This window comes from Brevibacillus brevis (assembly GCF_900637055.1).
Classification (GTDB): Bacteria; Bacillota; Bacilli; order Brevibacillales; family Brevibacillaceae; genus Brevibacillus; species Brevibacillus brevis.
Genome location: NZ_LR134338.1, coordinates 5,275,231 through 5,331,038, shown reverse-complemented (window position 1 = coordinate 5,331,038; position 55,808 = coordinate 5,275,231). Strand labels below are relative to the sequence as shown.

Annotated in this window: 63 protein-coding genes and 1 riboswitch (2 of these 64 only partly in view); of the genes, 38 read left to right on the top strand and 25 right to left on the bottom strand. The window is 46.1% G+C overall.

The window, feature by feature from the left end; genetic code table 11:
• The 3 genes from EL268_RS25915 to EL268_RS33885 form a co-directional block, all read left to right on the top strand.
• A protein-coding gene (locus tag EL268_RS25915; RefSeq protein WP_106654098.1) for a TOMM precursor leader peptide-binding protein crosses the window boundary here: on the top strand, window positions 1-1,099 show its 3' portion. Its footprint begins 845 nt before the window's first position; 1,099 of the gene's 1,944 nt are visible here — the last part of the coding sequence; its start codon lies off the left edge, out of view; it ends in the stop codon at window positions 1,097-1,099.
• 23 nt (window positions 1,100-1,122) lie between these two features.
• Entirely contained in the window at window positions 1,123-2,709 is a 1,587-nt protein-coding gene (locus EL268_RS25910; protein ID WP_106654099.1) for a SagB family peptide dehydrogenase, read from the top strand.
• A gap of 264 nt (window positions 2,710-2,973) precedes the next feature.
• Window positions 2,974-3,141 (top strand): cyclic nucleotide-binding domain-containing protein, encoded by a 168-nt coding sequence (locus EL268_RS33885; RefSeq protein WP_331251411.1) that lies wholly within the window; start codon window positions 2,974-2,976, stop codon window positions 3,139-3,141.
• Between the two features lie 179 nt (window positions 3,142-3,320).
• On the opposite strand, the gene EL268_RS25900 is transcribed toward EL268_RS33885, so the two are convergent.
• From EL268_RS25900 to EL268_RS25890, 3 genes are all read right to left on the bottom strand, one after another.
• Window positions 3,321-3,521, bottom strand: coding sequence for a cold-shock protein (locus tag EL268_RS25900; RefSeq protein WP_048031267.1), 201 nt, complete (start codon window positions 3,519-3,521; stop codon window positions 3,321-3,323).
• Between the two features lie 214 nt (window positions 3,522-3,735).
• A complete protein-coding gene (rluF, locus tag EL268_RS25895) occupies window positions 3,736-4,422 on the bottom strand; it encodes a 23S rRNA pseudouridine(2604) synthase RluF (RefSeq protein ID WP_106654100.1) in 687 nt (228 codons plus the stop codon).
• A 15-nt stretch (window positions 4,423-4,437) separates the two neighbouring features.
• Window positions 4,438-5,088, bottom strand: a complete 651-nt coding sequence (locus tag EL268_RS25890) for an MOSC domain-containing protein (RefSeq protein ID WP_106654101.1) — start codon at window positions 5,086-5,088, stop codon at window positions 4,438-4,440.
• A gap of 145 nt (window positions 5,089-5,233) precedes the next feature.
• Between EL268_RS25890 and EL268_RS25885 the strand changes: the two genes are divergently transcribed.
• The 9 genes from EL268_RS25885 to EL268_RS25845 all read left to right on the top strand — a co-directional run bounded on the left by EL268_RS25885 (window position 5,234) and on the right by EL268_RS25845 (window position 14,949).
• On the top strand, window positions 5,234-6,682 hold the full coding sequence (locus EL268_RS25885) for a nicotinate phosphoribosyltransferase (protein WP_106654102.1): 1,449 nt from the start codon (window positions 5,234-5,236) through the stop codon (window positions 6,680-6,682).
• A 198-nt stretch (window positions 6,683-6,880) separates the two neighbouring features.
• The gene (locus EL268_RS25880) at window positions 6,881-8,140 is read left to right on the top strand and encodes a Glu/Leu/Phe/Val family dehydrogenase (RefSeq protein WP_106654103.1); all 1,260 of its coding nucleotides are present in this window, start codon (window positions 6,881-6,883) and stop codon (window positions 8,138-8,140) included.
• A gap of 142 nt (window positions 8,141-8,282) precedes the next feature.
• Window positions 8,283-9,203, top strand: coding sequence for a homoserine O-acetyltransferase MetA (metA, locus tag EL268_RS25875; protein WP_106654104.1), 921 nt, complete (start codon window positions 8,283-8,285; stop codon window positions 9,201-9,203).
• A gap of 135 nt (window positions 9,204-9,338) precedes the next feature.
• The gene (locus EL268_RS25870) at window positions 9,339-10,526 is read left to right on the top strand and encodes an ROK family transcriptional regulator (RefSeq protein WP_106654105.1); all 1,188 of its coding nucleotides are present in this window, start codon (window positions 9,339-9,341) and stop codon (window positions 10,524-10,526) included.
• An 86-nt stretch (window positions 10,527-10,612) separates the two neighbouring features.
• Window positions 10,613-11,725, top strand: coding sequence for an Ig-like domain-containing protein (locus EL268_RS25865; RefSeq protein WP_106654106.1), 1,113 nt, complete (start codon window positions 10,613-10,615; stop codon window positions 11,723-11,725).
• A gap of 111 nt (window positions 11,726-11,836) precedes the next feature.
• Window positions 11,837-12,733, top strand: coding sequence for a LysR family transcriptional regulator (locus EL268_RS25860; RefSeq protein WP_106654107.1), 897 nt, complete (start codon window positions 11,837-11,839; stop codon window positions 12,731-12,733).
• 114 nt (window positions 12,734-12,847) lie between these two features.
• On the top strand, window positions 12,848-13,237 hold the full coding sequence (locus tag EL268_RS25855) for a CidA/LrgA family protein (RefSeq protein WP_106654108.1): 390 nt from the start codon (window positions 12,848-12,850) through the stop codon (window positions 13,235-13,237).
• Window positions 13,215-13,913, top strand: a complete 699-nt coding sequence (locus EL268_RS25850) for an LrgB family protein (protein WP_048031276.1) — start codon at window positions 13,215-13,217, stop codon at window positions 13,911-13,913. Before EL268_RS25855 ends, EL268_RS25850 begins: the two co-directional genes overlap by 23 nt.
• 124 nt (window positions 13,914-14,037) lie before the next feature.
• Window positions 14,038-14,949 carry a DMT family transporter gene (locus EL268_RS25845; RefSeq protein ID WP_164724527.1) on the top strand — a complete coding sequence of 304 codons (912 nt, stop codon included), beginning with the start codon at window positions 14,038-14,040 and terminating at the stop codon, window positions 14,947-14,949.
• A gap of 171 nt (window positions 14,950-15,120) precedes the next feature.
• Here the strand turns inward: EL268_RS25845 and EL268_RS25840 are convergent, their stop codons facing one another.
• The 5 genes from EL268_RS25840 to EL268_RS25820 all read right to left on the bottom strand — a co-directional run bounded on the left by EL268_RS25840 (window position 15,121) and on the right by EL268_RS25820 (window position 18,699).
• A complete protein-coding gene (locus EL268_RS25840; RefSeq protein ID WP_106654110.1) occupies window positions 15,121-15,510 on the bottom strand; it encodes a hypothetical protein in 390 nt (129 codons plus the stop codon).
• A gap of 353 nt (window positions 15,511-15,863) precedes the next feature.
• Complete coding sequence (locus EL268_RS25835; RefSeq protein WP_106654111.1) at window positions 15,864-16,790, bottom strand: IS3 family transposase; 927 nt, start codon at window positions 16,788-16,790, stop codon at window positions 15,864-15,866.
• Entirely contained in the window at window positions 16,781-17,113 is a 333-nt protein-coding gene (locus EL268_RS25830) for a transposase (RefSeq protein WP_106654112.1), read from the bottom strand. Before EL268_RS25830 ends, EL268_RS25835 begins: the two co-directional genes overlap by 10 nt.
• A 238-nt stretch (window positions 17,114-17,351) precedes the next feature.
• The gene (locus tag EL268_RS25825; RefSeq protein ID WP_115984493.1) at window positions 17,352-18,209 is read right to left on the bottom strand and encodes a hypothetical protein; all 858 of its coding nucleotides are present in this window, start codon (window positions 18,207-18,209) and stop codon (window positions 17,352-17,354) included.
• Between the two features lie 316 nt (window positions 18,210-18,525).
• The gene (locus EL268_RS25820) at window positions 18,526-18,699 is read right to left on the bottom strand and encodes an aspartyl-phosphate phosphatase Spo0E family protein (protein ID WP_232030072.1); all 174 of its coding nucleotides are present in this window, start codon (window positions 18,697-18,699) and stop codon (window positions 18,526-18,528) included.
• A 231-nt stretch (window positions 18,700-18,930) separates the two neighbouring features.
• Between EL268_RS25820 and EL268_RS25815 the strand changes: the two genes are divergently transcribed.
• Both EL268_RS25815 and EL268_RS25805 read left to right on the top strand, forming a co-directional pair.
• The gene (locus tag EL268_RS25815) at window positions 18,931-20,214 is read left to right on the top strand and encodes a helix-turn-helix domain-containing protein (protein WP_106654115.1); all 1,284 of its coding nucleotides are present in this window, start codon (window positions 18,931-18,933) and stop codon (window positions 20,212-20,214) included.
• Between the two features lie 944 nt (window positions 20,215-21,158).
• Entirely contained in the window at window positions 21,159-21,989 is an 831-nt protein-coding gene (locus tag EL268_RS25805) for a protein-glutamine gamma-glutamyltransferase (RefSeq protein ID WP_106654116.1), read from the top strand.
• An 89-nt stretch (window positions 21,990-22,078) separates the two neighbouring features.
• On the opposite strand, the gene solA is transcribed toward EL268_RS25805, so the two are convergent.
• Window positions 22,079-23,221: an N-methyl-L-tryptophan oxidase gene (solA, locus tag EL268_RS25800; protein ID WP_106654117.1), complete on the bottom strand. Its 1,143-nt coding sequence runs from the start codon at window positions 23,219-23,221 to the stop codon at window positions 22,079-22,081.
• A gap of 176 nt (window positions 23,222-23,397) precedes the next feature.
• Here solA and EL268_RS25795 point away from each other — a divergent pair, with 176 nt between their 5' ends.
• The 10 genes from EL268_RS25795 to motB all read left to right on the top strand — a co-directional run bounded on the left by EL268_RS25795 (window position 23,398) and on the right by motB (window position 33,458).
• Window positions 23,398-25,125, top strand: a complete 1,728-nt coding sequence (locus EL268_RS25795) for a methyl-accepting chemotaxis protein (protein WP_106654118.1) — start codon at window positions 23,398-23,400, stop codon at window positions 25,123-25,125.
• Window positions 25,126-25,323: 198 nt separating this feature from the next.
• Window positions 25,324-27,342: a hypothetical protein gene (locus tag EL268_RS25790; RefSeq protein WP_106654119.1), complete on the top strand. Its 2,019-nt coding sequence runs from the start codon at window positions 25,324-25,326 to the stop codon at window positions 27,340-27,342.
• An 89-nt stretch (window positions 27,343-27,431) separates the two neighbouring features.
• Window positions 27,432-28,220 (top strand): ankyrin repeat domain-containing protein, encoded by a 789-nt coding sequence (locus EL268_RS25785; protein WP_106654120.1) that lies wholly within the window; start codon window positions 27,432-27,434, stop codon window positions 28,218-28,220.
• A 103-nt stretch (window positions 28,221-28,323) separates the two neighbouring features.
• Entirely contained in the window at window positions 28,324-28,926 is a 603-nt protein-coding gene (locus EL268_RS25780) for a flavin reductase family protein (protein WP_106654121.1), read from the top strand.
• Between the two features lie 303 nt (window positions 28,927-29,229).
• Window positions 29,230-29,817 (top strand): hypothetical protein, encoded by a 588-nt coding sequence (locus EL268_RS25775; RefSeq protein WP_106654122.1) that lies wholly within the window; start codon window positions 29,230-29,232, stop codon window positions 29,815-29,817.
• Window positions 29,818-30,131: 314 nt separating this feature from the next.
• Window positions 30,132-30,374 (top strand): helix-turn-helix domain-containing protein, encoded by a 243-nt coding sequence (locus EL268_RS25770; RefSeq protein ID WP_007722000.1) that lies wholly within the window; start codon window positions 30,132-30,134, stop codon window positions 30,372-30,374.
• A 4-nt stretch (window positions 30,375-30,378) separates the two neighbouring features.
• Window positions 30,379-30,894, top strand: a complete 516-nt coding sequence (gene def / locus EL268_RS25765) for a peptide deformylase (protein WP_106654123.1) — start codon at window positions 30,379-30,381, stop codon at window positions 30,892-30,894.
• 123 nt (window positions 30,895-31,017) lie between these two features.
• Entirely contained in the window at window positions 31,018-31,749 is a 732-nt protein-coding gene (locus tag EL268_RS25760; RefSeq protein ID WP_048031286.1) for a ZIP family metal transporter, read from the top strand.
• Window positions 31,750-31,840: 91 nt separating this feature from the next.
• Window positions 31,841-32,656 carry a flagellar motor stator protein MotA gene (gene motA / locus EL268_RS25755; RefSeq protein WP_106654124.1) on the top strand — a complete coding sequence of 272 codons (816 nt, stop codon included), beginning with the start codon at window positions 31,841-31,843 and terminating at the stop codon, window positions 32,654-32,656.
• The gene (gene motB / locus EL268_RS25750) at window positions 32,649-33,458 is read left to right on the top strand and encodes a flagellar motor protein MotB (RefSeq protein ID WP_106654125.1); all 810 of its coding nucleotides are present in this window, start codon (window positions 32,649-32,651) and stop codon (window positions 33,456-33,458) included. Before motA ends, motB begins: the two co-directional genes overlap by 8 nt.
• A 578-nt stretch (window positions 33,459-34,036) precedes the next feature.
• On the opposite strand, the gene EL268_RS25740 is transcribed toward motB, so the two are convergent.
• Window positions 34,037-34,420: a winged helix-turn-helix transcriptional regulator gene (locus EL268_RS25740; protein WP_106654126.1), complete on the bottom strand. Its 384-nt coding sequence runs from the start codon at window positions 34,418-34,420 to the stop codon at window positions 34,037-34,039.
• 192 nt (window positions 34,421-34,612) lie between these two features.
• On the opposite strand from EL268_RS25740, the gene EL268_RS25735 reads away from it, so the two are divergent.
• Window positions 34,613-35,431 (top strand): alpha/beta hydrolase family protein, encoded by an 819-nt coding sequence (locus EL268_RS25735; RefSeq protein WP_106654127.1) that lies wholly within the window; start codon window positions 34,613-34,615, stop codon window positions 35,429-35,431.
• Window positions 35,432-35,458: 27 nt separating this feature from the next.
• Here the strand turns inward: EL268_RS25735 and EL268_RS25730 are convergent, their stop codons facing one another.
• Window positions 35,459-35,929, bottom strand: coding sequence for a low molecular weight protein-tyrosine-phosphatase (locus EL268_RS25730; RefSeq protein ID WP_106654128.1), 471 nt, complete (start codon window positions 35,927-35,929; stop codon window positions 35,459-35,461).
• Window positions 35,930-35,997: 68 nt separating this feature from the next.
• On the opposite strand from EL268_RS25730, the gene atoS reads away from it, so the two are divergent.
• The 6 genes from atoS to EL268_RS25700 all read left to right on the top strand — a co-directional run bounded on the left by atoS (window position 35,998) and on the right by EL268_RS25700 (window position 42,832).
• Window positions 35,998-37,821 (top strand): two-component system sensor histidine kinase AtoS, encoded by a 1,824-nt coding sequence (gene atoS / locus EL268_RS25725; RefSeq protein WP_106654129.1) that lies wholly within the window; start codon window positions 35,998-36,000, stop codon window positions 37,819-37,821.
• Entirely contained in the window at window positions 37,821-39,224 is a 1,404-nt protein-coding gene (locus EL268_RS25720) for a sigma-54-dependent transcriptional regulator (protein ID WP_106654130.1), read from the top strand. Before atoS ends, EL268_RS25720 begins: the two co-directional genes overlap by 1 nt.
• Before the next feature lie 166 nt (window positions 39,225-39,390).
• Complete coding sequence (locus EL268_RS25715; protein WP_106654131.1) at window positions 39,391-40,716, top strand: short-chain fatty acid transporter; 1,326 nt, start codon at window positions 39,391-39,393, stop codon at window positions 40,714-40,716.
• Between the two features lie 80 nt (window positions 40,717-40,796).
• A riboswitch (guanidine-I (ykkC/yxkD leader) is annotated at window positions 40,797-40,900 on the top strand.
• Window positions 40,901-41,043: 143 nt separating this feature from the next.
• Window positions 41,044-41,397 carry a DMT family transporter gene (locus EL268_RS25710; RefSeq protein WP_106654132.1) on the top strand — a complete coding sequence of 118 codons (354 nt, stop codon included), beginning with the start codon at window positions 41,044-41,046 and terminating at the stop codon, window positions 41,395-41,397.
• Window positions 41,394-41,708 carry a DMT family transporter gene (locus tag EL268_RS25705; protein WP_047073477.1) on the top strand — a complete coding sequence of 105 codons (315 nt, stop codon included), beginning with the start codon at window positions 41,394-41,396 and terminating at the stop codon, window positions 41,706-41,708. The genes EL268_RS25710 and EL268_RS25705 overlap by 4 nt, the downstream gene beginning before the upstream one ends.
• 146 nt (window positions 41,709-41,854) lie before the next feature.
• The gene (locus EL268_RS25700) at window positions 41,855-42,832 is read left to right on the top strand and encodes a cation diffusion facilitator family transporter (protein WP_106654133.1); all 978 of its coding nucleotides are present in this window, start codon (window positions 41,855-41,857) and stop codon (window positions 42,830-42,832) included.
• An 84-nt stretch (window positions 42,833-42,916) separates the two neighbouring features.
• On the opposite strand, the gene EL268_RS25695 is transcribed toward EL268_RS25700, so the two are convergent.
• The 6 genes from EL268_RS25695 to EL268_RS25675 all read right to left on the bottom strand — a co-directional run bounded on the left by EL268_RS25695 (window position 42,917) and on the right by EL268_RS25675 (window position 47,780).
• Entirely contained in the window at window positions 42,917-44,254 is a 1,338-nt protein-coding gene (locus EL268_RS25695; RefSeq protein WP_106654134.1) for a hemolysin family protein, read from the bottom strand.
• A 217-nt stretch (window positions 44,255-44,471) separates the two neighbouring features.
• Window positions 44,472-45,584: a site-2 protease family protein gene (locus EL268_RS25690; protein ID WP_106654135.1), complete on the bottom strand. Its 1,113-nt coding sequence runs from the start codon at window positions 45,582-45,584 to the stop codon at window positions 44,472-44,474.
• Window positions 45,585-45,652: 68 nt separating this feature from the next.
• Complete coding sequence (locus tag EL268_RS25685; protein WP_007724750.1) at window positions 45,653-45,955, bottom strand: iron-sulfur cluster biosynthesis family protein; 303 nt, start codon at window positions 45,953-45,955, stop codon at window positions 45,653-45,655.
• Window positions 45,956-46,096: 141 nt separating this feature from the next.
• Window positions 46,097-46,453: a DUF3905 domain-containing protein gene (locus tag EL268_RS25680; protein ID WP_106654136.1), complete on the bottom strand. Its 357-nt coding sequence runs from the start codon at window positions 46,451-46,453 to the stop codon at window positions 46,097-46,099.
• A gap of 188 nt (window positions 46,454-46,641) precedes the next feature.
• A complete protein-coding gene (locus tag EL268_RS33000; RefSeq protein ID WP_164724526.1) occupies window positions 46,642-46,818 on the bottom strand; it encodes a hypothetical protein in 177 nt (58 codons plus the stop codon).
• Window positions 46,819-47,297: 479 nt separating this feature from the next.
• Window positions 47,298-47,780 carry a C40 family peptidase gene (locus tag EL268_RS25675; RefSeq protein WP_106654137.1) on the bottom strand — a complete coding sequence of 161 codons (483 nt, stop codon included), beginning with the start codon at window positions 47,778-47,780 and terminating at the stop codon, window positions 47,298-47,300.
• 113 nt (window positions 47,781-47,893) lie between these two features.
• Between EL268_RS25675 and EL268_RS25670 the strand changes: the two genes are divergently transcribed.
• From EL268_RS25670 to EL268_RS25665, 3 genes are all read left to right on the top strand, one after another.
• A complete protein-coding gene (locus tag EL268_RS25670) occupies window positions 47,894-48,202 on the top strand; it encodes a DUF3139 domain-containing protein (RefSeq protein WP_106654138.1) in 309 nt (102 codons plus the stop codon).
• Between the two features lie 282 nt (window positions 48,203-48,484).
• Window positions 48,485-48,631 (top strand): hypothetical protein, encoded by a 147-nt coding sequence (locus tag EL268_RS32995; protein WP_164724525.1) that lies wholly within the window; start codon window positions 48,485-48,487, stop codon window positions 48,629-48,631.
• Between the two features lie 33 nt (window positions 48,632-48,664).
• Complete coding sequence (locus EL268_RS25665) at window positions 48,665-48,982, top strand: hypothetical protein (protein WP_126435475.1); 318 nt, start codon at window positions 48,665-48,667, stop codon at window positions 48,980-48,982.
• An 18-nt stretch (window positions 48,983-49,000) separates the two neighbouring features.
• Here the strand turns inward: EL268_RS25665 and EL268_RS25660 are convergent, their stop codons facing one another.
• The 3 genes from EL268_RS25660 to EL268_RS25645 all read right to left on the bottom strand — a co-directional run bounded on the left by EL268_RS25660 (window position 49,001) and on the right by EL268_RS25645 (window position 50,685).
• Entirely contained in the window at window positions 49,001-49,180 is a 180-nt protein-coding gene (locus EL268_RS25660) for a hypothetical protein (RefSeq protein WP_106654140.1), read from the bottom strand.
• A gap of 232 nt (window positions 49,181-49,412) precedes the next feature.
• Window positions 49,413-49,592 (bottom strand): hypothetical protein, encoded by a 180-nt coding sequence (locus EL268_RS25655; RefSeq protein ID WP_106654141.1) that lies wholly within the window; start codon window positions 49,590-49,592, stop codon window positions 49,413-49,415.
• Window positions 49,593-50,103: 511 nt separating this feature from the next.
• Window positions 50,104-50,685, bottom strand: coding sequence for a DUF3238 domain-containing protein (locus tag EL268_RS25645; protein WP_106654142.1), 582 nt, complete (start codon window positions 50,683-50,685; stop codon window positions 50,104-50,106).
• A gap of 352 nt (window positions 50,686-51,037) precedes the next feature.
• Here EL268_RS25645 and EL268_RS25640 point away from each other — a divergent pair, with 352 nt between their 5' ends.
• Complete coding sequence (locus EL268_RS25640; protein WP_232030070.1) at window positions 51,038-51,487, top strand: hypothetical protein; 450 nt, start codon at window positions 51,038-51,040, stop codon at window positions 51,485-51,487.
• A gap of 370 nt (window positions 51,488-51,857) precedes the next feature.
• Here EL268_RS25640 and EL268_RS25635 read toward each other — a convergent pair whose 3' ends face one another.
• On the bottom strand, window positions 51,858-52,211 hold the full coding sequence (locus EL268_RS25635; RefSeq protein ID WP_106654144.1) for an RNA polymerase subunit sigma-24: 354 nt from the start codon (window positions 52,209-52,211) through the stop codon (window positions 51,858-51,860).
• Window positions 52,212-52,808: 597 nt separating this feature from the next.
• Complete coding sequence (gene sspK / locus EL268_RS25630; protein ID WP_088910784.1) at window positions 52,809-52,940, bottom strand: small acid-soluble spore protein K; 132 nt, start codon at window positions 52,938-52,940, stop codon at window positions 52,809-52,811.
• 97 nt (window positions 52,941-53,037) lie between these two features.
• On the opposite strand from sspK, the gene EL268_RS25625 reads away from it, so the two are divergent.
• The 3 genes from EL268_RS25625 to EL268_RS32985 are packed head-to-tail and all read left to right on the top strand — an operon-like array spanning window position 53,038 to window position 53,685.
• Entirely contained in the window at window positions 53,038-53,313 is a 276-nt protein-coding gene (locus tag EL268_RS25625) for a DUF3886 domain-containing protein (protein WP_106654145.1), read from the top strand.
• Window positions 53,313-53,459 (top strand): hypothetical protein, encoded by a 147-nt coding sequence (locus EL268_RS32990; protein WP_007724729.1) that lies wholly within the window; start codon window positions 53,313-53,315, stop codon window positions 53,457-53,459. The genes EL268_RS25625 and EL268_RS32990 overlap by 1 nt, the downstream gene beginning before the upstream one ends.
• Window positions 53,460-53,508: 49 nt before the next feature.
• Window positions 53,509-53,685, top strand: a complete 177-nt coding sequence (locus EL268_RS32985; protein ID WP_164724524.1) for a hypothetical protein — start codon at window positions 53,509-53,511, stop codon at window positions 53,683-53,685.
• Between the two features lie 60 nt (window positions 53,686-53,745).
• Here the strand turns inward: EL268_RS32985 and EL268_RS25620 are convergent, their stop codons facing one another.
• The 3 genes in view from EL268_RS25620 to EL268_RS25610 are tightly spaced (at most 26 nt apart) and all read right to left on the bottom strand, a layout consistent with a single transcriptional unit that may run on beyond the window.
• Window positions 53,746-54,933: an ABC transporter permease gene (locus EL268_RS25620; RefSeq protein WP_106654146.1), complete on the bottom strand. Its 1,188-nt coding sequence runs from the start codon at window positions 54,931-54,933 to the stop codon at window positions 53,746-53,748.
• Complete coding sequence (locus tag EL268_RS25615) at window positions 54,930-55,649, bottom strand: ABC transporter ATP-binding protein (protein WP_047073491.1); 720 nt, start codon at window positions 55,647-55,649, stop codon at window positions 54,930-54,932. The genes EL268_RS25620 and EL268_RS25615 overlap by 4 nt, the downstream gene beginning before the upstream one ends.
• Window positions 55,650-55,675: 26 nt before the next feature.
• Window positions 55,676-55,808 carry the final stretch of an efflux RND transporter periplasmic adaptor subunit gene (locus tag EL268_RS25610; protein ID WP_106654147.1) on the bottom strand. Its footprint extends 1,145 nt past the window's final position, so 133 of the gene's 1,278 nt are visible here — the last part of the coding sequence; its start codon lies off the right edge, out of view; the stop codon is at window positions 55,676-55,678.

The following is a 55,808-nucleotide window of genomic DNA, read 5'->3' as shown; positions in this document are numbered from 1 at the left end:
ATTGGAGCGATACGCAGGTCTGCATCCACGAGGCAAAAGAACGGTCATCTGCGACAGTTATGAGAAGGTGAAAGACCACGCGCTCAACCCGCTGAAGATCGGGCTGCATTCGGAGGAACAGTATGCAAGTCCTGGTTATCCCTTCCAAAGATTTGATCCAAAACGGCCGATGAATTGGGTATGGGGTTATTCATTTTTTAAGGAGAAGCCAATCTTGGTACCAGAATCGATTGCCTACTACGACCTGAAAGATGACTTCGTCTATGAAAACTCCAATGGTTGCGCGTTAGGCAGGTGTCTAGAGGAGGCTATTTTCTACGGTATATTGGAAGTGGTGGAACGAGACGCATTTCTTTTGACATGGTACGCACAACTGCCTTTACCGCGTCTTGATCCTGAATCTGCGAAAGACAAAGAATTGCTCTTGATGATAGAGCGAATAAAAGCAGTGGCAGGTTACGATTTGTATTTGTATAACGCGACAATGGAGAATGGGATACCAAGTGTTTGGGCCATTACGAAAAACAGGAAACAGAAGGGAGTCAATCTCGTCTGTGCCGCCGGGTCTCATCCGGATCCGTTGCGAGCTGTAAAAACTGCGGTGCATGAACTGGCCGACATGCTGTTAACACTGGATGAAAAATATGAAACGCATCGGGAAGAGTTTCTGCAAATGCTGCACGATCCCTTCCGGGTGCAAAGCATGGAAGACCATGGTATGCTGTACAGTCTGCCTGAAGCGGAAGAGCGACTGCACTTTTTGCTTCATGATGATCGGCCCATGCGAACATTTGACGAGGAGTTTAAGCTGCAGGCAGGTCATCATGACCTGACGGATGATTTGAAAGGCATTCTGCAGATTTTTAAGCAATTAAACCTCGAAGTGATAGTGGTTAACCAGACGACACCAGAAATGATCAGGAATGAACTGTACAGCGTGAAAGTTCTGATCCCTGGGATGCTGCCGATGACGTTTGGCTATCACTTAACCCGCGTAACAGGACTGGATCGTGTCTTGAACGTACCCATGCAGCTTGGCTATACCAAACATCCCCTGACATATGAACAACTGAATCCGCATCCGCATCCATTTCCATAGGTCTTGAAGTAGGAGGAAAAAGTATGCGCAGGGATGTATTTTTGCACAATCTGCTGTATGACATCGAAAAAATTATCCCCGCCGACTGGACAGTAGATTGGGAAGATTCCCCTCTGGTTTATAAGATCTATCGCGAACTGCCTGTCGTGCCGCTTTCGTTAGAAGTTCCGCTGTCTCTTGAACACGGCAGAAATAAACAATCATCGAAGCCAACCATTCGTGATATTGGCCATTTTCTCTGGGTCACATTTGGTCTTACCCGAGTGTCTGATCCAGGTAATGACTGGGATTCCTTCGACCAAAGATCAGAGGAGTTATTTCGAAGATTTGTTCCGTCTGGAGGGGCTTTGTATCCAAGCGAATTATACGTGTATGTAAACATGGATGACTTGCCCGCGGGAGTGTACCATTACGACGCTGCCCATCATCGTTTGGTGTTGCTGCGCAAAGGAAATTGCGATTCATATCTGGCAAAGGCTCTGGGTTACTATTGCGACATGTCAGAGTGTTTTGCTGCCGTATTTGTATCGACAATGTTTTGGAAAAATTTCTTTAAGTATCATAATCTGTCGTACCGCCTCCAAGGCTTGGATGCAGGGGTACTGATTGGCCAACTGCTTGAAGCAGCAAAAAGGTTTGGTTTTACAACAGGTGTTTACTATCAATTTCTCGATCGAGCCGTCAATCATCTGCTGGGGCTGAACCAATGGGAAGAAAGCGTATATGCGGTGATTCCTCTCTCGATAAAATCAGATATCAATTGGTTTGCCCATAAGCGTGAAGGAATGGCAATTGTCTTGGATAAAGAATTGTATCAGAAGTTACCCGCTGTTCAGCATCATTCCTATATCCGTTCTCGAAGGATTAGAAAGTATCCCATGCTGATAAAGTTGAATGAGGCATCGAAGTTCGAATCAACGGACTGCTTTCATCGGGTACGGGGAGAAAAAAAGCCTGCCTTTGGAGGTCCTTCTCTGGCATTACCAAACGTAAAACCTTTAAACTGGGATCTTATGGAGGCGAGCCGAAAGAGGTTTTCACCTGGTGAGCGCTTCATTTTACGCGAAGTGAGTCAACAGCAATTAGCCACTCTTTTCCGTGAGGCGACAAATGCTTTCTTCTACCGAAATGATCTGGATCGAATAGATATCCCCGAAATCCAAGAACAACCGAGGACTCGAGTTTCGTTGTACTGCTGTCTCTATTCTGTGGAGGGTATTCCCGCTGGCGCCTATTATTATGATTATCTTTCTCATAAATTAAGGCTCATTCGTCTTGGAGACCATCGCCCCATATTAAAACAGGCAATGACTATGAGCGACTTCGATGTTCCGATCTGCCTGCATGTGGTAGGGGACTATCATTACTACAGACATAAACTCGGATACAGAGGATATCGTATTCAACAAATGGAAGCGGGTATACTTGTACAAAAATTACTGTTGGTAGCTTCTTCGATCGGATTGGCAGGCCATCCGCTTCTCGATTATGATGCAAAAACATGCGATAAAATCTACAAAATCACGAATGTAAACCAAAGCTGTTTAATACAAGTACCTGTTGGGCCCTATCGTTTACCCAATACGTTAACCGGACATTTGTACGTATAGGAAGGAGCTGAAGCACACGTAAACAGACATCAATTACGCAGCGACCATTTCCCGATATTTCACTGGGGAGCGGTCGTTTCGTTTTCCCCATGAAAAAATCCCCCTCCGATCACAACGTCTAAATCCATCTTCAGCCGATGTCTTTTTTACGTTGTCTACTGTAAGGGGATATTACCACGAACTTATTTCGATTTGCTTACTTGATCGAGATGATTCACCAGCTCTACGGTTCCAGCCAACTTTACGATTGATGAAGGCGAGTTTTTGGAGAATGCGCCATTGATCTTGGATGGGCTGGTTCGCATTTTCAAACTGAGCAGCGATGGGAGAGAGGTTACATTGTACAGGCTATCGGCTGGCGAGTGCTGCCCACTCATCGCGTCTAGCATTTTGGGAGAAACGGTGTATGAAGCCTCTGCTTGTGCGGAATAATCCGTATTTGAAAATACAAAAATGTGTAGGAAGAAATATGTACTGTGTTATACTGAGTCTACCATTTACTGTTCCTGTAACATTCCCTACTCCATTTACGCGAGTAGGGTTTTTTATTTGTGTTTCAGAAAACTAAAAAACAGACCCCTTAAGGAGTCTGTTTTTTGTGTATGGCTATATTAAACTTTTTGAACGTTAGTAGCTTGTGGTCCGCGTTGGCCTTGTTCTACGTCAAAAGTAACTTTTTGACCTTCGTCAAGGGATTTGAAACCTTCGCCTTGGATAGCAGAGAAGTGAACAAATACGTCTTCTTTACCTTCGCGCTCAATAAAACCAAAACCTTTTTCTGCGTTAAACCATTTTACTGTACCTTGTTCCATTGTTGTTGCCTCCTAGTGTGTAGCACACATATATTACTATCCTTGCTCTCAGGATCATCAAGACGATAATTTGTTATCTACGCTATCCGTTGCTTCGAACAAAAATAATTCTTTACTAGCATAACAGGATATTGAACGGATAGCAAATGATTCACGTATGTTGACGAAAGAAAATACAGAGGAGCCACTATCCTAACTCCAATCTGTCCTTATTTCACAAGCTTTTATTCAGATCAGTCAATTCCTTGGCTGTCAGATTGCGCCATTGCCCCAATTTCAAATTCCCTAGTGTGATGTTCATGATGCGTACCCGTTCAAGCTTTCGCACCTGATAACCAAAAGCCTGACACATCCGTCTGATTTGCCGATTCAGTCCTTGCGTCAGCACGATATTGAAGACACGGTCGCTGACTCTGGTTACTTTGCAAGGCTTTGTGGTCGTTCCGAGAATACGTACGCCGTTTGCCATTCCGTGCAAGAAATTCGCCGTGATGGGCTTATCTACCGTGACGATGTACTCTTTGTCATGATTGTTCTCGGCACGCAAAATTTTGTTTACGATATCCCCGTCATTTGTCAACAGGATGAGGCCTTGCGAATCCTTATCCAGACGCCCGATAGGAAAAATCCGCTCCGGGTGATTCACGAAATCGATGATGTTGCCTTTGATGTGCAGTTCAGTTGTACACGTAATTCCGACAGGCTTGTTCAAGGCGATGTAGACATCTTTCTTTTTGGCGCCGAGCGGCTGTCCATCGATGCGCACATCATCTCCTGGCGCAGCCGTACTTCCCAATTCCGCGAGTTGACCATTGATCGTCACGCGCTTGGCCTCGATTAATTTATCGGCTTCTCTTCGCGAGCAAATGCCGGTTTCACTGATGAACTTATTAATTCTCATGAGACGTTCCTTTCGCTATTGCTGCTGCTTTTCCAGTTTTTCCAGTAGTTTTTTTCGCCAAGGCTGGGCCAATTCCTCTACCTCGAGCATACGCTGTATCGTCTCTTGGGATGGTGACTTGTCGTGGAAGTATAAGTGGTGAATTGACGCTACCGTTACTTGTTTTGGATGCGCAGTGACGAGGGTAATCTTCGAGTCTGGCTTAATCGTCCCTTCCTGCAAGACACGGAAGAAATAGCCCGTATAGCCCATTTCCACCACCGCTTTGAGCAGCTGGTTATTGTTGTTGCGCTTGTTGATGGTCGCGCAAGGATATCTGCCCTGGGTCACTTGCAGGATGGTATCACCGAATTGATACACATCCCCGATGCAGACCTGCTCTTCGGTCATGCCAGCGAGCGTGAGATTTTCTCCGAATGCTGCATTGGTCAGAGGTTGGCCGAATAACTTCTCCCAATGGGCATAATGTTCAAAAGGATACGCACAGACGACGCGGTCTGGGCCGCCGTGGTACTCTGGATTCGCAATATCGTCGTCATCAATTTTCTCGGAACGGACAACGAGCTCGCCTGCTTCCTCCTTCCAAATGCCGGAGAGATATTCTTTGCCGTTGTACATATTACTTTTAGGCAATCCTTTACTAATCGTAACGATTTTTCTGTTCAACTAATGCTCACTCCCAGCCTGTACGATTGCTTCTCTTTTTATCCCCATACTATACCACATTCCCTAATATCCTCCACAGCGGATGGGCACCAGCCGTAGCTTCTGGTATGATGATGGAAAGGAAAACACAGGAGGCCTCAGTGACATGCAATCATTTGGTGTGGCACTACACACAGATAAATATCAAATAAACATGATGTACGCCCATTGGGTGAACGGAACACACAATCAGAAGGTCGTTTTTGAAGCATTTTTCCGCAAGCTGCCTTTTGGAAACGGATACGCTGTATCTGCCGGATTGGAACGAATTATTTCCTATATAAAAAATTTGCGCTTTGAAGAAAGCGATCTCAAGTATTTGAGTGAGCAAGAGGAGAACTACGATCCAAAGTTTTTGGAAGAGCTGCGCCAGCTTCGTTTTAAGGGCTCGCTCTACTCTGTGAAGGAAGGAACCGTGGTTTTCCCGAACGAGCCGCTGATTCGCGTAGAGGGGCGTGTCATGGAGGCACAGCTGGTTGAGACGGCCCTGTTGAACTACATGAACTACCAGACGCTGATTGCGACCAAAGCTTCGCGGATTAAAAACGTAGCAGGCAATGATGTTCTCATGGAATTCGGAACAAGAAGGGCGCAGGAGGCAGATGCTGCGCTGTGGGGGACGCGGGCAGCTTATTTGGCAGGCTTCGATGCGACCTCGAACATGCTGGCAGGGAAAATGTTTGGTATTCCGACCAAAGGCACGCACGCCCACGCTTGGGTACAGAGCTTCGAGAGCGAAGCGGAGGCTTTTGAGCGGTTTGCAAAAGCACTCCCAGGGCAGGTCACTCTGTTGGTAGACACCTACGATACGCTGAAAAGCGGCGTGCCGAATGCGATTAAGCTAGGAAAGCAAATGGAGAAGGAAGGCAAGAAGCTGGCTGCCGTCAGACTGGACAGTGGCGACTTGGCCTATTTGTCCATCAAAACGCGTGAAATGCTTGATAAGGCCGGGCTGCCCGACGTGAAAATTGTTGCATCCAACGATCTCGATGAGCACACGATTATGAACCTGAAAGTACAGGGAGCACGCGTGGACAGCTGGGGAGTAGGAACGCAGCTCATCACGGCAGCGGATCAGCCGACGCTCGGTGGCGTATACAAGCTGGTAGCGCGCGAAGGCGCCGACGGAAAATATCAGCCGACCATCAAAATCTCCGGGAATCCCGAAAAAGTCACGACGCCGGGCATCAAAGACATGTACCGATTGATTGATCCGGAAACAGGCAAAGCGATTGCTGACTACATGTGCTTCCCGCATGAGACAACAGTCGAAGAGGGAGCACCTCTCCATTTGTTCCATCCGAGCCATACGTATTTGAGCAAGCATTTGGAGAACTACCAGGCAGAGTCGCTGCTCGTTCCGGTTTTTGTGGATGGGGAACTGGTTTATGAATTGCCGACTCTCCAAGAGATTCGCAACTACCATCGTGAACAACTCAAGCTGTTCTGGCCTGAATACTTGCGCATGCTGAATCCGGAGCATTACCGTCTGCACATCAGCGAAGAGATGTGGGAGACAAAAACGAAGCTGATGAAGGCGTATTTGAAAAAATAAGAGAAAAACGTCTGATGTGTCGTGAGGATGCATCGGGCGTTTTTTATTTGTTTACCAAAAATAACACAATAATGTGAAAACAATGAAAATAAATTGTCTGAATTTACTTTCATCGTATATAATTACTCCATTCATCCTTTAGCTCTGCGCCAAGGTGATGTAGAAAACGCATGTGAAAAGTATTGGGGAGGAAGAGAGATGCTACATACTGTAGAGAAAGAAAACCTGAATCCATACGAGATTGTGCAGAAACAGATTGACGCTGCAGCGGCATTGTTGGGATTGCGGAGCGATGCTGTAGAAATTTTAAAGCGACCCAAACGAGTATTGGCCGTCAGCTTTCCTGTCAAGATGGACGATGGCAGCGTGCGTGTCTTTGAAGGCTACCGATCTCAGCATAATGATGCGGTAGGACCGACCAAGGGAGGGATTCGCTTTCATCCGGATGTGACGATGGATGAAGTCAAGGCGCTCTCCATGTGGATGTCATTCAAATGTGGCGTGGTTGGTCTTCCTTATGGCGGCGGAAAAGGCGGCGTCATATGTGATCCCCACGAATTCAGCAAAAGCGAGCTGGAACGAGTCAGCCGCGGCTTCATGAAAGCCATCGCTGATATTGTCGGACCTGAGACAGACATACCTGCACCCGATGTGTATACGACCCCGCAGATCATGGGCTGGATGATGGATACGTACAGTCGATTAAAAGGCACCTATTCTCCGGGAGTCATCACGGGAAAGCCGCTCAGTGTCGGCGGTTCCAAAGGAAGAAACGAAGCAACTGCCCGCGGATGTGTCTTTACCATACTCGAGGCATTAAAAGATTCTGGACGAAAGCCGGAACAAACAACCGTGGCCATCCAAGGCTTTGGCAACGCGGGAAGAATTGCTGCCAGACTTTTGACGGAGCTGGGCTTCAAAATCGTGGCGGTCAGTGACTCACGCGGAGGCATTTATGATGCTGCTGGCTTGGACATAGAAAAGGTAGGACAGTTAAAAGACAATGCTACCATTTTGGAGTATGTAGGTGGTACGGTCATCTCTAATGAACAGCTGTTGAAGCTCGAAGTGGATATTCTAATCCCGGCCGCGTTGGAAAATGTCATCACAGCAGCGAATGCCCACAGTATTCAAGCCAAGTGGATTGCAGAAGCAGCAAACGGACCTACTACACCGGATGCTGACGCCATTTTGCGAGAAAAAGGAATTATCGTTATTCCCGATATTCTCGCCAATGCAGGCGGCGTGACGGTTTCTTATTTTGAATGGGTGCAAAACCTGATGAATTACTATTGGTCCGAGCAGGAGGTAAACGAAAAGCTGCAAACGACAATGATTAACGCCTATCGCGCCGTGAAAGAACTCTCTGATCAATACAAGGTGGACTTGCGCACGGGAGCCTATATGATCTCGCTTTTGCGAATTACCGAGGCGATGGAAGCGCGCGGCTGGATTTAAGGGAAGAGACCTCTTGCAACTTGCTTGCAAGGGGATTTTTTCGTTTTCCCCTGTGTGATTAGCAGGAAGGCTAGTATTTTTGTCGAATTTGTCGGATTAATGTTTTTCTACCTGTGTTCAAAGGATGGAAAGGGGGATCTTTATGCCAATCAAATTGCCCGACGAATTGCCTGCAACGGAAATACTAGCCCAAGAAAATATTTTTGTGATGAAGGATAGCCGTGCCTTCACACAGGACATACGACCGCTCAGGATCGTCATTCTCAACCTCATGCCAGTGAAGGAAACAACGGAAACACAGTTACTCCGCCTCCTGGGGAATACGCCGCTACAGGTGGAAATCGTGCTCTTGCACATGTCCAGCCATACGTCCAAAAATACGTCGGAAGAACATTTATCGATGTTTTATAAAACGTTTGAGGAGATCCGTGACCAGCGATTTGATGGCATGATCATCACCGGAGCGCCTGTGGAACAGCTCGAGTTCACAGACGTCACGTACTGGCGGGAGTTGACAGAAATCCTCGATTGGAAAATGGAGAACGTCACTTCGACCCTGCATATTTGTTGGGGAGCACAAGCGGGTCTTTACCACCACTTTGGCGTTCCGAAGCATCCTTTGCCAGAAAAAATGTTCGGAATCTTCCCTCATACACTCAATAAGCAAAATGTGAAGCTGTTCCGCGGATTTGATAACTATTTCCACATTCCGCATTCCAGGTATACCGAAAATCGCAGGGAAGACATCGAGCGAGTGTCAGAGCTGGAGATTTTGTCCGAGTCTGATGAAGCAGGGGTTTACATCGTAGCGACGAGGGATGGCAGACAAATTTTTGTGACAGGACATTCCGAGTATGATCCGACTACCTTGCAAGATGAGTACCAGCGGGATGTGAACAAAGGCTTGGACATTGCTGTTCCGCGCAATTACTATCCAAAGGACGATCCAAGTCGCGAGCCTATTGTCACTTGGCGTGCACATGCGAATTTGATGTTTTCCAACTGGTTAAACTATTACGTTTACCAAGAGACTCCGTATGATTTGAACAACAACAAGCGATAGCATCGTAGCAACCATCCGAGGTGATTCGGATGGTTTTTGTTTGGCCCAGTTGACGTAATAAATGGCGACAGGTAGTGTGAGAATAATCGCGCAGGAATACTACCGGGAATTCAAGCAAGATGGGAGTTTTGTAGGATGAAAAAAATCATGAAGCAAGATCAGGACGTCACCAAGCAGCATAACAAGCAAATGATCCTCGACATTATCAAAAAGCAGAGACCGATATCGCGTGCAGAAATCGCCAAAATTACCCGGATGAGTGCTACCTCGATTGGCAGATTTGTCAGCGAGCTGTGCGAAGAAGGACTGATTCGAGAGACAGAGCTTACCTCATCAGGTGTGGGCAGGAAGGCAATCATGCTCGACATCGAGCCGGGAGCCATTTATACGATCGGCGTGGACATGGCAAAAAAGCGCATCAGCTTTGGAATCATGGACTTTAGCGAAGCGATTATTGCACAGCACCGGATGGATCATAAGACGCAGGATTCTACACCGGAAGAGACGGCTGAACTGATTTGTAACGAGATTGAAGGGATGCTCAACCAGACAGGCATTCCGATAGAAAAAGTGGTCGGGATCGGTATTGGGATGCCAGGGGTGATCAATTATGAGCAAGGGATTGTTCAGCTTTCCACTACGCTTGAATGGAAGGACGTAGCGTTTGCCAGCCTGATTGAAAAAAGGCTGAAAATCAAAACCGTTATCGACAACGATTTGAAGGTGAAAATTCTCTCGGAGTACTTGTACGGCTCGGCTAAAGGCTCGAACAAGACAGCCTTGATCGGCATTGGCACGGGTATCGGTTCTGCGTTGATTATCAATGGCGAAGTGTTTCGCGGGGGCTCCAATAGCGCAGGAGAGCTGGGGCATACGACGCTCGATCCGAATGGGAATCTGTGCGAATGTGGAAAGCGCGGATGCCTGCAAACATACATAGACGAAAATTCTTTGATCATAGAAGCGCGTCGAGTGAAGGATGTCAGTGATGTCCGTCAGGTGTTCGCGGCAGCGAGAAACGAAGAGCGCTGGGCGAAGGAAATCGTCTCTCGTACTGCGTTGTACCTCGGAATCACGATTAACAATATTGTATGCATGTACAATCCAGATACGGTGATTGTAAGCGGTGATTTGGTAGAGAATTACCGCGAAATCATTGACTTGGTCGAGGAGCATAGCGATCAAGTGATCTGGGAGCCATTCAAGGGGAAATTTCGCGTCATTCCTTCCGAATTGAAGGGGGAGGCAATCGTGATGGGAGCAGGAGCTTTGGCGATGCAGCACTTTGCTCCCTTGGCAGGGACATGGGCAGAAGAATCATGACTTTCTTTGCCATTTTGTATTCACAAGTACGGCTGTTTAGCCGATATAGAAAATGGTGGAAAAGTAGAGAGGAGAGGGATGTGAGCATGAAAAATTGGCAAAAAGGTATGCTCGCTACGGCTGTTACTGTTGGGCTGATCTTTTCCAGTGTCGGCCAAGTACCGGCATTGGCAAATTCTGCGACAACAAGTACGCAGAAGAAGATTTCCAAGCTTGTGGTTGATACAAAGACAGTAAAATTGAAAAAAGCGGGGACGCAGCAATTGAACGTCCGCGTGCAATACACGGATAAAACAACGGAAGACGTCACACAGCAAGCAGAGTGGACTTCCTCAGACAGTGACATCGCTAGCGTTGAAAAAGGCTTGGTAACAGCAGTTAGTTCCGGTAAAACAAGAGTGAAAGCAAGCTTCGGGGGCAAAAGTGTGAATGTCCCTGTTGAGATCGATGTGATTTCCAAGCTCGCTGCTGACCAGAAGAAACTGGCTCTCAGCGTGGGAGGCACGAAACAGGTAAACGCAACAGCAACCTTCTCTGACAAGTCTACCGCTGATGTAACGGCTCATGCAGAGTGGGAAAGCGATGATACGGAAATCGTAACGGTAGCAAATGGTTTGGTTACGGCAGTAGGCTCGGGCAAAGCAAAGCTCAAAGTGAAATACGGTGATAGAAGCGTATCCATTCCAGTAGAGGTGGATGTCGTCTCCAAGCTGGACAGTGATAAGAAAAAGCTGTATCTGCGTCCAGACACTACCCAGTCGATAACGCTGTTGGCTACCTTGTCTACCAAAGAAAAAGTAGATGTAACAAGCAAAGCCAAGTGGACATCCGACGATGAAAAGGTCGCTACAGTTGAAAACGGAGTTGTGAAAACTGTAGGCTCTGGCAAAACGAGAATAAAAGCAACGTACGGTGGAAAGACGATCTCAATCCCTGTAGAATCTGCTGTCATCTCCAAGCTGGAATTTGACACGAAGAAGGCTACACTCAAAGTCGGCGAATCAAAAGACTTGAAGGTATCTGCTGTCTATACCGACAAAACCAAGGTCGATGTCACAACCGATGCAGACTGGATCTCCACGAACAGTTCCGTTGTGACTGTAGCGGATGGCAAGATCACGGCTGTAAAAGCAGGTGGTGCGACGATTGCGGCTACGTATAATGGAAAAGTCGTAAAAATACAGGTAACCGTGAAGTAACTCACGCTGGAGGAAAAGCCAGGGCGCGACTGCGCACCTGGCTTTTTCGCATACTCTCGCCTGTGGTAATCTGTAGCTAACTCTTTTGATTGGACGAAGACGGAGGGCATCATGGATATTCGACAGCTGCATTACTTTGTGGAAGTAGTCAAACATAAAAACTTTACGAAGGCCGCGCAATCCCTTCACGTCTCTCAGCCTTCTATCAGCAAAATGATCAAGGCATTGGAAGAAGAGCTTGAGGTAGTTCTGCTGGATCGGACGGAGCGGAAAATGGATCTGACAGACGCAGGGGAAATGGTCTACAGCTATGCGACCAAAGTGTTGCAGCTGATGGAAGGCATGTCGTCGTCGATTGCAGAATTGCGAAATATCGAGCGTGGTCGGGTCAAGCTGGGCATGATGCCCACCGTGGGTTCTTTTCTCTTGCCGAATGTGATTGCCTTGTTTAAAAAGCAGTATCCAGGCATTGATATCGAGATGAAGGAATACAGCGCCAAGCTGCTTGAAATCCAAATGGAGCAAGGAAGCATCGATGTGGCATTAACCGTTCTTCCAACAGATCAGGAGAAATTTGTAGCAGTCCCCTTGCTCGCAGAGGACCTCGTCGCGATCGTTCATCGGGAGCATTGGCTCGCGGGAGTCGATGAGGTGAGCTTGGAACAGCTCAAGGACGAGGCTTTCATTTTGTTTACCGAAGAGTACGCGATGCATGATGTGGTGCGCCAAGCGTGCAAGCTGTCCGGTTTTGAACCGAAAGTCGCTTACATGAGCTCTTTATGGGATTTTGTCGGAGAAATGGTGGCTACTCAACTGGGGATATCACTCATTCCACGCTCCATCGTGAGACGCTTGAATAACGGACAATTGCACACCGTCAACATTTCCTACCCGGTGATTGACTGGCAGTATGCCTTGATTTATCGAAAAGAAGGGTATTTATCGCATGCGACAAAGGCATTCATATCGTTTGTAGAGAAAATGTACAGCCATAACCAAATGGAATAGAAATGATGATTTTTATGTATTGTACGAATGGAATCGAGACAGCTTAGAATGAAGGTAACTCGTTCAAACAGTGACTTTTTGAACAACCTTTGTAGAAGAACCGAGGTGGTCTCGATGAAAAGATGGTTCTCCATCCTAGCACAAGTTTTGCTATTGTTCGGCTTCACCTGGCTTGGGAAATGGGTGAGCTCGTTTTTTCACCTTCCTGTTCCCGGCAGTCTGATCGGACTCGCGCTTTTGTTCATTTGTCTATATACTGGCTTGATTCGCCTACAGTGGGTGGAAGCAGGAGCGACTCTGTTATTCTCGCAGATGATCCTGTTTTTCGTACCATCGTTGGTCGGGATGATGCAGTATCCATGGTTATTAGGTATAAAAGGATTGCTGGTGCTTGTGGTCGTCGTGAGCGGTTGTGCGCTTGTGATGATTTCGACAGGTGTTGTTGCTGAGCGCATGTTCAAACGTGGAGAGGTGAAACAGCATGATCCTGTGGAAAACGTCTAGCGTGCTCCTGACACTCGTTTTCTTCTACGCAGCCAAACGGTTCAACAAGAAAAGACCGTCTCTGCTGTTTTCTCCTGCCATACTGGCGCCAATTGGTTTGATTCTGTTTTTGCTTTTCGCAGGCATTCCTTATCAGGTGTACAGTGAAGCGACGTCGCTCATTAGTGAGATGATGAGCGTAGTCACAGTGGCGTTTGCGATTCCGCTGTACCGAAATTGGTCGGTGTTAATGGCGCATCGCCGGATGATTTTGACGAGTCTTGCTACAGGTTCTCTCATTGCCATCATTGCAGGTGTCTCCACGACGATGTTAGTCGGGTTGGGAAAAGAAGCGGCGATTAGCGTTATTCCTCGCTCGATTACCCTGCCGATTGCGGTAAGCGTAACCGAGGCGATTGGCGGAATGCCTACGATGACGGCAGTATTCGGCATGCTGACCAGCTTTGCTGGTGTTTTTCTGGCTCCCAAAATCATCAAGAGGATGAGGCTCCGTCATCCTGTCTCCATCGGTTTGATGTACGGAATGGGCGCACATGCGTTGGGGATGGTAAAAGCGTTTGAGCGTGGGGAAACAGAAGGAAGCAGTGCGACTTTGGCTGTAATCGCAGGAGCGATGATCACAGTAGTGTGGGCATTTACTCTGCTGCCGGTGATTATGTCGTGGCTGGCTGTGTGAAGGAAGGCATGGATTGCAAAAGGATAAAAATGGAAGTGTAACATGACCGCCCAAATGCTGGCGAAAGGTGTATGATAGAGGGCAAATAAAAGCTCCACACTCTTTCAACTTGGCAGGAGGCAACATGAGACCGCTATATATCGTCCTATTACTCTGTACCAGCTTCCTTTGGGGAGGAAATTTTGTTGTCGGTAAATTTCTTGTTGGGCACGCGTCTTCCTTGACGTTGACCAATTTGCGCTGGCTTATTGCTGTTGTTTGCTTGTTGCCAGTTGTTTGGATACGTGAAAAGCGGATTTTTCCAACGCGAGAAGCACTCCTTCCTTTGATAGTAATGGGAGTAACTGGGGTAGCCCTCTTTAATTTATTTATGTTCTGGGCACTCGAACGGACAGACGCGACCAATGTCGGGCTATTGTCCACGCTGAATCCGGTTTCGATCGCGATTTTTTCCTTTTTGCTGATGGGCGATAAAATTCGACCGTTGCAGATTGTCGCGATGCTGGTCTCGTTTACTGGCGTGCTTGTGGTGATGACCAAAGGAGACTTCGCACACTTGTCCCAGTTGCATTTCAACACGGGCGATTTGTGGATGCTCGCCGCTGTCGCCATGTGGGGGATTTACTCCGTATGCGCGCGTTGGGCAATGAAGACGGTCTCGCCGATGATGTCCACACTGTACTCGGGGATTTTCGGTGTTGCACTGATGCTGCCCTTTAATGTCACCACATTTACGATCAGCAACACAGACTGGACGTTCTGGCTATCGCTGTTCTACGTTGGTGTAATGGCGACTGTCGTCAGCATGGTGTTGTGGAATATCGGTGTACAAAAGGTTGGCGCAACCTCAGCTGGTATGTTCCTCAATTTCAACCCTATTTTTACGGCCATTCTCGCATTTCTATTGCTCGGGGAGCGTATGACCATCATCCAATTGCTCGGCAGTGTGATCGTCATTGTCGGCTGCTATATGTTCTCACGTTTAAAGCACGTCCCGACCCCGACACCACATACAGTCAAGCAAGCACAAGGCTAAAAAGGAAATCCCTCGTCTGGTTAAAAAGGCGGGGGATTTTTTGGTAAATAGGCATTTATATAAAATAAATTTACCAGAGTGCAAATTAGGCACTCTGCAAATTGCCAAACCCCGCCACAAGCTCTATCAGAGTCGAGGCGGGGTTTAACGGTATAACGTGCTTTTTAACTTCTATGGTTCCTCATTTGCAAACATCTCCAACGTAGCTATAAGAATGTCTTTCTTTTCAATATAGTAGTCTGCATATGGAGACGTTATTAGATTCATACCTTCAATCATTGTACAAAAATCCAAAACAGGTACAGGGCGTCCGATTCCTAGGGCAGCACCTACTGTCGATAGTAATGCCAGTAAACGAACCGGGTTCCATTTCCATTCCAAGAGTTGAAGAAGTTGGATGGCACTAGAAGCTCTTTTCGTTTGCTCGAGCGTATATACTTCGGGGAATCGCCCATCCGTCTTGTAGGCATGGAAAAACTCGTTGTAGTAAGCTTCTGCTGCGAAATCGATATCTCGGTACATTTCTCCAAAATCCGTGTAAGGTTGACTTTCGTTCTTCATTACTGCCAAACCAACCTTTCTTTTTAGCATGAAGTCATTGTATCAGAAAAAATTGATAGTAATAGAGTAAAAACAAACCTCAACCCTCACAATTATGTGAGCGGAGAGGTTTCAGTTTTTACGAAATGAGAATATTCACGCGGGAGAGTAAGTAGACATCTCGGTTTAACCCCTTATTTATTGAGTCAAGTTCCCTTATTCTCGCTTTTCCATCGTTTTTCATTTTCTTCAACCATTTGGTAGTTTAGGTAGATAAAGGTCTAGCGTCAAGGAAGTCGCTTGACCCCAGACCTTTATCTACCTGTGTGCCACCTAGGTTTAAGAAAGGCAAACTGCGCTAATCATTAGCCTTCCTATACTTGTACGACAAATGGCTTCACTCGTTGCTGTTCTACAGCCTGTCTAAATTCTACAGGTGACAGGTCATACAGACTCCCGTGAATGCGACGTTCGTTGTAGAAAAGCAGATAATTCGTCACCGTTTCATAAGCCTGTTGGTAGCTTTCAAATTCATGTCTATTCAGACATTCTTTCTCCAAGATGCTATGAAAGGCTTCAATGTGGGCATTCTTGTTCGGTGTTTTCGGTGGGATTCGTTCATGCTCCACATGGAATGCCTCGCAGGAAGATTCAAAGGTATGGCTAATAAACTGTGGTCCGTTGTCTGTTCGGATTACAGGACGTTCTTGTTTCTCAAATTGTTGTCGCTTCCACAAGGCGCGTTGCAGGATTTGGGCAGCGTGTTTTCCTTCACAACGAAGCCCGATATGGTAATCGACAATGGATCGGTCATACACATCGATGAGAGATAACATGAAGAAGAAACGCTGCTCTCCGGCAATGTAGCCATACTTCACGTCCATTTCCCATAGTTGATTCGAAGTGGTGATCTCCCTGTTGTTCGCAAGCTTGCGAGGATATTTGCGCTGTTTCTGCCGTTGTGGGTGTAACAGATTGTCCTCCTTCATCAAGCGATACACTTTCTTTTTATTGATTTGCAAGTCAAAATCTCGACGCAGACAAACGGTAATCTTTCGGTATCCATAGGCTGCCTCTTCATCCGCCAGATACTCATGAATCCACTCTTTGATTTGCTCATCTGCTACAGGCTGTCCATCTGTTTTCATGGAGTAACCAGGGATGGGACGTCCACCGTTATACACTTTGGGCTTTCCTTGATTCTTGCGGCGGGCGTAGTAGGTTGCTTCCAACAGGCCGACAATTCTCAAGACCGTCTTGATCGTATAGCCCAGCTGTATCCATTTGTCGGCTATTTCCATTTTGTCCGATACGCCGGGTTTACCTTTTTTACGAGATCACGGAGAATGGCGATCTCTAGATCTTTTTCTCCTAGCAGTTTCTTGAGTTTATCGTTTTCCGTCTCCAGTTCACGAAATTCCCCCGGTGATGGAGTATAGACGGTAACGGCTTTGGCATCTGGAGAGGCATTTTTCCAATCCGCATGTTTCGAATCTCGTATCCATCGATAGAGCATTTTCACATCGATACCGTGTCGACGGGCAATCTGTGTAGCATTCCCTGCTTCTTTGGCTTCTTGAACCAGTTGTTGTTTGAATTCGAGTGAATAGCGTTTCCGTTGCATAAAAAATACCCATCTGTTGTTCTACTATCAGCTTAACAAGATAAGGGGGTATGACTCAAATCCAATTTTGGGGCTTTAGAGATTTGAGTAATAGCCTCTTTTGCTGACTCCCTCGTAGAGAACACCTACTATACGGGGGAGTTTGTTCTTTTAATCCTCCTCTATCCAGACAGAAGTGCATATAAAAAGAAGACTATCCCAAACTCAAAAAATGAATGAAGGATAGTCTCATATGCTATTATTCTTTTTCTTCTACCTTTTCAATAACCCAATCGCCTTCGTCATCTTTTTCACGACTTGAAGATACCTTGTTGTTTTTGGTACTATTTTCCTTACCAAAGTAAACAACTACTTTTTCACCCTTGCCGCGCTTGAGCAATAAGAGTGCCTTTTTTTCCTGCTCGTGTACCAATATTAAAGGGACACTGTCTCCACCCTTTTTGGGGAATTCTACTGATTGGATAAATAATGAGGTAACATCTTTAGCGGTTAGAGAACCCGGAGGCTGTTTTTTTAGTGACTCATATTGAGAACTGTCACAAATTATCCATTCATCCTTATTTAAATCATGTGCTTCCATGATGTCATCCCAAGTGTTTTCTAACTGCTCTTGATATTCTGCCGAACGTAAATGTTGAATGTCACCCTTTTTGGAACTTGATTCTACAGCACTATCAGGTGCAAATGCTTCATCACTCTTTCTAAGTTTATCCTCACTGAACTCCTTGACATGATCTCCATTTTTATCATCAATTCGATGTACTGCATTTACCTCCCAATTACTACTTTTTTTCTTATTTGGATGGTATTCTGTAATAGACACCCTAAAACCATTTCTCGTATTGGAGGCTTTATCTAAATATTCACCATCTCGAAAAACTTCATAATAAACCTTTACAGATTTAACATCCCCTTCGCCTCGTGTGTATCCAAACACATCTGTAACTGAATCAAGAGGATCACCATCGTAAACATCTATTCCATAAGCATCGAACCAAACATCTTCTGAATACGCACCTGCAAAATTAGAAAGTCCAATAACCCCAAGGAGGGTCGTAGTTGCTAAAGATGCAGTTACAATTTTTTTGACCTTCACTCTTACCATTCCTTTCCTTTGCGAATCCTTATATTTGTTATGACGCATTGGTTGTTTTTTCGTTTCACTGGTATTCGCTCACTTCACAATAACTTCCCTCCTACAGACACCTAAATTTTACCATACAGACAAAATTAGCATATTTTTCGTTTCTGTATATATTTACCAAGATTAATTTTGCTTAGACGTATCAGTTGAACATTCCCATTTTGCAGACGAGTTGTTCTCAGGTCTGTAACAGTAACATGTTGCTTTTTCATCACAATGCATCCTAAATTATTAATCAGATTACTCTTCGACTTCTACTGGTGGTGCTCTATTTGCCTGACACTTCATCTCTCATTCTACGTTGATGTTCCACTACGTAATTATCAAGCTCTTGACTCACCTTTAACACAGCACAGTCAGTTAAACTTCCCTTCTGTTTGAAAATTTCGTTCAGTTGGAATTGAAGGGTATTAATCTTCCTCAATAAGTCTTCGCCCCGCATTCGATGCCTTCTCACCATTAACTCACCCCCATTGCATCACCTCGCTTCTTCCAAAGAATACCAGTTGTTGCATAATAGTGAGTATTTTTCCATTTATGCAACGTTCGACACAAAAAAATTATAAAAGCCAAGAATTGTCTAATCAGATCGAATGCTTGCATTTGATAGTTCTAACTCCTATTGATATAATGCTTTTCGTATATGTAATAAAATGGAAAAGGAGTGAATTAAGTGAAAAATGTGGAAGACCATATTGGCGAAACAATATTACGGTACAGAACCCAAAATAACCTCACTCTTTCTGAACTAGAAGAAAAATCAAGTGTCAGTAAAAGCTCTATATCAAGAATTGAAAATGGTGAAACAAAGCGACCAGAACTAATAACCTTGTTACGCATCTTTGAAGCTTTGGATGTACAATATGAGGAGATAATCGAACTTTACATCTCTAATGAGACACGGAACAGTAGCTTACACGATTTGTTGCTCGAAGCTATTCAACTCCCAAACGAAGACCTAACTATAAAAATAGTTTCCCGTATACTCGAAAATCCAAAAGAAAAAACTGAGGACTCAGTAGAGATCCTGTACAATACTGCTCTCAATGTTGAAAACACAGAAATTAAACTTGTGCTCTTTAACCAACTTGCTCAATATTGCCGGATTCGCGGAATTCAACCATACATGTCTAAAGCTTTATTTCATAGATACCGTATCGAAAGAAATAACCCTCAACTCCTTGAAGAAACCTTTCGTCATGGGAAAGAGGTGTTGTATTACATAGATTTTTTGAGTCATGAAGAGAGAATCAACCTTTACTACTTAATGGCATTTGATGCACATCATATGGGAAAGCATGAACAATGCATCGAACTTGGAAAAATGGGACATGCAGAGGATTTAACAAGCAACGAGTTAAAGGAACGAGTCGCCTTGGCTATTTGCAATTCCTATATGCGAATGGGCAAATTTGAAGACATGGAATCCCATATAGAGATGTACGAAAGGCTAGGCTACCGTTTTATCATGGAGCGCTCCAAGTATCTGCGTGCAATTATCTTGTCAAAAACTGGTCATTATCAGGAAGCAATCCCATTGCTCAGAGAGTGTGTAGGGGAATCGACAAAGAACAATCTAATCCATAGAGTCAATGACCTAATAGAAGCATTACTTTGTGTTAATGACGTAAACTCCATCGAACAAGTTATCAGTACAGAGGAACATAACTTCGCTTTTGATTTTAATAATGCTTACAATTTTTCAGGAATGGGGAATTATTACAAAAACAAAGGAGCCTTCCTTGTTAGTCGCGGTCATTTCAATGAGGGCATGGATGCTTATCTACAAAGTATTGTGTATTACGGAAAAATCAATCGTATCGAAGAAATAATGTCTTGCGCTGTTGAGATAAACATGCATCATTGTGTATTAAAAAAAGATATGGATTTGGAACTTCTGAAAAAATTGAATGAAGTATATAATATGATTAAATTCGGGAAAAGAAATGAGGGGTAACATATGAGGAAGTTTTTAGCTGTCCTTTCAAGAGTTTCACTGGTAATAGCTTGCTTTCTAGTTGTTGTTTCCACTGGTGCAAATAGCATGTCGCTCCCTAAAAAACCTCCTATTATTATGTATAGTGATAACCCAGAAGGATAACTGTAACAAGATACGATAAACACAATAAAGTTCATAACAATCAACAGACCTCATGAGTCTGTTTTCTGTTTGTTTACAAAGAAAAAAGACAAATCTTAACGACCTGTCCTCTCCCCTTGTTCTGAGGTATCCCCCCACCCCATCTGATAACTATCCGGATCGCATTTCTGTAGACCGACTGCGGCAGCCTTTTCCAATAGTGCGAATCTCCAAAAACTTTTTTTGCTTGAATATCCTAACAATTGGGAGGTGGCAGGCATGGAGAAAGCACCATCAAAGGAGACGATCAAGAGGGCGACAGTTGCCGATATGAGGATTCTGTAGACTATAACAGAAGGTCAAAAAGTGTAGTGTGTTCCCGCGCTTAAGCACGTCCCGACCCCGACACCACATACAGTCAAGCAAGCACAAGGCTAAAAAGGAAATCCCTCGTCTGGTTAAACAGGCGGGGGATTTCTAAGTTAAAAGGTACCGATTACCGCACAAGGCTAGTGAGAAGAAAAAGCACAGGGCTCGCAGACCTTGACAACGCCTACCCAGTCGGAACTACAAAAAGGGGACCACGCTTGTCGAACACTTCTCCCTTGAGAAACTTCCGCCCGTAGGGTGGCTTTGGCTCGACGGTCCCCTTTTTGTAGTGGAGACGTCCAGTGAATTCCCCCGGCTTGGCGTGTCAGAGTCGAAGAGAACTGTGCTTTTTCTTCTCCACCACTATGTTGACTCATGGTTTTTAGTCGATCACGTGGACATAGGCATTCGCATACAAATAAGAAGGACAGTGTGTGAAGGGGAGGTTGTATATGATCGTCATAGCGGGGAGACCGGTTCATCCCGCCTCGTTGGCAACGGAATGGGGATTAAATCCGGTACAGCGTGAAACGGTAGCGAGTATGGCGCGAAGTGATGAAGTATTTGAATATCCGACTCCGGAGCTCCTGCAATTTGAACTGAAAATGCGCGATCATCTGGTGAGGTCTGCCTTGGCACTGCACGAAAGCGGCCTGGCCTTTTCTACTTTTGAAGAATCTCGCGCCAATCCAGCTTACTGGATTCGAACAGACCAGGGCGGATTCCGCTTGCGACCGGGAGTGCTGCCATCCAGCGGAATTATCAATATTTTTCGTGAGGGCCAAAAATACGCCACGGAGTGCGCTACGGCGATGGTCATTATTATTTATCATGCAGTCCTGCAGTCCATTCGTTTACCCGACTTTGAGAGAATGTTTGCGGACATCTTGCTCTATGACTGGCGATACGATCAGGATTTGGACTTGCAAACATTACGGACAAATACCTTCTTGCCTGGTGATGTGATTTATTTTGCCAATCCTGATTACGATCGCGCGACACCGCAGTGGCAAGGGGAAAATGCAGTAGTGCTCGGCAATGGCTTGTATTACGGGCATGGTGCGGGGATCAAACGAGCAAATGAGATGGTTGCCTTTTTGAATGAGCAACGAAGACAGGGAGCAATGAGGTCTGCCTATCTGGTCAATCAGGCGACTCGGCCTGGTTTCGCCTACTTGTTTCCCTACGACAACGGTCGTTCTATCATGCGAGTTTCCGGCCACCCCATACAAGTGAGCAGTCGAATTACAGCGCAGATCGGTTCTTTGTCTTGGGAGTGGTAAAAAGAATGAAAGCCTCTTGCCATAAATACGGCGAGAGGCTTTTTTCACTCATAAGTGCGAGTTCAAAAAGGCGGTTTTTTGAACAACCGCTATGATGGACAGGAGAATCGCTTCCAAGAAAACATAGACAGGTCAAGGGAAGATGCTCCCTCTACCAGCAGTTGGCTGGTCGCTTCCCCGATCGCACTGGCGAATTTATAACCGTGTCCGGAAAAGCCTGCTGCAAATACAAGCTGTGGATGTTCAGGATGACGATCAATGACGAAATGCTCATCCGGTGTCATGGTGTAGATGCATACCTTGCCTTGTCGCAATGGTCCGGCTGCCCCAGGCATATACGCTTCCAAAAAGGAACGAACATCTCCTTCGTCTGACAAATAGGTGCCAAAGGTACGTTCCAGTTTATCGGGATCGATGGCTAGTCCTCCGTCATGGCGTCCGATTTTTACACCGCTGCCATCAAAGCTGGGAAATCCGTAGAACATGGAGTCATCGAGGCGAAAGATGAAGGCAGGAAAGCTATCCGCACTGTACTTGCTCTCATCTGCACCAAACCAGGCAACCGTTTTGCGGGTAGGCGTGAGCGGGATGGACAAGCCCAACGAGTCAAGGAGTGAACCATTCCAAGCACCGGCGGATAGAAGGACTTTATCGCCGCGGTAGCTGGCAGATTCCGTATGCACAATGAACCCATTTCCTGTTGGCTCCAACTGCGTGACTGGCGTGTTCGTCAGCAGCGTAGCTCCTGAGGCAAGGGCGAGGTCTCGATAGGTGCGAATGCCGTTTTCGGAATAAAGTACACCCGAAGTAGGCTCCAGACAACCGTAGTAATCAGCAGGCAGGTTTATTCCTGGCCAGCGTTGCATGATCTCATCGGCACTGAGTACCTCCAAGGGAAGGGAGTACTGCTCGGCGCTCTCCCGAATTTCATTCAGGAAAGTACAATTCAGGGGTCCAGCGTTCAAAACGCCTGTTTTGGCGAAGACCGGTATACCAGATGCCTGTTCCAATTCTGACCACAACTGTTGCGCCCGCAACGCAAGCGGGACGTATTGTTTTCCTTCTCCGTACGCATGGCGAATGATACGGGTATCCCCATGGTGGCTACCCAGCGTGTGTGGGGGATCAAAGGCATCGATCATGAGTATACGCACGCCCTGCTTCGCCAGATAGTAGCCGGCTGCCATTCCCATCGATCCTGCTCCAACAATAATAACGTCGTAGTTTTGCATCATCAGTCCTCCATTCCGTTTTATTTTCATCTATCTTACAGGAGTTTTCTGAATTGTGGATTTTAATTTTTGTGTTAAGATCCATTTTTTTGTGCGCAATAAGGTTTATTCCATCAGTTGGGAGGGAAAAGGTGATTACGCTATCATCATAAGTCAAGAAAAGTGGTGTTTACGAAATGAAATGGACGATCGGAAAAAAATTGGCTAGTGCGTATGCGCTGATCCTGGTTATCATGCTGTTTATGGGGATTACGACCATTACCAAGATGCAGCAGATGAATCAGAAGATGGTGGAAATGAATACGAATTGGCGCCCAGGTTTGGAAGATATTTTGAAGATCAACATGACACTGGAAACCGTTTACGGCGTTACGCAAACCATGCTTACTTCTGAGAGCATGGATGACAAGAACAAGTACGCACAGCAAATCGAAGACCAATTTGCCTATATGGACGGCTTATTGGCCAGCTATGAAAAAACGGTTTTTGGCGAAGAGGACCGTAACAATTATGAAGGATTGAAGCAGGCGCTGAAAAAATACGAGGAATTCAATCCGCAATACGTGGCAATCGCCAAAAAAGTCGATATCAGAAGGCCAGCTACCGATGCAGACATGGCCGAGCTGGATCGCATAAAGAAAAAAGGCAGTGAATTGTTTTTAGAACGCAAGAAATATTTGGATGCCATGATGACGTACAACAGTGAGGGAGCACAACGCGCTGGCACGGAAAGTGCCCAACTGTATGAGTCAGTCAAGCGGGACCTGATTATTGTCATGGTTATCTCTGTCATCGCATGTGTAGCGCTGGCTGTCGTACTGACTGCGAGCATCCGTCGACCGATCTTGCTTTTGATGGAAGAGATGAAGAAAGTCGCTGATGGTGATTTGCGAGTGGAGCCAGTGGTTGTCAAAAGTCGTGACGAGATTTTGGATCTGGCGAATTCGTTCAATGAGATGACCAGCAGTTTAACTACTGTCATTCGTCAGGTAGGCGGGACTTCCGAGCAGGTAGCCGCATCGGCTGAGCAATTGACGGCAAGTGCAGATCAGACGAGCAGGGCCACCGAACAGATTGCTGTTACTGTTCAAGAAGTGGCAGCAGGCGTTGATCGACAGGTAGCGAGTGTAGAGAATGGGGCGAAATCCATAGATGATATGTCACGAGGAATTCGTCAAATTGCAAATAATGCACAGCAAACATCCAATATGGTGAGCGAAGTCGCCAACATGGCAGGAGAAGGGAACCAGTCGATTCAGGCAGCCGTTCAGCAAATGAATGCGATCCACGATTCCATGCGTGAGCTCGCATCCGTGGTAGACGGTTTGGGCAATCATTCTCAAGCAATTGGGGAGATCATCGAAGTCATCACAGGTATTGCGGATCAGACCAACCTGCTTGCCCTCAATGCAGCAATTGAAGCAGCACGTGCAGGAGAGCACGGTCGTGGATTCGCGGTTGTTGCAGATGAAGTACGGAAGCTGGCAGAGCAGTCAGCACAGTCCGCCCAAAAAATTGCGCAGTTGATCAGTACGATCCAGACAGATACAAAAGTCGCGGTGGAATCGATGGAAACAGGCACCCGGGAAGTACAGGAAGGAATTCGCGTCGTTCATCGTGCAGGCGAAACTTTCGGTCAAATTCAGAACTCGATTGGTACAGTAGCCGACCAGATTCACGACGTGTCTGCATCTGCCCAGGAAGTGTCTGCCCATTCCGAACAGGTCGTACAAGCGATGGAGCTGGTCAGCGAAGTTTCCGACTTGACTGCTGATGGCACGCAAAACGTTTCGGCTGCAACACAGCAGCAGCTCGCTTCTATGGAGGAAATCGCTTCGTCAGCGACAGCTCTTTCCAATATGGCAGAAGAGTTGCAGCATATGATTCGCCGATTTAAGGTGTAGGCATATACCGTACAAACGAACGCAAAAACGCCAACGTGATTGGCGTTTTTGTTTTTTCTTTTTTCCACTGTCATTTTTTTAGAAAAAGTTAATCTTTAGGAAATAGTTCATTAAGAACAGGTTTAGTAGGAGTTTATCTCTACCGACTACGATAGATTCAGAGGGTTGATCCCCCATCGTAGACAAGGAGATGATCGTATGAAGAAAACGAAAAAGCACCTCTCACTACTTTTACTCGCGTCGATGCTCGGAACAGGGGTAGCGGTTCCTTTCAACGTTCTGAACATGGATACAGTAGCGAGAGCAGCCTCTCATGATAAGCAGGACGAAAGCGAAGCTGTTGAGGTATCGAGCATCAAGTCTCTGAATTCCATTACACTAGAGATCACCTTTGCAGAGCCGCTCAGCTCAGAAGAAGTGGCACTCAATAACGCACAGAAAAACTTCGAATTTGATAACGACCTAACCATTCGAAATGTTCCACAGCTAAAAACTGGATTCAAATCTACCTACATCGTACCTACTACCCCGCAAGAGGAAGGAACAACGTATACCTTCCGTTACAAAGGCGAGGAAGTAGGCACTTTCACAGCCAACACAGAACAAATCAATATGAGAGAGGCACGTCAAGTAGACAATGATACGATTGAGCTAGAGTCGCGCCTGAGTGACCGCGTAACGGATTACGGGAATGTAATCGAAGCGTACGCAGGCAAACGAGGCGGTCTAGACTTTGAACTGGATGAGGACAACCGTTACAAAGGAAAGGAATACCAAATCATCTCTTCCTTGCGCGGTACACAAGTAACTCTGACACCAAGAAACGGTGAGCCGATCATGGCTACTTACGTTCCGTTCACCCAGAATACGGATGGTCGTCAAGAACCGAAATTCCGTCTGCCAGAGGGAGAGCAGCTTGAGCCGGGTGTCACTTACACGGTTACCGCTGATTGGGCTGATTTCCGTGACGCTACCTTTACGGCGAAAGATATCGACCCACTCACCATCCAGTCTGTAGAAGCAACAAGTGAAACAACACTCGATGTCACACTGCGACGCGACCCGCGCGAAGAGATTTTTCCACTCCGCCGCATCACGTTGACAGCTCCAGATGGAACAGAGCTGGTTGCCCAATACAAATTCACGACGCGCAATGGAGCAACGGGTACGTTTGAAATCATGAACGGCGAAGAGCTGGCTTCAAATGTCACCTATCAGGTGGAACCAGTAGGCGAATGGGCTACAGCGAGAAACGTGTCTGTTACAACGGATGCCCAACCAGATGAAAATGCAGAAGTACAGAGCATCAAGTCGCTCAATCCGATTACATTGGAAGTTACCTTCTCTGCTCCACTCGTAACAGAAGATTTGGCGCTTGCGCAAGCACAGGAAAATTTTCAATTTGATAATGGTTTGACGATTCGCAATATCCCGCAGTTAAAAACAGGGACAACAGCTACCTACTTTGTTCCAACGACATCTCAGGCTTCCGACATGACTTACACGTTGACATACAAAGACGACGAGGCAGGCACGTTTGAAACAAACAGCGATAGGCTGGACATGGTCGAAGCCCGTCAGGTAGCGTATGATACGATTGAGATCGAATCAAGCCTGCGCGCTGGCGTAACGGACTATGAAAATGTGATTGCGTCTTATGCCGGAAAACGAAATGGTCTGGACTTTATATTGGATGAAAACAATCGCTACCGTGGAAAGAGCTATGAGATCATTCCATCTCTGAGAACAGCACAAGTATACATCACACCAGAGGGTGGCGAGCCAATCGTAGCGACGTACGTTCCATTTACACAAGCCACAGATGGCCGTCAGGAGCCAAAATTCCGTTTGCCAGCAGGGGAGACGCTGATTCCAGGTGTAGAATACAACGTTACATCTGATTGGGCCGATATTAAGGATGCCACGTTCACGGCAAAAGCGATCAATCCGCTTACGATTCGCTCTGTAAAAGAAGTAAACGAAACCACGCTGGAGGTAAGATTAAGCACGGATCCGCGTGATGAACTGTTTGCATTCCGCCAAATAACGCTTACCGCACCAGACGGGGCAGAGCTTGTTGCCCAATACAAGGTCACAACACGCAAAGGCGCTACGGGAATCTTTGAGATCATGAACGGCGGCAAATTAGAACCAAACACCATGTATTCCGTTACTCCTGTAGGGCAATGGGCAGGACTGACCTTCACGACAAAATAATCACGAACGAAACCTCTTAACATTCAATCTAAGCTCGGTACGCAACCGGGCTTATATCTCAATGACATACCAAGGAGGAAGGTGCCCAAATGTACAAACTCATTCTCACTGCAATCCCATTCGGAATGCTGTTGACTGGTTGCATGGATGAACCGTCCACAACAGCTCCGGCTGTAACGACTGCACATCAGCAGCAACAACAACCAGCAACACCACAGCCACCGCAGCAGCAACAGACTCAACCAGGGAAAAAAACCACACTCTCTCAAGAAGAAGTGAAAGAACGGAACAAAAAACTGCTCTCTGCCGCAGCCGAGGGCAAAACCGATGAAGTCAAGGTGAGCTTGGCAGCAGGGGCTGAGATAAATGCACAGGATGATCGTGGAAGAACAGCGGCGATGGCGGCTACACACGGCAATCACGTGGAAACAGTGAAAGTACTCATTGAAGCAGGAGCTGACATCAATATTCAGGACGACCGGCAAGATAATCCGTTCTTGTATGCGGGAGCAGAAGGATACCTAGAAATCTTGAAGCTGGTGATCGATGCTGGCCCAGATACGAAGATTTACAACCGCTTCGGAGGAACACCTTTGATTCCAGCGGCAGAACATGGGTATGTGGAAGTAGCAAAGGAACTTCTTAGCCGGACGGATGTAGACGTCAACCATGTGAACAATCCGGGATGGACAGCGTTGATGGAAGCAATCGTATTGAACGATGGGGGAAAAAAACAACAAGAGATGGTTCAACTGTTAATCGACCACGGTGCTGATGTGAACATCTCGGATAGCGAAGGAAAAACCCCTCTGTATCGTGCAAAAGAACGAGGTTATCACGAGATTGTACAAATCCTGCAAAAAGCGGGAGCACGCTAATTTGCGGAGGTAAGCATACAATCACACTTCGAGCGCGATGGAAATAATCCTCGACTAGAATGAGTCGTAGCAAGAGTGATTCTAGTCAAAGGAGGCTGTGTTCATGACAAGCCATACTACCATCCAACCGAAGATTTTGTATTACGGAACTCCCGTCGTCCTGTTGACGACTGAAAATGAAGATGGAACAACGAATATCAGTCCCATTTCATCGTCATGGGCGTTAGGAAATTATGTCATTCTGGGACTCGGGTTTGGCTCGCAAGGATTGGAAAATTTGCGTCAGCGGCCGGAGTGTGTCATCAATTTGCCGGATGCTTCCATGTGGCAGCAGGTAGAAGCATTAGCACCGCTGACAGGCCGCAATCCTGTACCCGACTACAAAAAGGAGCTGGGCTTCTGCTATGAAGCGGATAAGTTTCAGGCCGCCAAGCTGACTTCTGTTGACTCTGCTATCGTTCGTCCAAAGCGAGTAGGAGAATGCCCGCTTCAACTCGAAGCAGTCGTCCGCACAATCCGTTTTCCAGAATATGCCGACATGTTTGCAATCGTGGAGACAGAAGTGCGTCACGTCCATGCAGACAAACAGATTGTCCAAAGTGCTCATCACGTGAACCCTCAAGCATGGAATCCGCTGATCTACAACTTCCGCCATTATTTTGGTCTGGGTGATCAGTTGGGAAAAACATATCGATCGGAAACGTAGACCCATCTTATTTCTCTATCGTCAAGACTTCATTTAATCGAGAATTGAAAATCTTCTTAGAAACAAGTTGACATCGATACATTATCTATGTCAACTTGTTTGGCTTGCGTTGGATTCGTTTGTATCATATGAATTAAATACAATAATTTGGAAAATGCAAGTTTACCACAAAAAGTGGTACTGATTCGATTATGGATGAGGATGACGTTTTTGATTGGGATATGGATGGGCCAACGAAATATGATAAAGACAACTTACAATACTTATATAGAAACAAAACTTTATAATGAGGTGTGAAAATTCATGAAAAAAATATATGGTATTGTAACCGTAGCTGCATTAGTTGTAGGTATCGGTTCAGCTTGGATATATCAAGAAGGAGATCGCCCCTCTTCCAAGAGTTTTGCTTTGGCTAAAATTTTTAAATCTGCTGAGGACATTGCCAATGACTCTAAACTAATTGTCAATGCTACAATTCCAAATGAATATAAGGAAGAAATGGTTGGAGAGCTCAAATACTTCGTCTATCAGGTAAAAGTAAATAAAGTCTACAATAATCTTACTAATCAAAAGATTGAAGATGGAGATACCATAGAATTATACCGTCTGATAGGAATTGATATGGGGAAAGGTAAGGACATAGTAAATATAGTCGAACAAAAAAATCAGGATATTGATAAAGGTGATTACCTCTTATTTTTAAATGGCGGTTATGTTGAAACACTTGGGAAAGAGATCTTAGTACCTAATACGCCTAATCAGCTTTTTATGGCAAGCTCATCAAAAGGTATAACATTAACGAATTCGTCAAAGGTAGAATATAAAAATGTTTTTGAGTCAGATGCAATTCCTTCCATTCACGAAGAAGAACTTCTAAATGCCATTAAGTAATGGTGCAGTAATCGTATGAGTCGCAGTTTGCTTTCGTCTGACAGAGGGAGAGTTTATGTCAGACTACATCTGAAATTTATTTTCACTATACTTTCTGGTATGAAAAGGCAGGGATGTTCCCTGCTTTTTTATATTTGTGAAGCATGGGCATTATTTTTAGGCTAAAGTTCCGAGTGGCAAGGATAGTAGTAGTAATAGAGTGAATCTACAGAGGACTGAGAAGGTCATTTTACCTGATTTCAATGCCTAAAATATGGTATATTAGGTATTGCCTAATAAAATAAGTTAATGCCGAAATTTTGAGGGGTGAAAAGATGCTTGTCTGGATGTTGCGAAAAGTAATGGCAGAAAGAGGAGTTTGGACGGGAGCCGCTTTAGCAAGGCTGTTGAAAGAGAAAGCAAATTACAGTCTGTCTCCAGCCTCCATCAGTGCTTTACTAACCAGTCAACCCAAACAAATGAAAGCCGAGACACTAGATGCACTCTGTACAGCTCTGGAGTGTACACCAAATGACTTGTGGGCATATACACCGCCTAATCGAGTGAAGGGAGCATAATCATATGGCAGTGAAACAGATTTTGCCTTTTGGAGACCCGATCTTGCGCAAAGTAGCCAAGCCAGTGGATGAGCTCAATGCCAAAACGTTCAAGCTACTGGATGAGATGGCTGAAACCTTATATGCCACGGACGGCCGTGCTGGCCTTGCCGCACCGCAAGTAGGCATTCTGCGCAGAGTGGTTGTCATGGATTGCGGAGATGGATTAATTGAGCTCATTAATCCGGAAATTATAGAAAGGAGTGGCGAACAAATCGGAATGGAAGCTTGCCTATCCTTTCCGGGTTACTATGGCAATGTAAAGAGAGCCGAGCATGTAAAGGTAAAGACGTTGAACAGACAAGGCGAGGAAGTGATCCTTGAGGGAGACGGATTCCTTGCTGTTTGTATCCAGCATGAAATCGATCATTTAGACGGAATTTTATTTGTGGATCATGTTCAGGAAAAATGGCTGTATCATGAAAAAACAAGGCAAAAAATCGATTTGCTGGATGTGATTCGCTTAACAAAAAAGGCCTAACAAAAAGGCGTACCGTCTCCATTAGGGAAATATGATAGTAGAAGGCCGTTTGTTCCGGATATCTTTTACGTGAACCTAAATGGTATCATCTGAAGAGCGGCATTATTACGTGGAGGAACATACATGGAACAACTACTGATAGGTAGCTTTCTTTCTGCCATGGCTACTGGTGTGGGCGCCTTGCCTATCCTTTTTTTTAAGTCGGTATCACATCGATGGCGGGATATATTGCTGGCGTTTACGGCTGGAATTATGGTGGCTGCCTCGACATTCAGTCTGATCCCACAGGCACTTCAGAGCGCGCCATTTATTATCGTTTGTTTGGGAGTGCTTACCGGAACATTGATGCTTACAGTGTTGGAAAGCATCGTTCCGCATATCGATCTGGAGCATACGAGAATCAACATTTCAATGGATTCGCAATCGCTGCTGATCTTGTCCGCGATTACCTTGCACAATATTCCAGAGGGCTTGTCCGTTGGCGTGAGCTATTCGAGTGAACAGTCTGGCTTGGGTGGCCTGATTTCTTTTGCAATTGGTCTGCAAAATGCACCTGAAGGATTCCTGGTGGCTCTCTTCCTGATCAATCAAAGGGTCAGTCGCTTAAAGGCCTTTATATTGGCTACAATGACCGGAGCAGTCGAAATCGTCTCTGGGATCTGTGGCTATTACCTGACCTCTGTGGTTCAAGGGCTGGTGCCATACGGGCTCTCCTTTGCCGCAGGCGCGATGTTGTTTATCGTTTACAAGGAGCTCATCCCCGAAAGCCATGGAGATGGTCATGCTCGTTCCGCGACTTTTTCATTCATCCTAGGACTTTTGGTCATGATTGGACTAGTTCAGTCGTTCGGATGAGCGGTTTTTTTCGAAAAGCCTCACAAGTGAGAGCAAAAATTCCGAAACCATATATAGATAGATTTCGATAATGGAAGTAGGGAGTGTCACGATGGAAAAGTCTACCTTGATAGGTATAGTTTTAGGTATTGTTGCAGTAGTGGTCGGGATGATCTTGAAGCATGCGAGTCCGATGGCATTACTGAATCCAGCAGCATTTATGATCATCATCGTAGGTACGGTTGCTGCTATCTTTAACGCATTTCCTATGTCGGAAATCAAACGTATTCCTGCTCTTTTCAAGATAATTTTTAAAGAGGAAAAGCTCCCTGAAAAAAGAGAATTGATCGGTCAGTTTATGAACTGGGCTTCCATCGCTCGTCGCGAAGGATTGCTTGCACTGGAAAACACTTCCGATGAGATTGAAGACCCATTTCTGCGTAACGGCATGAAAATGATCATTGATGGTGGGGAACCGGATTTTGTTCGCGATGTTCTGAACGAAGAAATTCACGCCATTGAAGAGCGCCATCAGGCGGGTGCGCTCGTCTTTAGCCAAGCGGGAAGCTACGCTCCGACACTCGGGGTATTGGGTGCGGTTGTCGGTCTGATTGCGGCTCTGGGTAACTTGAGTGACATTGATGCATTGGGTGTATCCATTGCGGCGGCGTTCGTAGCGACATTGCTCGGTATTTTCACGGGTTACGTACTGTGGCATCCATTCGCAACCAAGCTCAAACGGAAATCAAAGGCAGAAATCGAAATCAAAAAAATCATGGTCGAAGGATTGCTCTCCATTCAAGCGGGTGTGTCCCCGACTGCGATTGAACAAAAGCTGCTGGTTTACATCCCGTACCAAGAGCGTGCAGAAATGAAAGAAGAAATGAAGGAAGAGAAGAGGGAGGAAGGAGCTGCGGTAAATGGCTAAGCGACCAAAGAGACATGCTCATCATGAAGAGCATATGGACGAGTCTTGGCTAATTCCATACGCGGACTTGCTCACCCTTCTGCTCGCTTTGTTTATCGTGTTGTTCGCCTCTAGCGAGATGGATGCGAAGAAGTTCGACCAAATGGTTCGGTCCTTCAACGTTGCAATGAATGGCGGTGTGGGTGTCATGAACTACCCGAGTCCGGTACCGCTAGACCCGGAACTTCAGCAGCAAACCTTGCACAAAGGCGCACAGGAAGCAGAAAAACAGAAGACAGAAGAAGAGAAGCGCCTGGAAGAAGCAGTCCGCAAAGAGACAGAGGACTTGAAAAAGCTGCAGACAAAGCTGGACGGATACATTCAGCAAAACAAGCTGCAGGACAAGCTCCAGACCAAGCTGACCGAAGAAGGACTGCTGATCACCATCTTGGACAATGCACTTTTTGACTCCGGTAAAGCTGATCTGAAACCGGAAGCGAGAAAGCTTGCGTCTGAAATGGCAGCGATGCTGGTGCCTCACCCGAAAAAAGTGACCGTAACTGGTCATACGGACAATGTGCCGATTCGCCGTGCAGAGTTCCCGTCCAACTGGGATCTCAGTGCCAAACGTTCAGTTAACTTCTTGAAGGTGCTTTTGGAAAACAAGAACCTAGACCCGACGAAGTTCAGCGCAACAGGCTTGGGAGAATACCATCCGGTAGCGCCGAATACGACGGCAGAAGGCAGAGCAAAAAACAGACGGGTAGAGGTAGCGATCCTGCGTGATCTGGCTTCTCCTCCGAAAAATACTGTGAATCCGTAATAACAAAAAGGATAGCTTCCTCGGGAGGCTATCCTTTTTTGTTTTTGTTTATATATAGTAGCTGTAGTGGAGGGGAAGAAGCCCATTTCCAGTCTACGCTTCGGCCTACGCCCCGCAAGGGGTTAGACTGTCCGCTCCGAAATAAATAGCGGGAGCGCTTCAAAAGTAGAGTTTCGAGGATGTATTCGCAGAGGTTGAAGCTGAAAACCCCCGCCATTTATTTCAGAGCTAAGTAGGGCTCCAGAGGCGCTAGGACTGGAAATGTGCTTCTTCCCAAGCGGCTATTGTTTACATCTTTGAAAGCAGCATTCATGGGGTCTATTTTTCTTTTTAAAAAGCGGGTGGAATCACAAAAGTTCGCAGAGGAAACAGGAGAAAACAGCGAAGATCTTTGGACACACCTACCGAGGCGCAGTGAAAAAAAGAGAAACTGCCTTTAGCGTCCACCTCTGAGGTACATCCTGATGAACTACTTTGGACGCGGTTTCTCTTTTTTTCACGGAGCCGGGCACCCCCAACTTCCCTGCAGGTGTTCCAAGAATCTGAGCGTTTTCTCCTGTTTCCTCCCACCACAGCAGCTAGTCAGAGGACGACTCCCCCAATGCCAGCTTCAATTGCCCCATCCGCATTTCGCCCCACTCATACATCATTTCTACTATAGGCAATAAAGTCATCCCCAACTCCGTCATGGAATACTCCACGCGCGGGGGAACCTCAGGGTATACTTCTCGGTGAACAATCCCGTCTTCGATTAGCTCTTTTAACTGATTCGTCAGCATTTTGTGTGTGATTTTTGGGAACAGCCGCTGCAGCTCGCTGAAGCGATGCGGGCCTTCTACCCCTAAATGCCACAGGATCACGACTTTCCATTTTCCGCTGAACATAGACAAGGTCAGCTCCTTGGAACAGGTGAAATCACCGTTTTTTATTTTTTCCAAGGTTTCTTTCCGCAAGTCGGACATAGTTTTTCTCCTCACAATCCTATCTTCGGTGCAACCGCTCTAGCAATATGTTGCGCCTCGTTCTCTTCCATCATAAACGGTGCGGGATGATTTTTCATTGAGTTTTCCGGTTCATCTTGACAGCGTTCATGAAAATGAAGATAATAAGCACGATAACTAAGTAAACAACTCGGAATACTAAAAATAAAAGAGGTGAGTTCTTTGGAACAGATTTTGCAAATACCTAGCGACACGATTTCGTTGACGGCTACCTTGCATGAACCTACATGCACAACAGGCAAGACCAGAGTGAAATACCCGTTGGTTGTCATTTGCCATGGCTTTATCGGCAGTCGGATTGGAGTGAACCGCTTGTTTGTAAAAGCTGCCAGAGAATTAGCTTCACAGGGTTTTGGCGTATTGCGCTTTGATTACGGAGGCTGCGGGGAAAGCGACGGCAATTATGGGGCAGGTGGTTTGGACGTCCTGCTTGAACAAACACGTGATGTTCTCGACCACGTTTTTACGCTGGAACAGGTAGATCAGGAGCGGGTGTGCCTGTTAGGGCATAGCTTGGGTGGAGCAGTCAGTATACTGACTGCGAGCCAGGATAAACGAATACACTCGCTGATTCTGTGGGCACCGGTAGCGCGTCCTTTTGACGATATCGTTCGGATCGTGGGGGAAAAGGAATACAAGGAGGCCCTTTCATACGGTATAACGGATCATTTGGGCTATGGTTTGGAGAAGCGCTTTTTCCAGTCGCTGGGTACCGCTCTTCCGCTGCGCCAAGCCAAGCAGTTTGAGGGAGATGTGTTAATCCTGCATGGCAATCGGGATGACGTCATTGCGGTAGATGCCATGTTCCACTATGAGCGAGAGCTGCATCTGCGGAAACGGGGGAACTGCGAAACAGAAGTAGTTGTAGGGGGAGATCATACCTTTTCCTCGGCAGACAGCTACAAACGCTTGATTGCGAGTACGAAGAGCTGGTTGAATCGCCTGCTTGAGAAGGAGACGGTTGCCGTATAAGAAAAAGGGATGGCCCTGGTGACGGGGCTATCCCTTTTTTGCGATATTGGCTTTGATTTCGTTCAGCAGTCCGCGGCACCCCGCATTCACCAGGTCATACACATACGTGAATCGCCCCGTATAATAAGGGTCCTCCACATTTTGTTCCTGGGCAGAATCGGCAAAGTCGAGCAGGCGGTACACCTTTTTCCCTGACGGTGCCATCTGCTTGAGTGCGGACAAATTTTCCTCATCCATGCAGACGATATAGTCGTACTCCGAGAAGTCCTGTGTAACAATTTGGCGAGCACGCAGTGTGTCATGCGCGATCCCATTCTCGGTCAATACCTTTTGCGTACCTTTGTGTGGAGGTTCACCTGCGTGCCAACCGCCAATCCCTGCTGAGTCGATGGATACATCCCCTGCCAGCCCCTCCGATTCTGCGAGATGGCGAAATACAGCTTCGGCCATGGGCGAGCGGCAAATATTGCCCAGACAAACGAACAAGACTGTTGTCATATGTACGTTCCTCTCTTCCTATGTGTGATGCTTCTGTATGTTAGAATACCATAAGGAGGCCATTTGCAATGAAAACATATCTGTACCGCATACGTTTTGTCGTGGCTGTCATTGTCGTCACCGTTTTACCGATCATCATTACCGGAATCGTATTGGTAAAATCGGCAGAGCAGGCTTTACTGGCGGAAAAGAAACAAAAGCTGATCGCCATCACGCAGCAGCTGGATTTTGCGCTGTCGAAAGATTTTGACATGATCGTCGTGGAAGCTGGATTAGAAAAGGCGGAAAAAGAGTACAAGCTCCAAGTGTTAAACGAGAAAATGCAACCGCTTACAGATCAGATCGCGTTAGCCCACCCGGGAATTGGGGTAGGTTATTATTCCGCAGCCCTCGATTCCATCGTGACGTATGGACCCAGCAATGAAATGAGCTTGTACATAGGACAATCGATTGCCGAAAACCATCCGGGTCGCAGTGTTATGCTGACGCGGCAGATTGACGTAGTAATCGGCGAACAAGTACGCGGCAACATCATGAACGCCATGGTTCCACTCATTCGCAATGATCAAGTGATCGGCTATGCTTGGGCAAACGAGCTCATGTCTACGATTGATATACAGCTCGCGGATATGCGACAAAGCATTTATGCGATTTTGGGCATTGGCTGTATGATCGCAGCAGCGGCAAGCGGTTTGCTCGTTCATCGATTTGAAGTGATTTTGTCAGAAATCAAGTCAGGGCTGAAGCGGCTTAGCCAAGACCTTTCCTTTCGCTTGAGAAGAATGGACGGTGAGCCAGGAGAAATTACAGGTGCGATCAACAGTCTGGCGAGTGATTTGCAGGCTAGCCGCAGCCGTACGGAGACCATCATGAATAGCATGGACAGTGGGGTCCTCGCGTTGGATCAAAGCGGGCACCTGATTGCTTGGAATGAGACAGCGATCTATATGATTGGCTTCACGGTCAGTCGAGCAAAGGGGATGCATTACACGGAAGTTTTCACAGAGAGCGAGGCTTTCCTTCATATCCTGTTGGATACACTGCAAAACGGTCGATCCATCCGAGATGCTATGTGGCGCCATCAGCATCCGGACAGAGGCGTGCTCTGGCTGAAGGTCAGCTCTTCCATTTGGAAAAAGACGACGGATGAAGTACTGGGGGCTATCGTCGTGCTGGAGGATCGCACGCAATGGCGGAGGATGGAGTCAAGGCTGGCTCAGGCTGAGCGGCTGGCGGTCATAGGTGAGTGGGCGACCAGTATTGCTCATGAGGTACGCAATCCGTTGACAGCCATCAAAGCCTTCGCCCAGATCATCGAGGAGGAATGGCCAAAAGATCATGACTCTCGGGAATACACAGGGATTATTGTGGAGGAAGTCGAGCGTCTGAACCGTTTTACGGACGAGCTCTTGTTATTTTCTCGTCCCAATGAAGAGTCGAACGTACCTGTGCGCGTGCAAGAGGTAATCCAGCACACGCTCAAGCTGATGGAACCTGTCGAGGGCTATAGCGGGGTGATTGTACAGCTCGTATGTGACGAGGAGATTCCTGTCATGATGTCTTCACCGGAGTTGTTAAAGCAGGTGTTTTTGAATATATTGCACAATGCGGTGCAAGCAAAACCAATGGAAGGTCGTATCCGGATTCAAATCCAAAACATAAACAATGCTGCGCATGTCCAGGTAACAAATGAAGGTCCGCCTATTGCGGAAGAAAACCTGCTGGCTGTATTCGAACCGTTTTTCACGACGAAGCAAACAGGTACGGGACTGGGATTGGCAATTTCCCAACGGATTGTACAAGCGTATGGCGGACATATTTTCGCTCAAAATACCCCCGAAGGAGTCTGTTTTACTGTCGTACTGCCGATTCGGGCTAAAGGAGGATTGTGATGACGAGCAGAGTGCTGATCGTAGACGACGAGGCTAATGTGAGAAAGGCATTGTCGACTACGCTGCGCAAAATGGGATACGAGCTCCTGGAGGCTGGCAGTGGGGCGGAGGCCTTGGAGCAGGTCGAGCGCTTTTGCCCGCAAGTCATGCTTTTGGATCTGCGTATGCCTCATATAGATGGTATGGATACGTTGCGCCGCTTGAACGAGAGAAAGGGAAGGCTCCCGAGAGTCGTGATGATGACTGCCTACGGTTCTGCCAGTGACGTTATGGAGGCAATGAAGCTGGGAGCATTTGATTATGTGCAAAAGCCATTCGACTTGGGGCAGGTCAAACAAGTCGTTGCTCATGCACTTACACAAGGAGAGCTGTTTGAGCAAGGCGAAGTCGAACAATTCCTAGAGGAAGAGCAAGCGAATCCAAACGGAACCAGCTTGATTGGCCTAAGTCCGGTTATGCAAAACGTGTACAAGCTGGTGGGAAAAGTAGCGATGTCCAAAGCCACTGTTTTGATTGAAGGGGAGAGCGGGACAGGCAAAGAGCTTATTGCAAGAGCGATCCATGCCAATAGCCCGCGGGCAGACAAGCCGCTCATTCCTGTCAATTGCGGCGCGATTCCGGAAAATTTGCTGGAGAGCGAGTTGTTTGGATATGAACGAGGTGCATTTACAGGTGCCGTTCATCGCAAGCAAGGACTGTTGGAGCTTGCGAATGGAGGTACGTTGTTCCTTGACGAAGTAGGAGAGCTGAGCCTTTCTTTGCAGGTAAAACTGTTGCGGGTTTTGCAGGATCGCGTATTTATTCGGGTAGGGGGAATCGAGGCTGTATCGGTTGACGTTCGCGTGATTGCTGCTACGAACCGTGATTTGCAGGAAAGAATTCGCCAGGAGCTTTTCCGCGAAGATCTATACTACCGGCTCAATGTCGTTCCGATTCGCATGCCGCCGCTTCGAGAGCGAAAAGAGGACATTCCACTGCTTATCCGTCACTTTCTAGCCAAATATGGAAAAGAGGCAGGGAAGCATGACCTCTGCTTGTCCGCTGCTGCCACTGAAGCACTGATCGCCTATCACTGGCCAGGCAATGTGCGTCAGCTTGAGAATACGATCGAACGGGCTGTTGTTTTGACCAGAGGAACAGTGATCGGTCAAGAGCATGTCTTATCCCCCATTCAGGAAAACACGGTGAGCGAACCGACCATAGGCCTTGGCAAAATCAGCTATGAAGGACGAACCATGCGGGAAATCATTGCCCAGGTTGAGCAGGAAGCCATTGCCCATGCCTTGCGCAAAGAACGCGGCAACAAGCTACAGACAGCGAAAAGGCTGGGCATATCACGGCGGGCACTGCTCTACAAGCTGCAAATGTACGGATTGGATTCGGCGATAGATGAAAGAGACTAATCGCCCGATGTGCGCAAACAAGTGTCATACTGTGCAAAAAGTAGTCAGCATAACAGAGCAATTATTTTGAAAGCGCATTCATTTTCCTTGAAAAACAGATTGGCATCCCTCTTGCTATATCGTAAAGCACAAGTACTCGAATGCTTTTGGAAAAGGGGATGAAAATGTGTTTCAAGCCGTAACGAATGCTTCTGTCCGCATGGTGCAACGCTACTTGCCAGACGCCTTTTTATTTGCAGTCATTTTGACCTTCCTCGTGTTTGTTGCTGGGATCATCGTCAATGGCAAAACGCCGATGGAAATGGTCAACTACTGGGGAGGCGGTTTTTGGAGCTTGCTCAGCTTTACGATGCAAATGGTCTTGATCTTGATTACGGGTCATACGCTAGCCAGTACGAATATTTGTAAGCGTGGCTTGAATGCTTTGGGATCACTGGCAAAGACGCCAGGTCAAGCGATTGTACTCGTCACAGTCGTTTCCTGTGTGGCGAACTGGATCAATTGGGGATTTGGGCTTGTGATCAGTGCGCTATTGGCGCGCGTTCTTGCCAATCAAGTGGAAAAGGTAGACTACCGATTGCTCGTCGCCAGTGCGTATGGTGGATTTGTCGTCTGGCACGGAGGGCTTGCTGGCTCTGTTCCTTTGACGATCGCTACGGAAAAGCACAGCCTGGAAAACATTATCGGGGTCATTCCTACCTCGGAAACCATGTTTTCACCGATGAATCTGACGATTGTGGCCGCGATCATGTTTGTCCTCCCGATTGTGAACAGATTCATGATGCCTGCCGAAAAAGATACGATTGTATTCAAGGGCGAAGGGATAGCGCAACAAGAAATGGCTGCTGCTACTGATTCTGCAGTCGACAATACTCCTGCTTCCAAAATGGAAAACAGCCGTTTGATCTCGGTTCTTGTCTCAACACTCGGAATTATTTATTTGATTTACTATTTTGCTGATAAAGGCTTTAAGCTGAATTTGGATGTCGTCATCATGGGCTTCTTGTTTCTGGGCATACTCCTTCATGGAACACCTCGCAAGTTTTTGGATGCCATGAATGAAGCAGTGAAAACCACGACAGGGATCGTCGTGCAGTTCCCGTTTTATGCAGGAATCATCGGGATGATGACGGCTTCTGGACTGGCGGCGAGTATCTCTCAATGGTTTATCAGCATCTCGACGCCTACTACCTTCCCTCTATTCACGTTTTGGAGTGCAGGCTTACTGAACATATTCATTCCTTCTGGTGGAGGGCAATGGGCAGTGCAGGGACCAATCATGCTGCCAGTAGCGACTGAGCTGGGCGTTTCCCATGCAAAAGTAGCGATGGCCATTGCTTGGGGGGATGCGTGGACGAACTTGATTCAGCCATTCTGGGCATTACCTGTGCTGGCTCTTGCTGGATTGGGTGCGAGGGATATTATGGGCTACTGCTTGATGATGCTGATCGTGACAGGTGCCATTATCAGCTTGGGCTTCTTGCTTTTTTAGTGATGCGCGCACGTTCATTGCCAAACGCAGCGCTTTTTGATATGATGGGGGCAGTTACCCCAAGAAAAGAACTGCATATGTACTGAGTTTTCTAGGGTTCCGCGGTCAGTCATCTGACCGGTCAGGTCCGAGAGAAAACCCACGACCACGGTCGTGTACACGGAGGGATAAAAGCCCGGGAGGAATATCTGTGATGGTATTCACCCGAGGCTTTTTTTGCATTCGGAAAAAGCCTGAGCCATCTTGGATGAGTATGTATTTTGGGGAACGATAAAAACGGATTCGTCTGTTTGCCTAAGCGTAAAAGAAAGAGGAGGGAGCCAGAACATGGGGAAACATTGGTTGATGGTTGTCGTAGCAGCAATATTTGAAGTCATGTGGGTAGCGGGCTTGAAGCACGCCGACAGCTTTTGGTCGTGGGCAATTACCGTCTTAGCGATTATTATCAGCTTTGGTGTTTTGATCTATTCAGGGAAAAAGTTGCCGACGAGTACGGTTTATGCGGTCTTCGTCGGTTTGGGTACGGCCGGTACCGTTATTAGCGAAATGGTCCTGTTTGGAGAACCGTTCAGCTGGACGAAAGTAGGCTTGATCGCGCTTCTTCTGGGGGGAATCCTTGGGTTGAAGCTGGTCACACCGGATCATGAAGAGAAGCCGAAGAGGGAGGGTGAAGTGGCATGACATGGTTATCCTTAATTTTTGCAGGGTTGTTTGAGGTCGTAGGCGTGATGGGGATTACACAGGTCAACCAGAAGCCTTCGTTCCGCTCCTTTGCGGTACTGATCGGTGGCTTTTCCCTCAGCTTCTTCCTCTTGTCATTTGCCATGAGAGATATCCCTATGGGAACGGCCTATGCGGTTTGGACAGGGATTGGTACGGTAGGTAGCGCTCTAGTCGGGATGCTGTTTTATGGAGAAGCAAAAGACAAGCTGCGGATCTTGTGCATCGCCGTGGTGATTATAGCAGTAGCAGGATTGAAATTAGTAGCATAAAGGAGCGGTAATAAGGAAAGGCAGATATTCCACTTCGGATGTCTGCCTTTTCGTTGTGTATATGTTCCATTTCTCATAAGGAACACTCCTTACGAATAGGGAATAGTAAAGAAAATCGTCTCGTTCAAGGAGGGAATGGCAACACCATGGGCTCTTTCTGGGCAACGCTAAAAAAGGGAAATACGTCCTCGGCGACAGCGGCCTTGGGGAACACTGGGCTTGCTATCGCAAAAGGCTTTGCGGCTGTCTACAGCGGGAGTGGAGCCATGTTTGCGTCGGCGATGCATTCGGTAGCTGATGCGGTCAACCAGTTCTTCGTTTTCTTTGGCAGCGTACTCGCAGAGAAAAAACCGACACCGAGATTCCCCACAGGCTTTGGTCGTGTCATTAACATTTTCTGTATGGTCGCGGTGATCGTCGTAACCATCATGGCCTACGAAACCATTGTAAAAGGCTTCCATCTTATTTCCGAGCCAGCAGAATCCAGTCATTTCTGGTTGAATTTCATCATTTTGTCTCTGGCGGTCATCGTGGATGGATATGTGCTGGTAAAAGTGATGTTCGAAATCGTTCATGAAGCTCGGGTGGAAGCGAAAGGCTTTGCTGTCATCCCTGCAGCCTTTCGGAATGTAGGACGTGCGGCTCCACCGACACGACTTGTCTTTTACGAAGACATCGTGGCAACGCTCGGTGCCTTATTGGCGCTGATTGCAGTCATTGTTACTGCGTTTACCTCTTTTGCTTTGCTGGACGGGATTGCCACCATTCTGATCGGGATTCTCATGGTGGGTGTGGCATTCAAGGTAGGGTACGACAACATGGTCGGTTTGATTGGTATTGCAGCTCCCAAAGAAATCGAGGATCGGGTTGCCAAAGTCATTTTTGCTGACCCGGATGTGACGGACATCAACCGGATGCGGATTGTACAGGAAGGGCGTTTTTACCATGTGGATTGCTACGTAGAGTTACGGACGGGTTTAAGCCTTGCTGTGGCGGACGATATTAAATACCGCATTCGCGACAGCTTGCTCACTGACCCGGATATTAGCGATGTGACGATGGGGATTTTGGAGGACAACGGCATGGATGACTGGAAGCAACTCACGGGACAGGGAACCACATAGACGAAAGAGAGCGGCGAAATAGAAAAGCCCCGCACCAGCCAAGTAAGCAGGTGTGGGGCATTGGTTTGTGCCAAGGTGTGATGATTAGGAGACGGTCAACAGTTCTTGTTGCTCCGATTCATCTTTTTCAAAACGCGTAATCAGGACGCGTGTGACACGGTGATGATCCATCTGCTTGACGGTGAACAGGTGGTTTTCCCATTCTACTGTCGCGCCAACAGCAATGTCTTCTTCCAGCTGGCTGTACAACCAACCGCCGATTGTGTCTACATCTTCGGATTCGAGCTCGAACGGAAGATGGTCATTCAGGTCAGCCAACACGAGCATACCGGATACGGAGAGGCCATTGTCCAGCTTCTCAATCTCTGGTCTTTCCTCGTCAAACTCGTCTTGGATATCCCCAACGATTTCTTCCAGAATATCCTCCATCGTAACGAGACCGGCTGTTCCGCCGTATTCGTCGATGACAATCGCGAGCTGCGAACGGTTTTTCTGCATCAGGCGCAATACTGTGCTGATTTCCATGGTCTCCGGTACGGTCAGGACAGGGCGGACCAACGAATCTAGCTCAACGCTTCCGTCTTGCAGGGCAGAAAGGTAGAAGTCTGTCGCATGGACAAAACCGATGATGTTGTCCTTGTCCTCAGCTGCAACCGGAAAACGCGTATGGCGCTGCGAGCGGATAATCTCCAGGTTTTCTTCAAAGGTATTCGTCGTATATAAGCAAACCATATCAATGCGCGGGATCATCGTTTCCCGAGCAACGGTTTCGGAGAAGTCAAAAACTTGTTCCACAAGAGCCAATTCGGTTTGGTCAATATGGCCACTTTGGTGACTTTGGTTGACCAGAAGACGAATTTCTTCTTCTGTATGCGCCGCTTCATGTTCTGAGATGGCTTCGAGTCCCAGACGTCTCAAAAGGGCGTTGGCGGTTCCGTTCAAGAACCAGATTGCAGGGTAAAGCAATTTATAGAAAAACATCAATGGCGCGGCAACCCACAACGAGGTTATTTCTGCTTTTTGAATGGCCAATGATTTCGGAGCCAACTCACCCAAGACAATGTGGAGGAACGTAATAATCGCAAAGGCTACACCAAAAGAAATCGCGGAGATCGCATAATCAGGCAATCCGGAAGATCCAAGCAAAGGCTCCACAATCATATGGGCAATGGCCGGTTCCCCGACCCAACCCAGTCCCAGCGAGGCGAGAGTAATCCCGACCTGGCAGGCAGATAGGTAGGCGTCTAGCTTATGCGTTACTTTTTGGGCATAGACTGCACGTCTGTTACCTTCATTCACCATCTGTGTCAGGCGCGTTTGCCGCACCTTCACGAGTGAGAACTCTGCGGCTACGAAAAAGCCGTTGAGAAAAACAAGAAATATAACAAGCAGTAGGTTGAGCACTATCGGGACGGTGTCCAAGTAAAAAGTCATCCTCTCTGGAATTTTATGAAAGTACTATTTTCTATTTTACTCTGATCGGGTGGAACGCACAAAAGCGATATACCACCGTAGGGGGCGTTTTACGCCCTTTGGGTCGGGAAGAGCGACCCTCAGATAACCGTAGCGCACGTTTTTGCGCCCGGAGAAGGCCGCAGATAGGCATCCGTTTCTGTCAAGCAACGCAAAGTGCAAGCGGTTACCTGTGCAGAATTTGTTGGGCGTAGACAAAAAAACCTGACAGAACGGCAGCTAGACCGAGATAGGCAGCTAACACTTTCCACTTCGTAGAGGCAGGTGCATCGTAGTACGTAGTGAGCTGGTGCATTTGATCATCCAGTTCGGCTAATCTTTCTTGCGCCGCACGTTCCCCATCACGAAGCGTATCCGAAGGGATTGGTCGATTCGGATCCGAGTCGTAATACAAAACGGGTTCTCGTTCCCACAGTTTGAACAGTTCCCATTTTCTGTTCACATACACTTTATCGAGTCGTTTAAAGTCTCGCTGAAGGCGTTTTTTGTCCTGCAAAAATGGAACATAAAATTTCTTCAAATCTTCCTGATTGATCGCATTTACTTCGGCATTCATTTGCATGCGAATATCCCATGTCGATTCCAATGCGGGCCATTTGGCTATGCTTTGCTGGAAGTCTGCAATCCTTTCGCGCTCGTATTTCAGGAGCTTTTGTTGATAGCTGCCACGTAGGCGGTTGTACCACGTAATCAAGCCGATGATGAAAATGAACACAGTAATCGGTCCAGGGTTGGCGAACAGCATAACACCCAGCCCGACTAACCCGATCAACCAAATTTTCGTCGACAATACCGAAACGATGCGGCCGCCATCGAGCGGGGAGATGGGCAGCAGGTTAAATAAATTGAGCATGGCGCCCAAGTAGATAACCAACCCCCAGAAGGGGTCCTGTGTATACCAATACAGCGGGAGTGCAGGCAAGAAAGCAATCATCCCTGCCAAGGGTCCCCCATAGGCTAAGTACGCCTCTGTTTTTGCATCACGCGGCATGTCTTTCATGGCAATGAAGGCCCCGGCAAAAGGTATAAAGACAGCGGGTGAGGTCGCGATTCCTTTTCGCTTGGCAGCAATCACATGGCCCATTTCGTGGACGAAGATCAGATAGACGAGAGCCACGGCGAATTTCCATCCGTAAAAAGCGGCATACGCCCACAAGGTAATTCCCATGGATATAATGGTGGTCCCGAATTTCGAAAACTTCAGTATGCTAAGTATCCATTTTAAATTGGCAAGTAAGAAAGCACCGATCGCCAAAAGGACTGAACGGCTTTTTTTCATTGTTTTTCCTCCCAGAAGATATAGGCAGATATTCCTTCTTACGAATCAAGCCGAGAGAAGTTTCTGTTCTAGTTGCCATCCAGACGAGGGTTGGTGAAGTGAAAGCCGTACTCGCCATAGAGCGGATTGTAGCTCAGATGTCCCCCGTCGAAATACCAGAAATCAGTTGGACGAATGACAAATCGCAACCCCTCTACTTCAAACACAGCATCATCGGTGAGGGCCTCATCTTTTTCAATCGCATAAAACATGCCACCGGTCCCGGGGCCGCTTGTTCGTACATACAATCGAAGCGTATCTCCCGGTACAAAGCCGGCATAACGTTGATAGGCAAGGGAAAACGCTGGCTCTATCGCAAGTGTGATACTCATGTACTAGCTCCTTTCTGCTACTTGTCTCCCATTGTAACACAAGTCAGAGTAGTGTCCTGAAGCTCGAAGTGCAAGCGCAACCAAAAACACCCGTCCGGTCAGAAGTGCTTCTGCCGAACGGGCTGCATGAAAAAGCTGGCATTAGTCCTTGCCTTTGCTCGAATCGAGGGTAGGGTGCATAAAACGCGCTTTATCTGGTTCTTCTTGATCCTCGAGGAGCTCACGATTTTCTATCGAGTTCCAGCCAATGTCGTTAGTCGGATGAACCCACTGGTCCCCTGCCATGACGAAGGGATCGGTTTCCGTACTCCAGTTGTGTAAGGGAGATTCCTTGGACTCGTACAAGCTGTCACCGATGACGACTCCGAACTCATTGACGAATGGCTTTTGAATCGTACGGGACGAGTTTTTGAAGTCAGGAGCACTGATTTGATGCGGTAGCGTCCCATCGAGGGAAATATCCTTCGTCTTGTCGTTCTTTTGCTTATCGTTATCCATCATCTGGACCTCCTTTTATCCCATAGCATGCATCAGTCATTGACCCCTTATTCGGTTTCGGAGGGGAGCCCGCGCCCAGCCCAAATGAGACACAGCCGCATATGCTAAAAAAAGGGGGAAGATCTGATGGTAACGAGTGTGATCATTCCCGTCAGAGAAAGTATGAGAGTAATTCCGTCTTACCCTTTTTATGGTCTATCCATGAAAGTTTTACTTACAGCTTCTGCCTCGGATGTATGGTTTATATTTCCTTTTCCGGCATAATTAATTTCATTTAAGTGTACTTTCTTTTTACGTTGTCTATCAGCCACATATCCAAGAACAAGCACTGGTACAATAAAAGCCAATATTATTCCCAAAAACATGCAATGACCTCCTTATTAACTGTTTCGCTTGTTCTATCAATTCTTAGCGTACAAAATCATGTTGGCGGTTGCCCAGGCAGCCTCTCAAGGGAGAGTGGGCTGCATTTTTTATTGTGGTCCGCTAATATCATTACGTACTTCGTTTAGATAGTTCTCTGTGTACACCATTTGGGAGTTGCTCAAGTTCTTGGGAGTCTTTCTCATTTTTCTCTAATATGTTTATCCTTATTTTTCCAATAACCTCGTCCAATTAGGGAGAACGCCAACATAAGGTAAAAAGCAACTTATTTTAATAAATTATTACATTTTTCTCGTTTGATGGAAAAAATCAGGCTTCTCCTCTTCACTTGGGGTATAATCGAGATACGGCGTGTATATCTTGGCTGAACCCCATAAAGTCAGTCTAAATTACAGAGGTCGGAAATCAGAGCAAAGAATAAAACCCCGCTAATGCCAGGTTTTATTCGACCTTCTTAATTCTAAACGTTGATAGTTACTGTTGATGCAAAGTCCTCTGAATCTCGAACATCATTTGGATAGATATGGGTTGCTCTACTACGATCGGTAAGACCTCTGCCGGTAATATCGAGATCATAACCATAGTAAAATGCGTGCCAGATGAACTTAGAACAATAACTAAGCTCGATATTATCCAAATCCATATTGAAGTAGTATTTCTCTACGTCATTAATATGGTTGATTGCCCATTTAGCAGCTTTAGAAGCTCCTTTCCTGGGACGGAGAACTTTGATCTTATCGCCGTCACTAAATCGAGATACATAGGAATCGATATCTTCAACGATCCCGGGTCCTTTTGGATGAACGTGAATTATATCGTAGTCCGGCCCTACAATTGCCACGTGTCCAACAAAAAAAGTCGAAAGGCTTTTTTTCGAGTACAATACGTCTCCTGGCTTCATATCCGTGTTAGTACCAGGATATTGTGGTTTATCAGATGCCATATAAAATTCCTCCTATAAAGTTGATTAACGATAGTAGGGCGCCCATTATCGCTTTCACTCTTTACGGAAAAAAAGCATCATTTTACAACCACTTTTTTGGGGGGATAACGAAAATGAACAAAAAAATAATGATTATAGTTTTCCTAGGCTTAATCCTTATCTCTGTTCCCGTTATATATGTTCAAGGAACTTTGTTAAGCTTAGAGAATCAGGTACGCCAACATCTCATTACCGAGAAAAATATTGATGAGAAAACAATAGTTAGTGTAGATGGCGTTTTTGGGAAGCTTCCGCTCTTTAGTGTAGAAGTTATTTTTGCTGATGAACCCGATGTAAAATACTTTTATACTGAAAAAAAAGGAAAAATAATAACTTTACATTCAACGCTTAAACCCAAAGAATACGAATACAAACATAAATGAGTCCCTGGACGCTGGTACTACCCCATCCCCTGTCACCTCAGCTTTATTGGGTCCCGATAATAGGTTTTATGTAAAACTTCGGTTACTGCTTTTATAAACAAGAGCCTCAACTTTTTAGTTGGGGCTCTTGTTTATAATCAGGTCGTGATCGGGTTCTTTTTTAGTGGACTGCCCAATCATCTGAACGTCTCCATGGGGTTAATTTTCATTACCAACCCGTTTCTGGCCAACCATATTGTATAACAGTTTTTTTCGCTGAGTAGTACAAAGGAGGCTTAGACTATGAAGAAGTTAGTTGGCTTGGGATTTATGACCATTGCAATTTTGTCTAGTGCAATAGTAGGTTTCGCCAGTGAAGAGAATTCCTTTTACAAATTTGGGCAAAGCATCTCGGCCTATGATAAAGAAGTGCAAAAGTCACCGGTTTAGCAAATGATGAAGTCATTAACGCGAAAGAGGTTCATGCTTTACAGATGTTTTATGAGCACATCGAGGGCTAGGGAATTTGCTAAAAAGCAACGAGAGGAAATAGACAAAAGCTCAAATGCCGAAGAAATCCAAAAGGCAATTGATGGTCTGATTCAAGGTCTGGGAATCTCTGAAGAGGAATATTGGACTGACTATGTCGTTGAAGGATACATGAAGCAAAATACGATCAGCAAGCTCCGTAGTGAGGTTTTAGAAGGCATTGAGGATCAGACTAATAGAAACGAAGCTTGGGAAGAATTTGTAAAAACATTAACAAAGACATCTTCAATCGATCTAAAATCGATTGAATAAATGAAAGTGGAAACCCGTCTAGTTTTCCTTATTTGTTTCACGGGTTTCATCCGAGCGTACTTTTCCAGACATTACATCATCGTAAGGGGTATAGTTAGGCGGATTTAGAAGTCTTTTCTCCTTGATTGATCGGAAAACAATTCGGGCAATCAGGGCAACAAAAGTAAATATAATCAGAACTACAATGACTTGTGTCATGGTACAATCCACCACCTATGAGTTTTTAGTCTTCACGACACGCGCAAAGTTTCTCTCAGTCGATTGCATAAGCAATCGGCTTTTTGTAAACAGGGGTAGCACCAGCAGAGCGCGAAAAAACCACGTTAACGATTGTGTTGCATTGTGAAATACCATCTTGAGGCTAAATTGTATTGCTGGTACCCGTATCTATACTTGTTGGCCCGGTGAGGCTAGCGTACCTCACCGTTTTTTATTGTGGTCCGCTAATATCGTTACGTACTTCGTTTAGATAGTTCTCTGTGTACACCATTTGGGAGCTACTCAAGTTCTTGGGAGTCTTTCTCTTTTTTCTTTTGTTGATCTGGTCATAAATTACACCAAATACGATCAAGCCACCAACAATGGTTAATAAAAACGCCCACATTGGCATAAAAATCCCTCCCCCCACGCGATGCTCGCTTTATATATTAGACTCATTTTTCTCGAATATGTTTCTCCTTACCCTCGTCCAATTAGGGAGACCGCCAACATAATGCAGATTTTTTACGCGCCCGTCCGGCCCGCAAAAAATTTTCAGGCCTCTTTTTGGCTAGTTATTGCAATGCTGCTTGTCGCCAAAAGGCTGGAGAATGCAAAAAACCCTCCATTTTGGAGGGCCTACGTCTTAACTTCTTGCCAGTTAGATTCTAATTTTTTCTATTTCCGTTTGTATTTATTTACTCCTTGTTGAGATATACCCAAATGCTGTGTGACTATTTCTTCTGGAACTTCATTAATCACTACTTGCTCAATAATGAATCTTGCTTTAGATCGAAGGGGATCTAACATTTCTTCTACATACAATTTAGAATTTACGGAAGACTATACCGAAAGGTACGTACGGTGTTATAGAAAGTCGGCTATCCATTAGTTGGATAGCCGACTTTCCGATTCTCTGAACTTTATTTTGAAAAATTCACTTCAACATCCATTGGATCAACCAAATGTCCAAGTGTCTTCTTATAGAATCTATAAAGTTCTACTGGAGTCCCTTTATCAATTCGTTTATAAATCTCGTGATTAGGGAAACCATCGTGTCTTCCATTAAAACTTACACGTCCAGTTTTTCTATCAACAGAAATGTTGTACTCCCAGTCAATCGCAGGGGAAAGTTCCGGCAAAGCAGAATTTCCAGCCGAACCTTTGATATATAGGGACGCAGTCGTTGGGGTTAAAACTGTATTCTTATATGTGATATCCTTGTCGCTTGTCAACGGATATTCTTTAATATATTCATTTCCGGTTGCCCTATTTTCAATTTTCGTTCTAGTTGGTCCCACCGCTTTGTATACGTCAATTGTGGAAGTATTCCAATTAATCACAATGTGTTGAGCCATTTTAAATAGCTTATTATTATTTTCCGTCCAGTAGGTAAAATCACGGTTGTTTCCTTCACCATAATAATTGTTATAAGGATCAGCACTAACTAATAACCATTCTTCAGGGATAAACGCTGCTACACGCAATTCTACAATGTTTGCCATTTATATCCATCTCCTATAGGAATTATAAGATGAATGATTAGGGCGCATAACATAAAGGTCGCCCAACCTTAATGCTATGTTGATATCAATCACCTTCACCAATATAGGTAATCAGGATTGGTTTTCTACAACCGAACGTTAAACTTTTTGATAAAGGTCCTTCAATTAAAGGAATCTCGGTCATTTATGCCACGACATCGAAAATCTCAGAATAGGTCAAATCAATTTGATAATATGTGGAATTTATTGAAAAATAATAATAATATTGAAACTAATTCACTTGGGGGAGGGAGCGACCATTTGTATTAAAGTGCGCTTTACGTTAGTAGGTCTTATTTACGGTTTGGTGACTATGTTTTTTTTGAGTTTTATTATTTCTTTTCTCGGAGATTTCGCAGCTGGCGGCATGTCAGTTGGGGGAGCATCGTTTGGGGGATGGTTATGGTTTTTTGCGACATCCCTATTTCCTGTCTCTGTTATTTCTGGTATTTCAGGTTACTTCCAGGCATTCAGGAACATTCGCCTATGGGTATATTGGGTTTTATGTGCTTTTCTAGGTTTTATAATCCCCCTTTTCATGGGGTCAGTTGGTGCTACGCTGATGCTTATTTTAGAGTATGGCTTTGAGCGTGTAATGACCCCGTCAACAGAGATTACAGCGAATGATATCATGCATGACTATTTTAAATTAGCACCCCTATATGCCCTGATAGTACTACCAGTTACGACACCCTTTTTGGCTCTTTGGCTTAAAGGAATGCAAGCTTTTCTAACCTATGTTGAAAATAAGTGGAAAAAGTGACGCAAAAGTTTCTTAGCGTAGGAAAAAGTGGCTTGTTTGATTGGTAAAATCTCTTAGCGTGGGTTTTATGTCATTTGGTTGGCGGTCGCCCAAACAAGAGCCGCAACTTTTTAGTTGGGGCTCTTGTTATAAATTAGAATCGTGAACGGGTTCTTTTTTGATGGAGTGACCAATCATCTGAACGGCTCTAATGGGGTAAATTTCGATTTTTCAATGACTAGCCAACACTACACCTAGAATAAAAACGCATAAAAGGGCCTTTGTAGCTCGTTTGGTAAGGTGTTTAAACATAACCGGTCAAAGGGATTTAGCCTGTTGATCGGGCTATTCGTGTATAAAAAATTTAAAAAAACCCTCCAAAATGGAGGGCCTACGACTTAACTGCTTGCGGGTTAGACTCTAATTTTTTTCGAAGTATCCCTAAATATTTCCGTTTGTATTTGTTTACGCCTTGTTGAGATATGCCTAAATGCTGTGCAACTATTTCTTCTGGAACTCCATTGATCACTACTTGCTCAATAATAAATCTTGCTTTATCTGGAAGGGAATTCAACATTTCTTCTAAGTGTAACTTAGAATCTACAGAAGACATTTGATTCTGCCCACAGATATTTTCTATGATCGGAAGCTCTCGGGCGGAAATCTTCTTTGTTTGATACTGCAACCGCCAAGCAATCCTTCTTAAAATTTTTCTACACTTCTCAATTAATAACTCATCATTCATGCTTTTCACCCTCCCACCTTATAGGTAAAAAAAGAAGGTAAAAAACAACCGTTTTACATAAAATATTCCATCTTTAAACGCCATTTCATCGCGTTTTCGTATCATACTTAGGAGTTTTCTCTTAGGGGATTTTTTTAGGGCATTGGTTGTAGAAAGACCTTATTTTTTCTCCTATATGTTATGAAAGCAACAAAGTGATACATTACGAAGTCGCTTTTAATAGGTATTATGTTAACTAACGCCCGAACTCTCAAATTCGGGCGTTTTTGGCCGTTTTCCGCGATTATGGGATAAGAACCTCAAAAATACCGTAGTCCAGCCTTATTATGTTCAAAGGATTTTTACGATTTGATGGAGAGCATTCATAGGTTTTTGTTTTAGCACTGCGGAAATGTCATTGCTGATGTATTTTCGATTTCCTATTCTGAGCCCTTCTTTGTTTAATTTTTCCGCAACCAAAGAAACGTTCCCTACTGTTTCTGCACTTCCAAATATTGATTTTGTTTCATACTCATGAGATTACACTTCCTCTAGACTCATTACACTTTAGAAAGAGTAAAAATCGCCGGGCATAATAGCTGCCCGGCGGTTTTTTTGTTAGCGGTTTTCTTTTAGCCTTTCTTGTGGTTCACTATTAATGGAGCCGTTAGAGCGCACAGCCTCGGATTGGGCTTTGGGTCCTCGGATTTCAGCGGTTTTTCCAAAATCTTTTTCTTTGTTGCGAACCATGTGATGTCCTCCTCTTTGTGAAAGATGAAGATAGTATGACCCGGATGGGGCCAGAGAATGAGGACAGAATGAGGATAGGGAAAGGGTGGCAATTCAAATGGCGAAAAAACAACGAAAACCACAACAGCGTCAAGCAGTGACAACAGCTACGACAGACGCGAAAAGCGGATTGAACAGTTTGAAGGATATGCTGAATGCAGATGCACTCGGAGCACTCAAGCAGCTTGAAAAAGACATGAAGACAGAAGGCGAGCGCAAAGCGAAGGAAGCTGCCGAACAAAAGCGCCGGGAGCAGGAAGAACGCGAGCGCAACAAGAGCTTTGCTGAGCTTTTGGATGATTACGAGAAAAAAGGCGGAGGCAAGTACAGCTAATGCGAGATGGACGGCAAACGGACCGACCGGATACTTCCAAAAACGGTTTGATGAAAAAGCGTCAACAAGATATCAAGGACGAGTCCATCAAGGAACGGGGCCGGATGGTCCTCGGTCGATTGGGCAAAAAGGACCCGAAGAAGTGATTTTTTCCTTCTCTTCCCCATATAGCTAAAGAGTGAGGGGAGGGAGGTCATGGGGACAATCCTGCTCCTGTTTAGCCTCTTGTGCGTGGCAGTGGGTACCTGGAAGTTAATCGGGATCTACAAGGCCCAAAAGGCTGACAGCAAGCCGCTCTGGTGGACAGTCGCGAGCGTCGGGATTGCGCTTTTTTTTGTTTTGAAGCTGGTAACTGATACGTTGCCAACATAAACAAGCACCTGTAGCCAGAGAGCTTACAGGTGCTTGTTTTTTCAAAAAGGCTACGCCCACTTATTCGTAACGCAGTGCTTCGATTGGATCGAGCTTGGCTGCCTTGTTGGCCGGGTAGAGGCCAAAGAAAATACCGATGGCACTGGAGAAGCCGAATGCGATAAATACGCTGTTCCAGGACATAAGCGGCGGCAGCTGTGCAAAATAGGCGATGATCGAAGCGATACCAAGGCCGAACAACACCCCGATCAATCCACCGATCAAGCAGACGATGACCGATTCAATCAAAAACTGAATCAAGATATCTCGTCGTCGTGCCCCTAATGCTTTGCGAATCCCGATTTCGCGCGTGCGCTCTGTTACGGATACGAGCATGATATTCATAACGCCGACACCGCCAACCACGAGGGAGATACCTGCGATGATACTAAAGATTAGCGTCAAGGTGCCCGTCATTTGATTAAACTGGTCCATTGATTCTTGCATGCTGCGAACTCTGTAATGGTCTTCCTTTTGATGCTTGCGGCTCAAGTACTGTTTGACCTGCTGCATGGCTGGGTCGACAGAGGCTTTGTCGATTGCTTTACCCATGATCATTTGGACGGAAGGCTCTTCCTGCAGGCTCATTTCGTAACGGATGGGAATAATGGCTCCATAGCTGGTTGCCATATCAAACTTGAATTTCTCTTCCGTGTACGTCCCGATTACGACGAGAGATTGATTTCCCCAGCGAACACGCTGACCAATCGGGCTCATTTGACCGAACAGCTTTTGAGCAAGAGCTTCCTCCAGAACGATGACAGCGCGTTGTTCTTTGTCATCTATCTCGTTGAAAAGTCGCCCTTTTGCCACTTTCAATGTTGATTGCATCGAAAAATAATCAGCAGTGGAGGCAGTGAGGTTGACGCGCTCTTCTTTTTTCGGACCCTTCAAATCAATCGTACTGGAGTTGTAAGGTACGATGTATTCGATGGCAGGACTAATCCTGCCGAGTACCTCCGTATCTTCCACGGTCATATCTTCTGAGGCTATCTCTTCTTTTGTCTCCCAGTTGATGAAGACATTAAACGTGTTTTGCCCGAACTTTTCCATCTCTTCGTTGATGGCTCTCTGTCCGCCTTCACCGAGTGCCGTAACGACAATGACCGATGTAATCCCGATGATGATCCCGAGCATGGTCAAGATCGAGCGCATTTTGTTCGCCCAGATACCCTCCACGGCGGTGTTAAAGCTTTCCATAAAATTCATGTGACAATCACCTCGTCAGACGGCTTGGAGAATATTCGCTCCGTAACCTTTTCATCGCGAATGATCACGCCATCCTTGAAAGTCACAATCCGCTCAGCGTGCTGGGCGATGTCTAATTCGTGGGTAACGAGAATGATCGTAACGCCCTGCGCATGCAGCTCCTGAAACATGGCCATGATTTCGACCCCGGAGCGGCTGTCCAGATTTCCCGTCGGTTCATCTGCCAACAGAATGGCAGGCTTATTGACCAGTGCTCTGGCAATTGCTACACGCTGTTTTTGACCACCGGATAGCTGGGTTGGTTTATGGTCCATGCGCTCAGCCAATCCCACTCTTTTGAGTGCTTCTGTAGCCCGTTTGCGCCGTTCTGAGCGGCTGACATTCGCGTACATCATCGGCAGCTCTACATTGTGCAAGGAGGTAGAGCGGGCGAGTAGATTAAATGATTGGAACACAAAGCCGATCTTTTGGTTGCGAACGACGGCTAGCTCCGTATCCTTCAGGCTGCTGACCTCAATGCCGTCTAGCATGTACGAACCCGAATCAGGACGATCCAGACAGCCCAGCATGTTCATAAACGTCGATTTCCCTGATCCTGATGGCCCCATGATGGCAACGAATTCGCCTTGTTCCACCAGCAGAGAGACACCTTTTAAGATGGGCAGTACGGTATCACCCGTCTTGTATGCTTTCGTCAAGCCTTCTACATGAAGCATCGTCGGCTGACCTCCTTCTTTACGTGTTACATACCCATTGGTGCGCCGCCGCCAGTCATCGGCATGACAGGTGCTCCTTCAGTCAGGGATTCGACAGGGCCTAAAATCACTTGCTCATCGCCGGTAAGTCCAGACTTGACGTGAGTGAACAACTCATTT

Bases quoted from the DNA above. Each gene is read 5' to 3' on its own strand.
- EL268_RS25910 (WP_106654099.1), top strand. From the start codon at position 1,123: ATGCGCAGGGATGTATTTTTGCACAATCTGCTGTATGACATCGAAAAA.
- EL268_RS25900 (WP_048031267.1), bottom strand. From the start codon at position 3,521: ATGGAACAAGGTACAGTAAAATGGTTTAACGCAGAAAAAGGTTTTGGT.
- rluF (WP_106654100.1), bottom strand. From the start codon at position 4,422: ATGAGAATTAATAAGTTCATCAGTGAAACCGGCATTTGCTCGCGAAGA.
- EL268_RS25885 (WP_106654102.1), top strand. From the start codon at position 5,234: ATGCAATCATTTGGTGTGGCACTACACACAGATAAATATCAAATAAAC.
- EL268_RS25880 (WP_106654103.1), top strand. From the start codon at position 6,881: ATGCTACATACTGTAGAGAAAGAAAACCTGAATCCATACGAGATTGTG.
- metA (WP_106654104.1), top strand. From the start codon at position 8,283: ATGCCAATCAAATTGCCCGACGAATTGCCTGCAACGGAAATACTAGCC.
- EL268_RS25870 (WP_106654105.1), top strand. From the start codon at position 9,339: ATGAAAAAAATCATGAAGCAAGATCAGGACGTCACCAAGCAGCATAAC.
- EL268_RS25865 (WP_106654106.1), top strand. From the start codon at position 10,613: ATGAAAAATTGGCAAAAAGGTATGCTCGCTACGGCTGTTACTGTTGGG.
- EL268_RS25860 (WP_106654107.1), top strand. From the start codon at position 11,837: ATGGATATTCGACAGCTGCATTACTTTGTGGAAGTAGTCAAACATAAA.
- EL268_RS25855 (WP_106654108.1), top strand. From the start codon at position 12,848: ATGAAAAGATGGTTCTCCATCCTAGCACAAGTTTTGCTATTGTTCGGC.
- EL268_RS25850 (WP_048031276.1), top strand. From the start codon at position 13,215: ATGATCCTGTGGAAAACGTCTAGCGTGCTCCTGACACTCGTTTTCTTC.
- EL268_RS25845 (WP_164724527.1), top strand. From the start codon at position 14,038: ATGAGACCGCTATATATCGTCCTATTACTCTGTACCAGCTTCCTTTGG.
- EL268_RS25840 (WP_106654110.1), bottom strand. From the start codon at position 15,510: ATGAAGAACGAAAGTCAACCTTACACGGATTTTGGAGAAATGTACCGA.
- EL268_RS25835 (WP_106654111.1), bottom strand. From the start codon at position 16,790: ATGGAAATAGCCGACAAATGGATACAGCTGGGCTATACGATCAAGACG.
- EL268_RS25830 (WP_106654112.1), bottom strand. From the start codon at position 17,113: ATGCAACGGAAACGCTATTCACTCGAATTCAAACAACAACTGGTTCAA.
- EL268_RS25820 (WP_232030072.1), bottom strand. From the start codon at position 18,699: ATGCGGGGCGAAGACTTATTGAGGAAGATTAATACCCTTCAATTCCAA.
- EL268_RS25805 (WP_106654116.1), top strand. From the start codon at position 21,159: ATGATCGTCATAGCGGGGAGACCGGTTCATCCCGCCTCGTTGGCAACG.
- solA (WP_106654117.1), bottom strand. From the start codon at position 23,221: ATGCAAAACTACGACGTTATTATTGTTGGAGCAGGATCGATGGGAATG.
- EL268_RS25795 (WP_106654118.1), top strand. From the start codon at position 23,398: ATGAAATGGACGATCGGAAAAAAATTGGCTAGTGCGTATGCGCTGATC.
- EL268_RS25790 (WP_106654119.1), top strand. From the start codon at position 25,324: ATGAAGAAAACGAAAAAGCACCTCTCACTACTTTTACTCGCGTCGATG.
- EL268_RS25785 (WP_106654120.1), top strand. From the start codon at position 27,432: ATGTACAAACTCATTCTCACTGCAATCCCATTCGGAATGCTGTTGACT.
- EL268_RS25780 (WP_106654121.1), top strand. From the start codon at position 28,324: ATGACAAGCCATACTACCATCCAACCGAAGATTTTGTATTACGGAACT.
- EL268_RS25775 (WP_106654122.1), top strand. From the start codon at position 29,230: ATGAAAAAAATATATGGTATTGTAACCGTAGCTGCATTAGTTGTAGGT.
- EL268_RS25770 (WP_007722000.1), top strand. From the start codon at position 30,132: ATGCTTGTCTGGATGTTGCGAAAAGTAATGGCAGAAAGAGGAGTTTGG.
- def (WP_106654123.1), top strand. From the start codon at position 30,379: ATGGCAGTGAAACAGATTTTGCCTTTTGGAGACCCGATCTTGCGCAAA.
- EL268_RS25760 (WP_048031286.1), top strand. From the start codon at position 31,018: ATGGAACAACTACTGATAGGTAGCTTTCTTTCTGCCATGGCTACTGGT.
- motA (WP_106654124.1), top strand. From the start codon at position 31,841: ATGGAAAAGTCTACCTTGATAGGTATAGTTTTAGGTATTGTTGCAGTA.
- motB (WP_106654125.1), top strand. From the start codon at position 32,649: ATGGCTAAGCGACCAAAGAGACATGCTCATCATGAAGAGCATATGGAC.
- EL268_RS25740 (WP_106654126.1), bottom strand. From the start codon at position 34,420: ATGTCCGACTTGCGGAAAGAAACCTTGGAAAAAATAAAAAACGGTGAT.
- EL268_RS25730 (WP_106654128.1), bottom strand. From the start codon at position 35,929: ATGACAACAGTCTTGTTCGTTTGTCTGGGCAATATTTGCCGCTCGCCC.
- atoS (WP_106654129.1), top strand. From the start codon at position 35,998: ATGAAAACATATCTGTACCGCATACGTTTTGTCGTGGCTGTCATTGTC.
- EL268_RS25720 (WP_106654130.1), top strand. From the start codon at position 37,821: ATGACGAGCAGAGTGCTGATCGTAGACGACGAGGCTAATGTGAGAAAG.
- EL268_RS25710 (WP_106654132.1), top strand. From the start codon at position 41,044: ATGGGGAAACATTGGTTGATGGTTGTCGTAGCAGCAATATTTGAAGTC.
- EL268_RS25705 (WP_047073477.1), top strand. From the start codon at position 41,394: ATGACATGGTTATCCTTAATTTTTGCAGGGTTGTTTGAGGTCGTAGGC.
- EL268_RS25700 (WP_106654133.1), top strand. From the start codon at position 41,855: ATGGGCTCTTTCTGGGCAACGCTAAAAAAGGGAAATACGTCCTCGGCG.
- EL268_RS25690 (WP_106654135.1), bottom strand. From the start codon at position 45,584: ATGAAAAAAAGCCGTTCAGTCCTTTTGGCGATCGGTGCTTTCTTACTT.
- EL268_RS25685 (WP_007724750.1), bottom strand. From the start codon at position 45,955: ATGAGTATCACACTTGCGATAGAGCCAGCGTTTTCCCTTGCCTATCAA.
- EL268_RS25680 (WP_106654136.1), bottom strand. From the start codon at position 46,453: ATGGATAACGATAAGCAAAAGAACGACAAGACGAAGGATATTTCCCTC.
- EL268_RS33000 (WP_164724526.1), bottom strand. From the start codon at position 46,818: ATGTTTTTGGGAATAATATTGGCTTTTATTGTACCAGTGCTTGTTCTT.
- EL268_RS25675 (WP_106654137.1), bottom strand. From the start codon at position 47,780: ATGGCATCTGATAAACCACAATATCCTGGTACTAACACGGATATGAAG.
- EL268_RS25670 (WP_106654138.1), top strand. From the start codon at position 47,894: ATGAACAAAAAAATAATGATTATAGTTTTCCTAGGCTTAATCCTTATC.
- EL268_RS32995 (WP_164724525.1), top strand. From the start codon at position 48,485: ATGAAGAAGTTAGTTGGCTTGGGATTTATGACCATTGCAATTTTGTCT.
- EL268_RS25665 (WP_126435475.1), top strand. From the start codon at position 48,665: ATGCTTTACAGATGTTTTATGAGCACATCGAGGGCTAGGGAATTTGCT.
- EL268_RS25660 (WP_106654140.1), bottom strand. From the start codon at position 49,180: ATGACACAAGTCATTGTAGTTCTGATTATATTTACTTTTGTTGCCCTG.
- EL268_RS25655 (WP_106654141.1), bottom strand. From the start codon at position 49,592: ATGCCAATGTGGGCGTTTTTATTAACCATTGTTGGTGGCTTGATCGTA.
- EL268_RS25645 (WP_106654142.1), bottom strand. From the start codon at position 50,685: ATGGCAAACATTGTAGAATTGCGTGTAGCAGCGTTTATCCCTGAAGAA.
- EL268_RS25640 (WP_232030070.1), top strand. From the start codon at position 51,038: ATGTTTTTTTTGAGTTTTATTATTTCTTTTCTCGGAGATTTCGCAGCT.
- EL268_RS25635 (WP_106654144.1), bottom strand. From the start codon at position 52,211: ATGAATGATGAGTTATTAATTGAGAAGTGTAGAAAAATTTTAAGAAGG.
- sspK (WP_088910784.1), bottom strand. From the start codon at position 52,940: ATGGTTCGCAACAAAGAAAAAGATTTTGGAAAAACCGCTGAAATCCGA.
- EL268_RS25625 (WP_106654145.1), top strand. From the start codon at position 53,038: ATGGCGAAAAAACAACGAAAACCACAACAGCGTCAAGCAGTGACAACA.
- EL268_RS32990 (WP_007724729.1), top strand. From the start codon at position 53,313: ATGCGAGATGGACGGCAAACGGACCGACCGGATACTTCCAAAAACGGT.
- EL268_RS32985 (WP_164724524.1), top strand. From the start codon at position 53,509: ATGGGGACAATCCTGCTCCTGTTTAGCCTCTTGTGCGTGGCAGTGGGT.
- EL268_RS25620 (WP_106654146.1), bottom strand. From the start codon at position 54,933: ATGAATTTTATGGAAAGCTTTAACACCGCCGTGGAGGGTATCTGGGCG.
- EL268_RS25615 (WP_047073491.1), bottom strand. From the start codon at position 55,649: ATGCTTCATGTAGAAGGCTTGACGAAAGCATACAAGACGGGTGATACC.